Here is a 56,183-nt window from a genome sequence, read left to right on the forward strand (position 1 = left end):
GCCACCGGCCTGCTGCTTCACTTTCGGCGCAAGATGGATTTCCGCATCGGGCCAGGCCGCACGCCAATCCGGAATCCACCAATAATGCAGCCGGTTGGGCCCGACGATCCATCGCGGCGTTCCTATGGCTGCAATTGCGGATTTGAGCTCGGGTACGATCGGCGTCGGCGAGTGGACGAAAAGGTTTTCCCCGGCGAGGCGGATGATCGTCGCCCGCGTGGAAAACGGCGCCTTGAACCAGCCGACGCCAAAGCGAATGACGGGGCCGTCGATAATCCAGACGTCGCGGGCGACGGGCTTGAGGGTGTTAAGCGGCGGATAGGTCAGATGCGCATCGCGAGGCATGGCTGCTGTCAACGCGCGCCGCGCGAAGGTCGTTGCAGTCCGCTCAAACGCGAAAGGCGCGCAGATGCGCGCCTTTGCAGTGAATTCGCCGAAACGTGATTACCGGATCGTCGTCGCGGGCGGCAGCGGCGGCACCACGGTTGGTCCCGTGCCGGGCACCGGGGCCGCAGCCTGGGCCTGCGGCGGGGCAGCAGTCGCAGGACCAGCCGGCGGCGGCGCCGCGGATGCGGTCGCGACCCCCGGCGGCGGGCCGCCGGGCATCACCACGACGCGGGTGCCAACCTTGGTGCGCTCGAACAGGTCGGAGACGTCCTCATTCAGCATGCCGATGCAGCCCGACGAGACGAACTTGCCGATGGTCGAAGGCTGGTTGGTGCCGTGAATGCGGTAGACGGTCGAGCCGAGATACATCGCGCGCGCACCGAGCGGATTGCCGGGGCCGCCGGCCATGAAGCGCGGCAGATAGGGCTGGCGCTCGATCATCTCGCTCGGCGGGTACCAGTCCGGCCACTCGGTCTTCTTGGTGATCTTCTGCACGCCGGTCCAGGTAAAGCCCTCGCGACCGACACGGACGCCGTAACGCATCGCGCGGCCGTTGCCGAGCACGTAATAAAGATAGGTGTTCGGTGTATCGACGACGATGGTGCCGGCCGGCTCCTTGGTGGGGAAGGCCACTTCGGTGCGGCGCAGATGCGGCGGCAGTTGCACGGGCGCAGCATCCGGCTGCTCTTCCGGCGGCAGCGCGGACAGCACGATCGGCTTGCCGTCGGCGCCGACCTGCGGCTGCGGCGACTGCTGCTGAGGCACCGCGCCGGTGACGGTGGGCGGCGCCATGCCGACCGCGCCGGGCGGACGCGGGAAGTCTTCGTTCGAATTGACGCCGCCGAGGCCGGGCATGCGGCCATCGCCCGGGGCGGTCGCGGGCGGACGGTCGGCATAGATCACCGGCGGCGGGCCGGCGGGACGGCCATAGCGGGGATCGTCGGGCGACAGGATCGGACCGGTGGGCACGCCGGAATAAACCGGGCGGCCATCCGGACGCTGCTGGTAATCGGGACGCGCGTAGCGCGGATCGGTCGGCGACAGGATCGGGCCGGGCGGCGGCAACGCGGTCGCGCTTTGCCCGTTCGGCGCCTCGTCGTCTTCCAGATCATCGAAGTCGGGCGCCGGACGGCGGCGCTCATCGACGATATAGCCGCCCGGCGGATAAGGCGGCGCGGCCGAATAGACTGAACCTGGAGGCGGCGGATAGCCCTGCTGAGCCTGTGCAAGCGAGGTTTCCGCCACGGCGAGGGCCGCGACGGCGGAGGCCGTCAGAATGCTTTTGATCATCATCGCTCTTGTATAGTCCCCAAGCCACACCGGACCGTTAACGGCTGATGGCGGAAGATAGCGGCACATTCAAGACAAATCCGCGAAATCCGGCCCAGTTCGGGCATTTTGTAGTTCCCCCGGAAAGACCCGGATAGCTCAGATGAACGGCCGAGCGGCGCGACGTTTCGGCACGGATCAAGCGTTTTCGGACGCAACTTTTGTAAGAACCAGATCGGGCGCATTTGCTGTATTCTGGATTCAGCCTGATTCGCGGCGGCGAAGGGGGCTAATTTCAGTGGTCACCGCGTTCCCATAGAGCCCCAACACGCCTGCCCAAAGGCGGAACTCGAGCGCATGCTCCCCGGCTTTCGTTTTCTCCTCGCCGCGATCGTGCTCACCATGTCGGTCCTGATCTTCGGATTGGGCGCGGCGGCACTGTTGCGTGCCTCGCACGAACAATTCGCCAATAGCCCGGCGCGGCGGACGCTGCCTGAGCCGGTCTTCGCCCAGCAGCAGCCCGTGTTCCCACAGCCAACCGAACCGCCGGCTGCGACGCTGGCGATGCTGCGCATCGAGCCGCCGGTCGTGGAGAAGGCGCCGGAGGCGTCACCGCCAACTGCGATCGCGCCTCCTGCCGAGCCAGCGCCTGAAGCGGTGCCGATGCCGCCGGTCGAGACCGAACGTCTCGCCGCGTTGAAGGTCGATGACCCCGTGCCGGCCGAGGCAGTGAAGCCGGAGCCTGCTGCGAAGCCGGAAGTGCCTGCTGCGAAACCGGAAGTCGCTGCCGGGCCGGAGCCGGCACTGGCAGCGGAAACGTCACCGCCAGCGGAAACCGCGCCGGTAGAAGCTGCGCCAGTCCAGACCGAACCGCCGGCCGCTGCCGAGGAAACCAAGGTTGCGGCGATCCAGGAAGCTGTGCCGCCCGCCCCGGCCGAAGCCGTTCCCGCTGAACCCGCACCCGCGATCATGCCGCCGGCATCCGAGAACACGCCAGCGCCAATCACGACCGCGGCGCTCGGCACTCCTGCCAGCACTGTCGCGGAGCTGGCGTCGGCCAAGCCGAAGAGCGCGGAGGCGGACAAGGCCGCTGCCCGGAAACGGCTGCGGGCGCAGCGGGCGAAGGAGCGCCGCCGGCTGGCTGCCCTGCGGGCACGGCAGGCGCGGCAAGCGGCCGCCATTCAGCAACAAGCGACGCCGTCCGATCCGTTCGCGGTGCAGCCGACGATCACGACGGCAACGACCCGCAGGCGCTGACGCCCGTGCCGGACTTACGCCGGCCCGGTCGCGATCGGCGGGCCATTGGCCGCGCCCCATTCGGTCCATGAGCCGTCATAGAGCGCGGCGTTCTCGATGCCGAGGCGGTACAGCGCGAGCGTCAGCACGGCGGCGCTGACGCCGGAGCCGCAGCTCGTGGCGATCGGGGCATCGAGCTTGACGCCCGCGCCGAGGAACGCGGCCTTCAACTCGTCGAGCGATTTCATCGTGCCGGTCGCCGCATCGAACAGCAGGTTGTACGGCAGGCTGAGGCTGCCCGGGATGTGGCCGGAGCGAAGGCCCGCCCGGGGCTCCGGCACCTTGCCCTGATAGCGCTCATTGGCGCGCGCATCGATCACCTGCTCGGCGCGGCTGGCGACGTTGTCGATCATCTGCTGCATGCTGCGCACGCGGCGCGCGTCGTACGTCGCCTTGAAGGTCGCGGGCTTCGGCGTTACCTGCCCGCTCTCGGTCTTGTGTCCCTCCGCGACCCACTTCTTCAGGCCGCCATTGAGGATGCGGACGTCCTTGTGGCCGAAGGCGAGGAACATCCACCACACGCGCGCGGAGGCGACCCAGCCGCCGGCATCGTAGAGCACGACGGTGTCACCGTTGCCGATGCCGAGCGCGCCGACATCGCGGCCGAATTGGTCGGCCGAGGGAAACATGTGCGGCAGCGGGCTGGAATGATCGGAGACGGCGTCGACATCGAAGAACACGGCGCCCGGGATGTGCGCGGCGAGATAGTCCTCCTTCGGCAGCGGCAGCACGCCGGGCATCTTGAAGGTGGCGTCGACCACCCTGACGTTGGCATCGCCAATGTGCGCGGCAAGCCATTCGGTGGAGACGAGCGGGTCGGTGGTGGCGGTCATGTTATCTCCTTCCTCTCGTCATTCCGGGACGCGCCGCTTGGCGCGGGCCTGGAATCCATACGCCGGGGCCGTAGTTGTTTCGAACATTGGTTGACGGCTTTCTTTGAACCAACGACCGATCGTGGTTATGGATTCTCAGATGCGCAATTGCGCATCATAGCTCGCGACTTTGTCGCGCCCGGAATGACGGCCTACTTCTTCTTCGGCTCCCATTTTTCCACCGGGCCGCCGGCGTCGCGCCAGGCGGCGAAGCCGCCGCCCATATGCGCGACCGGCTTCAGGCCCATATCCTGCGCGGTCTTGGCGGCGAGCGCCGAGCGCAAGCCGCCGGCGCAGTGGAAGACGAACTTCTTGTCTTCCTGGAAGATCGGCTTGGCGTAGGGACTCGCCGGATCGATCCAGAATTCGAGCATGCCGCGGGTGCAGGGAAACGCGCCGGGGATGCGGCCGTCGCGCTCGATCTCGCGGGGGTCGCGGATGTCGACGATCACGACATTCGGATCATTAGCGAGCTTGATGGCGTCCTTGGCCTCGATGGTCTCGATCGCGGAATTGGCCGCATCGAGCAGCGACTTGATGCCGGTGTGGATGGTCTGGGGCATTCTCACTCCCTTTCCTCATCCTGAGGAGCCGCGAAGCGGCGTCTCGAAGGATGCAGGCCCGTCTGTGGCCTCATGGTTCGAGAAGCGCTTCGCGCTCCTCACCATGAGGGTCTTTCTCTATCCATCGTCGCGCTACGCGCGCCCCGGAACGACGGCGATTACCGCACCAGTTCCTTCATCGCGTTTTCCAGGCCCTCGATGGTGATCGGGTACATGCGGTTGGAAAACAGGCGCCGGATGATGGTGGTGGATTCGGAATAGTCCCAGTGTTTTTGCGCCACCGGATTGAGCCACACCGTGTGCGGATAGGTGCGGATCACGCGATCGAGCCAGACCGAGCCCGCCTCTTCGTTGACATGCTCGACCGAACCGCCGGGCACCATGATCTCGTAAGGGCTCATCGACGCGTCGCCGACGAACACGACCTTGTAGTCGTGCGGGTATTTGTGCAGCACGTCCCAGGTCGGCGTGCGGTCGGTGAAGCGACGCTTGTTCTGCTTCCAGACGCCTTCATAGAGGCAATTGTGGAAGTAGAAATACTCCATGTGCTTGAACTCGGTCTTGGCCGCCGAGAACAATTCCTCGACCTGCTCGACATGGGAATCCATCGAGCCGCCGATGTCGAAGAACACCAGCACCTTGGCCGCGTTGCGCCGCTCGGGCCGCATCACGACGTCGAGATAGCCGTGATTGGCGGTTTCCTTGATCGTGGAGTCGAGGTCGAGTTCGTCCGGCGCGCCGGTGCGCGCAAACTTGCGCAGGCGCCGCAGCGCGATCTTGATGTTGCGGATGCCGAGTTCGACATTGCCGTCGAGATCCTTGAACTCGCGCTTGTCCCACACCTTCACGGCGCGGTTGTTGCGGTTCTTCTCCTGGCCGATGCGCACGCCTTCGGGATTATAGCCGTGCGCACCAAAGGGAGACGTGCCGGCCGTGCCGATCCACTTGTTGCCGCCCTGATGACGGCCCTTCTGTTCCTCGAGGCGCTTGCGCAGCGTTTCCATGAGCTTGTCCCAGCCCATCGCCTCGATCTGCTTCTTCTCTTCCTCGGTGAGGTATTTTTCCGCCAGCTTCTTCAGCCACTCGGCCGGAATGTCCGCCTTCTCCATCGCGTCGAGCAGGCTCTCCAGCCCCTTGAACACGGTGCCGAACACGCGGTCGAACTTGTCGAGGTTGCGCTCGTCCTTCACCAAAGCCGCGCGCGACAGATAGTAGAAGTTCTCCACGGTCTGATCGGCGAGGTCGGCGTCCAGCGCCTCCATCAGCGTCAGATATTCGCGCAAGGTCACGGGGACCTGGGCATCGCGCAAGGATGTGAAGAATTGCAGGAACATGACGTACAGATTGCCCGCCGGACCCGCGCCGTCAAGGGCTTGCGGCCGATTTGCGGTGAGAGCGGGATGACTTTTCTTCGAAACGTCATCCCGCTCTATCTTTCTGTTTGAGCATGATCTTCTCGGAAAACCGGTATCCACTTTTCCGGATCATGCTCCATTCCGCAGAGCGGAAGCGAGGCGCCTCATCTCGGCGCTGGACCGGAGGGGTTTTTCAACTAGAATTGCGCCCATCTGGGGTAATTTTTCAGTTGGGGGTTCTCCATGAGCATCATTGCAGCGCTGATCATCGGCGCGGTCGCGGGCTGGCTTGCCGGGCTGATCGTGCGCGGCGCCGGTTTCGGGCTGATCGGCAACATCGTGATCGGCATCATCGGCTCGCTGCTCGCAAGCTGGCTGCTACCGCAGCTTGGCGTCAACCTGGGCGTCGGCTGGGTGCGCGACATCATCAACGCCACCATCGGCGCGGTGATCATCCTCGTCATCCTTTCGCTGATCAGACGCTGACGCATCCCCCTATTCCGGCAACGAAGGCTGTTTTGGCAGGATTTTCCTGTTAAGCCAGAGCTGCGCCTGGCGCGCCCAACCACGGATTTTGAGGCCCGATGAAATTTACCGGTACCAAGGACTACGTCGCGACCGAGGACCTCAAGGTCGCGGTGAACGCCTCCATCGTGCTGGAGCGCCCGCTGCTGATCAAGGGCGAGCCCGGCACCGGCAAGACCGTGCTGGCGGAGGAAGTCGCCAAGGCGATCGGCGCGCCGCTGCTGACCTGGCACATCAAGTCCACCACCAAGGCGCAGCAGGGCCTCTACGAATACGACGCGGTGTCGCGCCTGCGCGACAGCCAGCTCGGCGATAGCCGCGTGTCCGACATCTCGAACTACATCAAGCGCGGCAAGCTGTGGGACGCCTTCACGTCCGAGAAGCGCCCGGTGCTCTTGATCGACGAGATCGACAAGGCCGACATCGAATTCCCCAACGACCTGCTGCTCGAGCTCGATCGCATGGAATTCTTCGTCTACGAGACCGGCGAGAACATCAAGGCCAAGCTCCGCCCGATCGTGATGATCACCTCGAACAACGAGAAGGAATTGCCGGACGCATTCCTGCGCCGCTGCTTCTTCCACTACATCAAGTTCCCCGACGCCGACACCATGAGCCGGATTGTCGACGTGCATTTCCCTGGCATCAAGAAGCGGCTGGTGGAAGAAGCCCTGCGCATCTTCTTCGAGATCCGCGAAGTGCCGGGCCTGAAGAAGAAGCCGTCGACTTCGGAACTATTGGACTGGCTGAAGCTGCTGCTCAACGAGGACATGACGCCGGAAATGTTGCGCGAGCGCGATCCGCGCAAACTGATCCCGCCGCTGCACGGCGCGCTGCTCAAGAACGAGCAGGACGTGCATCTGTTCGAGCGGCTGGCGTTTTTGAGCCGAAGGGAAGTTTGAGATTCACGCCTGCCTACTCCTCATGGTGAGGAGCCTGCTACGGGCCGCGCGTCGCGCGGCTCGTTGCGGGCGTCTCGAACCATGAAGGCCCGGCTACCGCCCGTGGCCATCCTTCGAGACGCCGCGAAGACGCGGCTCCTCAGGATGAGGGCCGTGGGTGCGGCGAGTTATCTTTGAGCGTAGCGGCGATCACGTCGAACAGTTCGATAAGCGCCCTGAGGCCAAGAACATAGTCGCGGTCGCTGCTGCAATAATCGTAAGATGCAGCTCCTGGCACAAACCGCTCCAGAACATGAGGGCCTTCGACGTCTAGCGCGAACTTCGGTTCATCCACATGATGGATGTGAAACTTCAAGCGGCCCCATATACGAAACGGATTGCCACCGAGCCACACGCCAATCTCGAAAACGAGACCACCACCTGTCTTTTTCCGCCAACGATTGCGAGAGCGGCCTTCAAAGCCCCGCGCGCTGCAAAATTGTTCGAGGAAGGGGATGACATCCTTTTTCTCCTTCAATCCGCCTCGCGTGTCGATACCCAATCGCTCGGCTTCCGATGCCTGAGCGCGCTTAAAGGCCAAGTTTCGACGCTCCCGGAATTCCCGATCTGTATCGATTTTCTTGATGTGCTCGAGCAGACAACCGAGAAGCGGTGGACCTCGATAAGGCGGCTCAATTGGGCCTCTGACGGCGAAGAGTTCATCCAGAAAAGATGAACGATATCGAGGTTGAGCAGCGAAGTATCTTTCATCGGAGTCGCACTGTCCCATAGACCTCATGGCCTCCATGGCGACTTCGTCCCAGTATCGGTTGATCAATCCTGATTGCTGCTCACCGCAAAACTGGATGATCTCGTCCTGCCAAACCTTGTGCAGCGAGAAACCAAGCGCCTCGAATGCGCGCTGTGTTGGACCCCGACCCGGCCATTTTGATACCGCATCCAGAAGCGGATGTTCTGCGGTCAGCTCGGCTTCATCCTCCTGGCGCATCAGCGATCTTCACGCATACGCCGCGAGCTTCACCGCTTCCATCGGCGCCTTGCCGCGGATCATGTCGCTGGCCTTGTCGGCGATCATCAGCGTTGACGCGTTGAGGTTGGCGGAGATCATGCGCGGCATGACGGAGGCGTCGATCACACGTAGCCCCTCCATTCCATGCACGCGGAGTTGGTCGTCGACCACAGCCCATGGCTTGTCTGATGTGCCCATGCGGCACGTGCAGCCAGGGTGGAAGGTGGTGGTGCCGCGCTCGGTGGCGGCTGCCAAAAACTCATCGTCGCTTTGCACCTTCGGGCCCGGGAAATCCTCGTAGGCGTAGTACGGCGCAAGGGGTTTCGAGGCGAGCAGCCGCCGCGCCAGCTTCATGCCGGCGACGACGACGCGGCGGTCGATTTCTTCCACGAGGTAATTGGTTTGGATGATCGGCGGCTCGAATGGATCGGACGAGCGGGCGCGGACATAGCCGCGGCTCTCGGGGCGCTGCTGCCAGGACGCGACGGTCATGCCGGGCTCATCCTCGAGCTGACCCTGCACGCCTTCCTTGTAGCTCGCGGGCGTGAAAGTGAGCTGGAGGTCAGAGCTTTCATGCGTCTCGCCGGAATGCCAGAAGCAGTAGACCATGGTCGGCGACAGCGACAGCAATCCGCGCCGCGTAGTCGCCCATTTCAGCGCCTCGACCCAGAGGCTCAGGCCGCGCCGAAGCTCGTTGATGGTCTTGATGTTCTTCACGCGCGCGACCGAGCGCGGCGCGTAATGATCCTGAAGGCCTTCGCCGACGCCGGGCAACGCGTGATGCACCTTGATGCCGAGCGAGTTCAGAAGCTCGGGCGAGCCGACGCCGGAAAGCTGGAGCACTTGCGGCGAGTTATACGCGCCGCCGGACAGTATGACTTCCTTCGAGGCGCGCACTTCGACCGGCGTGCCGCCGCGGCCGCCCCTGAGATAGCGCACGCCGACCGCGCGCTTGCCCTCAAAAATGATGTTGGTGACGTGGGCATGCGTGCGGACATCGACATTGCCGCGCTTGCGCGCCGGATGCAGGAAGGCTTTTGCCGCGCTCATGCGCAGGCCGCCCTCGATGGTGCGCTGGCAGTAGGAGACGCCTTCCTGGATGCCGCCGTTGTAATCGGGATTCTTGGGAATGCCGAGGCTGACGGCGCCTTCCATGAAGGCTTCGCAGAGCGGGTCCTGCCAATCCATGGTGGTGACGGTGAGCGGGCCCTCGCGGCCACGGAAGGTATCCTCACCCTCGCCGACCCGGCGCTCCATGCGCTTGAAGTAAGGCAGCACGTCCGGATAGCTCCAGCCGCGATTGCCCATCTGCGCCCAGGTATCGAAATCCTGGCGCTGGCCGCGGTTGTAGATGTGGCCGTTGATCGAGGAAGAGCCGCCGAGCGTCTTGCCGCGCGGCGCGTAGATGCTGCGCCCGCCGGTCCATGGACCGACCTCCTGCTGGTAGGCCCAGTTGATGCTCTTCATGTGGAACGTCTTGATGAAGCCGGCCGGCAAATGGATATAGGGATGCCAGTCGCTCGGCCCCGCCTCCAGCACGCAGATTTTGGTGCCGAGGTCTTCGCCCAAGCGGTTCGCGAGCACGCTGCCTGCGGAGCCCGCGCCGATGATCACATAATCGAACGTTTCCATCTCGTCTTCTTTTGTTTGAGCATGATCTCTTCGGAGAACCGGTATCCACGTCTCCGGATCATGCTCGCGGACGCTATCGCGCCTTCTCGTTCAACTGATAGTTCAGATGCGCCTTCACCGTCGGCCATTCGCCGGCAATGATGCTGTAGACCACAGTGTCGCGCAACGTGCCGTTGGGCGCAATCTGGTGGTTGCGCAAAATGCCGTCCAGCTTGGCGCCGAGACGTTCGATGCCGCGGCGGCTCTGGTGGTTGAAGAAATGCGTGCGGAATTCTACCGCAATGCAATCAAGCTGTTCGAAGGCGTGCGCCAGTAACAGCAATTTGCACTGGGTGTTGAGCGCGCTGCGCTGCACGCGTTTGGCGTACCAGGTCGAGCCGATCTCGACGCGGCGGTTTGGCGTATCGACGTTCATGTAGGTCGTCATGCCGGAGATTTGACCGGCGGCGTCGAACACCGTGAACGGCAGCATCGAGCCGGCCTTTTGCAGGCCGAGGCGGCGGTCGATCTCCTTCGTCATATCTTCCGATTTCGGGATGAAGGTGTACCAGAGCTTCCAGAGCTCGCCGTCCTTCACGGCTTCCACGAGACCATCGCGGTGATCGTGCGACAGCGGCTCGAGGCGGGCGTGCTCGCCGCGCAGGGTTACCGGTTCAAGCCAGGGCATTTACCTACTCCGATCTCTCCTCGTCATTGCGAGGAGCCACCGGGTCGGCGCCAAGCGCCGCCCGATGACAGGCTCCGTGACGAAGCAATCCAGCCTTTTGTTGCAGCAAAGCTGGATTGCTTCGCTTCGCTCGCAATGACGGGGTTGTAGCTCACTTGTTCAGAAAATTCAGCGGCAGGCCGGGGCGCGGCCAATCCATCGCGATCAACTCGCCCTTGCCTGACAGCGTGATGTAGGCCGTCTTCAACTCGGGTCCGCCGAACGCGATGTTGGTGGTGACGCGGTCGCCGGTCGGCACCTGCTCCACCAGCGTGCCGTCGGGCGCAATCACCGAGATGCAGCCGGAGATCAGCGTCGCGACGCAGACATTGCCGTTCGCTTCCACCGCCAGCGAGTCGAACATCTGGTAGCCGCCGAGGCCCTGGATCGGCTTGCCGCGTTCGCCGCGATAGATCACGTCACGCGGCTTCAAGGTGCCGGGCTCGGAGAGTTCGTAGGCCCACAGCCGCGCGGTCGGCGTCTCCGCGATGTAGACGGTGTTTTCGTCCGGCGACAGGCCGATGCCGTTGGCCGGCAGCACGCCGTGCACGACCTCGACGATCTCCTTCAGGCCCGGCTTGAGATAATAGAGGCCGCCGACATCCATCTCGCGGTGGCGGCGCTTGCCGAGCTCGGAGAACCACAGTCCGCCATGCCTGTCGAAGACGAGGTCATTGGGTCCGCGCAGGCCGTGCTCGCCGCATTTGGCAACGACGGTCTCGACCTTGCCGCTTTGCAAATCGACGCGCTGGATCGAGCCGCCGAGATAATCGTCCGGCTGCGGCCCCGGCATGATGGTGTTGCGGGTCGGAATCCAGGAAAAGCCGCCGTTGTTGCAGATGTACATCTTGCCGTCGGGTCCGAGCGCGGCGCCGTTGGGCCCGCCCGGAATCCTGGCGACCACTTCCTTGCGTCCGTCCGGCCAGACCCGCGTCAGGCGCTGTCCGCGGATTTCCACCAGCACGACCGAGCCGTCCGGCATCACCACCGGACCTTCAGGAAATTCGAGATCGGTGGCGAGAACGCGGATATTGGCCATGAAATCCTCCCAGCTTTTTGGCTGCTGGCGGATTCCAGATTTGACCCCCGCACGCGCAACATTTGGTTGCGCGATGTTATGGCAAAGAGGATCACCCTTGCCAACCCGAACAGCTGCGCAGCAGGTATTACCGGGTCGGACGGCGGCGCGACGTCTCGCCTCAAAGCAAAGGCGAATACACTTTGTCAGCTTACTCGTACAAATACCCGACCGGCTTGCCTTCATTACGCAACGGACGAACGTCCCTCCGCGTAATGATTTGACCGGCCAGACCGTCAATTTCGTCGCGCTGCGTCGGCGTCCAGCTGCGAAGATTCTCGATGCCCTTCAGCAAGCCCAGCCGGAGGATCTGGGTATTTTCGCCCAGCCCCACCAGATCTATCGTGTTCTTGCCCGCCGTCACCGTATCGCCGGTCACAAGTTCGAAATTTTCCCCCGCGCTGTTAGCGAATTCGGCTGTGCCGCGAATAACGCGATAGATGACAACCTCGCCCTTCCCAAGGAATGCAGCGTCCGCCGCCACGGAGGCGCTCTTCGGCAACAGCGACTGGCCGCGCGGATCGGTCGCGATGATATGTCCTGTTGTAAGGCGGCCGCTCGGAATCTCGATCCCGATGTCGCGCACGAAAACGGGCCCGGTGGATTTGATCGGCGAGCCGGCCGGCAATGGCTTGAAGAGGGCTTCCAGCTCCAGCGGATCCTGTAGCCAGAAACAGGCATCGGCCGGACGGTCATGCAGCGGATGGCTCCACGCTACACGGGGCGTTTCCTCTTCGTTGATGTGATCGTGATCCACCACCGTCGGGTTGGGGAAGGTCGTGGGATCGGTGATGAAGGCTTCAAGAAATTTGCCGGAATAGCCCATCGACATCGGATCCGGCACCACGGTCTGCGGCGTCTTTAGGTTTTCTTCGGTGGGCAATCCCGACCAGGTGTAGAAGAGCTGGCGATGCACGATCGCGCTCTGGAGCATCACCGAACCGGGACCGACGTAGTAGAATCGGCCATCGTAGTCGAAGGTGAACACACCTGATGTGACCAGTACGAGTTGGTAGCCGCCGGGCGGAAGGTGAAGATGGAAATCGGTGGGGCCTGTATCGGCGCGGTAGATCGGCAGGTTTGTCGAGACTTCATGGAGAAGGAAGGTTTCGTGGTTCGCATGAAAGCCTTCGTTCGCGCGATTGTAGAGAGCCTGCGGGCGATAGGTCGGCTCGTGCGACGCATTCCGATCGCGATCGATGGCCACGAAATTCTTGCTGTTCAGGCGAAGGGGATCGCCGTTCGGGCGAGTAAGGCCAGGCCATTTTGGATCAACCGCGGCATGTATGTTCATGGCACCTTCCAATCCCTGAGTCTCAGCAAGGCCTGAGGGCTGCTCAATTTGCTGCTCAGCTTGGGCAGACGCCCGGACTCGCCTGATAGTCCTTATGCTGCAATGCGAATTCCGGGCCAGTCCTGGCACCGAACATCGCATCGCCTCCGAGGGGAGTCTTCGGGGCCAGCCCATCGAGAAAGAATTAGGGGATACAAGATGTTAGGCGGCCGTCGCCCGACGCTGCCTCATCCTTCATCGCCGGCTTCGCACTTACTGACGCGAACTGCCTTGCGCAAATTGTCAGCAAAAGCTGCCAGGAAAGACGCAGTTGAATGCCGCACGGCCGATCAGCCGCAAGGCCCTGCTTTGGTTGGCCATGCGACCGAAGGGAGCCAGCGAGGGTTCATGCCCAGCGAGCCGTCCTACTCCCGCACCGGCACCCAGATTTCCAGCCCGCCATTGCCGGTGGCAGCGTCGAACTTTTCGTCATAGCGCTCAAAGTTCGGCGCATCCGCAACCTTGAGGCCGGACTGCGGCAGCCACTGATTCCAGATCGCACCGACGGTGCGGCGAATGGTCGAGATATGTTCACTGTGCGTGAACACCACATAGCGCTGCGCCGGGATTCGCACACGGGAAAATTCGCGCGGAAGATCGGAGAAGTCGGAGACTTCGACGCCGGCGATGTAATCGAAATTGCCGGAATCATCGCCGTTGCAGCAGACGCCGTAGGCGAGCTTGCCGGCGATGTTGGGAATTTCGCCGACCTTCTGGTGAAGCAACTGCCACTGGTTGGGAATGTTGGCGCCGCCATTGTCGCAGTGGTTGTAGCGTTCGCCGACGCCGGCGACGAGTATCGTCTTCGCGGTCTCGAAGCGCGGCGGATTCAGGTGGGTGGTGGGCGTGGAGTCCATCATGATCGGCTCCTGTAGCTTGAGCTTGTCGAGGCACGTTGCAGCGCGCACCTGCTCCGGCGTGACGCCAAAGTGGTCGCGGAACGCGCGGGTGAAAGCTTCGTGGGAGCCGTAATCCGCCTCCAGCGCCAGCGTGAGGATGTCGGGCGCGCCTTTGGCGAGCGCGCGCGCCGCCTTGGTGAGGCGGCGGGCGCGCACATAGCGCATGACTGACATGCCGGTGGCTTCCGCGAACGCCCGCACCATGTGGAAGCGCGAGACGCCGCCGACGGAAGCGATCTCGTCGAGCGTCAGGCTGTCCGCGAGATGGCTCTCGACATACCACAGCGCCTTCTGGGCCGGATTCATGGACAACGATTCTCCTTCGAAGCGCCACTATCATGCCCGCTGCGACGGCGGCGCGTTTGACAGTCCTTGCTCTCGCACGGCGGAACCATGCATCCTGCAACAGAACCAATCGCCTCATCGACAGTGGCGAGGGAATACCAATTCGGGAGGCGCAAAACCATGCTGATCCGCGACATCAGGGCACACCACATCCGCATCCCCTATGACGCCGGCGTCGCCAGCTTCAAGCAGGGCGCCTCGGCCATCTCGGCCCTCGACATCGTCATGATCGAGGTCACCACCGACACCGGCCTGACCGGCTGGGGCGACGCCTTCAGCTATGTCTGCCCGCGGACAAGTTTTGCCGCGATCAACGAGATGATCGCGCCGCAGGCGAAGGGCCAGCAGGTGCCGGATGCGGAAGGCATCCCGGCCTTCATGGAGCAGATCCAGCGCAACCTGCATCTGTTCGGCCGCTACGGCATCACGATGTTTGCGATCTCGGCGCTGGATATCGCGCTGTGGGACCTTGCCGCGCGCGCCAAAGGCGTGCCGCTGCACAAGCTGCTGGGCGCGCAGAAACGGCCGAAAATTCCGGCCTATGCGAGCCTGATGCGGATCGGCAATCCCGATTTCGTTGCGAAGGATTGCGAGACGGCGCTGAGCCTTGGCTATCGCGCCATCAAGCTGCACGAGACGACTTCGCCGCCGGTCTTCGCGGCGCGAAAAGCGATCGGCGACAATATCCCGCTGATGGTCGACATGAACTGTCCGATGGATGGCGCGGCCGCAACCGCCTTTGCGCATGAATGCCGCGAAGCAACACCGCTATTCCTGGAAGAGCCGATATGGCCGCCGGAGGATTTTGCGACGCTGGCGGAAGTGCGTAAGGCTGGCGGACTCGGTGTCGCCGCCGGTGAGAACGCCTGTACGGCCTACCAGTTCAGGCAGATGATGGACGCGGGCGCCGTGAGCCACGCGCAGCCTTCCGTGACAAAGGTCGGCGGCATCACGGAATATCTGAAGGTGGCGGCCCTTGCCGATGAACGCGGCGTTCGGCTCGCGCCGCATTCACCCTATTTCGGGCCGGGATTTCTGGCGACGCTGCATCTGATGTCGCTGCGCGACGACTCAGGCTTCATCGAGGTGTTTTACATGAAGCGCGAGGCGAGCCTGTGGGGCGGACATGTCGATGTCGACAGCAGCGGCAATGTCGCGGTGCCCGACGGCCCCGGACTCGGCATTGAGCCGGACCGCGATGTCATGGAGCGATACCGGGTGGCGTGAGGCTCGCCGCTATTTCGTGCCCTCTTTCGCCGCCGGCGCCGCATCGGTCTTTGCGGCCGGTGCCGCCGGCGGCGGCGTCTTCTTCATTTCCTCGATCGCTTTCTTCTGCTCCTCGACGAGTTTTTCCAGCGAGGCGACGCTCGCCTTCAAGGCTTCGATCTGACGATTGGATGCATCGATCCTGCGCTGATAATCGCCCGCCGCCTTCGTGATGGTCTTCATCAGGAAGTCGACATTGCTTTGCAGGCAGCCGGTGCGCCGCTCCATGGTCTTTTCGACCGTGCAGATTTCGATGCCGGGAACATCCTGGGCGAAAGCCACGCCCGAGGTGAGCGCGATGCACGATACCGTGAAGACAAGAAGAACGGTCCGCCCTGTCATGAAAACCTCCCAAGTCCTTCGTCGATCACGCCAATTTGCGCGATCGTTCCGCGCCGCGCGACAGATACCACACTGATACCGCATTCATCCCGTGAGGTCGCGCTGTGGCGCGGGGATTGTTTGGTGGGTGCGGAACTCCGCACGCCCGATGGTGGAGATTAGAGATATGGCAACGCGCGAAAAACGGCTGGCGCAATTCGATGGCAACGGCGCGCCGCCGGCGGATTTACCGGTTGAGGTGCTTTGCGAGGATCACAGCGGAACGTATCAATTGCCTTTTGCCTGCCGGCTGGTCGAAGGCCGGTGGCACAATCACGAGTCGGGCGGGCCGGTCGAGGCCAATGTAATCGCCTGGCGGATGCCGCGCGTCAAACAAACCAACGTGGCCTGAAGCGCGCGGATTTGTGTCAAAATGCAACGGGCGCAAGCGCACCCGTTAACAACAGGAACGCGTTTCGAACGAATCGCGTCCGAATCACTGATGCGCCGCCGTACTCACTTGTTCACGGCTAGATATCGACACGGCCTTGAGGCGGCGCACCAGATACAGCACGGCCACCACCGGCCGAAGCCAGCGGCCGACGATGTAGGTTAATTCCTCCGGGGATGACATGGCGTCACTTCCACGGCGTAACCGGCGGCACTTTGCCGGTGGCCGGCGGCATGTCGCCGGTCTTGAAATCCGCAGGGCTGTCAATCTCGATGTATTTGCCGACGGCCGCGAGCTTGTTCATTGAAGCCTCCATGTTCTCATCTCGTGAGCGCGCAAGGAGGCGGGCGTCCAAATTTTCGGCAGCGGCGCGTCGTTGCGGTCACGGCTGAAATGTTGCTATGCGAAATTCGCGCCAGACGCGCTGCGCCGCATCATGCTGGTAATTGCAGGCGCAAAGCGCGGCTTCGAAAGCGAATCCGGGAGCGTCGCCGCAGCGGACGTGCAATCGAAGCAGATGCGCCATGTGTGAGATGGCACGCGCTTGAGCAAAAGCTGCCCGCGGCCTGCGCCCGTCAAACGGGCAAGCCCGGCAATCCACTGCCTAATATTCGACCTCGAGCTCCTCGATGTCGGCCGGCTCTTCCCTGGCGGCTTCGATCCACTCGACCATCTCCGGCATGGTCATGATGGTCTTCGCATAAGCCGCAAGCCGCGGTTCGAGCTTGACGTCATAGGTCATGAAGCGCGTCACGACCGGCGCATACATCGCATCCGCCATGGTGCGGCCCTCGCCGAACAGGAATGGGCCGCCGGACTTTTCCAGGCACTCGCGCCAGATGGCGCAGACCCGGTCGATATCGGACTGCGCGCGCGACCAGATCTTGAAGCCCGGGAAATGTCCCTTGAGGTTGACCGGCAGCGAGGCGCGCAGCGTCGCAAAGCCGGAATGGATTTCGCCGCAGATCGAGCGGCAATGGGCGCGCTGGATGCGGTCAGCAGGCAATAGCCCGGCGTTCGGCCTGATCTCGTTGAGATACTCCGCGATGGCCAGCGTATCCCAGACGGTGGCGCCCTCGTGCCGCAGGCACGGCACCAAAATCGACGATGACAGCAGGAGGATTTCCGCCCGCGCCGAGGCGTCATCCGATGCGGTGATGAGCTCCTCGAATTCGAGGCCCGCGAACTTTGCCAGCAGCCAGCCGCGCAGCGACCATGAGGAGTAATTCTTGCTGCTGATGGTCAGTGTCGTCTTCGCCATATGGCCTTCCCTCAACGCCTAACGCCTTCACGCATGTCTGAACCGGCCGGCCTGCCGCCTGCCCGCTGCCTATGCATCCTGCATTTTTAGCAGCAAGCCACGTGCCAGTTTTCCGGGCCGTCGGGCCCCGCCTTGGCTTCGATATTGCATGGCAATACCGGGCAAGGGCGGAAGTGAATGATGTCAATGATCTACCAAGCCTACCAAAACCACATGGACCTGACCGCGCCATGGCGGACAGGGGCTTCCGCCGCGCTCAGATATCTCAACCTGGTGCCGCAGGGGACTTCGGACCGGTTCGTCGGGCGGATCGCCGCAGCGCTCGAACTGATCTCCCGCTCGGCGCTGACCTACACCCGTCCCGCCTACGGCATCGACAGCGTGATGGTGGGCAACCGCGAATTGGCCGTCACCGAAGAGGTGGTTTATTCGACGCCATTCGGCTCGCTGCTGCGCTTCAAGAAAGAGGATGTGCCGGGGCAGCCGAAAATGTTGCTGGTGGCGCCGATGTCCGGCCATTTCGCGACGCTGTTGCGCGGCACCGTGAAGACCCTGCTACAGGACCACGACGTCTACATCACCGACTGGCACAATCCGCGCGACATCCCGGTCGACTATGGCGGGTTTGGGCTCGAGGACTACACCGATCATCTGATCAGCTTCCTGACCGTGCTCGGCCCCCGCTCGCACATGGTGGCGATCTGCCAGCCCTCGGTGTCGGCGCTGGCCGCCGCGGCGATCATGTGCGAGGACGATCATCCGGCGCGGCCGGCGACATTGACGCTGATGGCAGGTCCAATCGACACCCGCATCCAGCCCACCAAGGTCAACGAGTTTGCCAAGAGCAAGCCGATCACCTGGTTCGAGAGCAATCTGATCAACTACGTGCCGGTGCAGTGCAAGGGCGCGTTCCGGCAGGTCTATCCCGGCTTCGTGCAGCTCACCGCCTTCGTCTCGATGAATCTCGAGCGCCACATCAAGCAGCACATGGATCTGGCCCATCACCTCGCCAAGGGCGATAAGGAAAAGGCCGACGTCATCAAGACGTTTTACGACGAGTACTTTGCCGTCATGGATTTGCCCGCGGAGTTCTACATCGAGACCGTGCGCGACGTGTTCCAGGAGCATCTGCTGCCGCAGGGCAGGCTGATGCATCGCGGCCGGCCCGTGAATCCCGCCGCCATCCGGCGGATGGGCCTGATGACGGTGGAGGGCGAGAAGGACGACATCTGCTCGATCGGCCAGACGCTGGCGGCGCAAGACCTTTGCACCGGCGTGCGCGCTTATCGAAGGGTGCATCACATGCAGGCCGGCGTCGGCCACTACGGGGTGTTCTCGGGCCGGAAATGGAACAACGAGATCTATCCGCTATTGCGGGATTTCGTGCATGTAAATTCGTAAGGGGCGCCCTCCCCTTCGCAGACCATGCATGCGATCTGACTTATAGCCGCAGGGAGGCAGGGGAATCCGCAACCCACGCCTTGGCGTAACGCCTATAATGCCGCTGGATTCGAGTTCCAGGCAGGTGCAATGGCGAGGCGAGAGATATCGTTCGGGCCGTTTCGATTCGACGCGGCGGCCCGTACATTATGGGATGGAAGCGTCCCGGTCAGACTTGGCTCCCGAGCGTCGGCAATCCTGGGCCTCCTCCTCGAAGCACCCGGCGAACGCGTCAGCCGGGATACCCTGATCCAGCGCGCCTGGTACGGCCTGCACGTTGATCAGGCCAACTTGCGGGTCCAGATCTCGGGTCTCCGAAAAGCTCTGCGGGAATTTGGCGGCGCAATCCGGGCCGATCCATCTCAAGGCTACCGTTTCGTCGCCGATGTTGTCGTGGCGGAGCCGGCCAGCCGCCCCTTCGAAAGCCAGAAGCGGTTCCGCGTTCCCGGAATGGTCGTAAAGCCGATAGGTCGCGAAGCGGAAGCGGCCGGCATTCATGAGCTGTTCAAGAGCCGCCGCCTTGTGACGATACTTGGCCCCGGCGGCATCGGGAAGACAACCATTGCACTGCAAGTCGCGAATGATCGGGCAGCGAAATACGCCGATGGCGTCTGCTTCGCCGATCTTGGCCGGGTATCCTCGGCTGATCTGGTCTATTCCGTTGTGGCGAATGCAATCGAGCTAGGGCTAAGAGAATGGCCGCAAATCGACCATATCGTATCGGCACTGCGCGACAGGCGGATGCTTCTCGTCCTGGACTGTTGCGAGCATGTGCTCGATCCGGTAGCCAGGCTTGTCGAGAGCCTCCTCTCCAAAACGTCCTATGTGGATATTCTCGTTACGACGCGCGAGCCCCTGCAACTTGAACAAGAGGCAGCCTGGCGACTGGCGCCGCTGGCGGTCCCTCCAAAGGCTGTCGAAACTCTTGCTGACGACATCAAGGCATATTCGTCGGTTCAGCTATTCCTGAAATGCGTCGATCAGCGGGGGACAAACCTGCATTTCGATGATCGCGCGGCCGCCGCTGTATCGGAGGTATGCCGACGACTCGATGGCATCCCGCTGGCAATCGAGATCGCAGCTTCCATGACTGCCGTGCTTGGCTTCCAGCAAGTCCTGCGCAGCCTCGACGAGCAATCATCGCTGCTCAATATCAGGCTCGATCGCCGAAGCGCCGTTCCCCGTCAACGATCGCTGTTCTCGACGATAGATTGGAGCTACAGCCTGCTATCCAAGGACGAGCAAGCCGCGCTCCGGCGACTGGCGTGCTTTGCCGGCGCCTTCTCGATCGACGCCGGCATCGCCGTGACAAGCGACGATCACCGCAGCGCAAATGATGCACGGGAAGTCATCCTGGGATTGTCTCGCCGCTCGCTTCTGTATTTCGATTCCCACTCAACGCTCACAGAGTATCGTCTGCTGGATACGACGCGAGCGTATATAGCCCAACTGGACGCTCCCGCCGGAGAGCTGGACACGGCGCAACGACGCCATGCGGAATACTTCCTTCGACTGCTCGACGCTATCGACTGGGACCTCCATGACGCCCAATCCGAGAACGCGAAGATGCGGGCTTACCTGGACGAAGTTCGCGTCGCCCTCGAATGGGCGTTTCGCAGGGATCCCGAGCTTGGCGTGCGACTTGTACTTGCCGCGGAAAAGCTCTGGCTGGCGCTCACGTCGCTGGTTCAAGGCGTGCCTTACCTGACGAAAGCACTGCAATTCGTGGAGAACAAATCGAATGTCGATGCCGCGGTGCGGTGCCGCTTGCTGGTATCGCTTGCATCCGCACAGGTGTACCTTCCGGGGTTCGAGGGCGCGAACCTGTACGAGCGTGCCTGGCAGGCGGCGCAACACGCAAAAGACGATTTCGCGGAGCTGCGAGCCCTCTACGGCATCATCCAAAATCTGCTTCTGACCCGGCGCCCGGCGACACCTCATCTTCACGCCTTGGGCCAGGCGGCCGAGCGCTCGGACGATCCCAACGTGCATTACCTGCTTCAACGGATATCTGCATTCAACGATTTCGAAACCTCCGCCATACGGTCGGCCCACCAGAAGTTCGAAACGTTCCTGCACGACTGTCCGTCGATCTCCAGAAGCTCCTACTTGTATTTCGGAGGCATCGACTCGTTCATCTCCTGCAAGATCGGACTGGCTCTCGCCAAATATTACATGGGGTATTGTGAGCAGGCATTGTCGCTTGCAAACACGGCGGTCGACGAAGCCGAGGTGCAAGGACATCTAACGACCAACTATTTCGTACTTGCGCAAGGTGCCTTATGGGTGAACGTCGCCTCGGGAGAATTTGATCGCGCACACGGCTATCTTCAACGATTGAATGAAATCTCGCGGCTCTATCGGCCGTGGCACGCCGTCGCGGAGGCATTTCGAGCCCTTCTCCTCAAATATGCCTCCGGCGATGCCCAAACCTGCGCGCGCATCCTGACTGATTGCCTGGCAGACGAGTTCATCGTCAAGACCGGTTCGCTTCATCCGATTCTGTGGGTCGAACTGGCGGACTCGCGGCGCATCATTGGCGATCTGGACGGTGCAGATTCGGCACTCGAAAAAGCAATGAGCCAGTGCCTTGGGCCCTCCGACGTTCGTCTCATCGGCAAGCATAATGCAATCCTCGCCCGGGTTCTCATGGCCCGTAATCGCCCGGGCGATCTTGATGCGGCACGCGAACTGCTCAGACACGCCATCGATCTGAGCAGGCAATACGATTTCTATCTCTATGAATGCGAAGCGACGGTTGGACTTGCCGAACTCGAACGCCTCGCGGGGCAACCGTCAGCGGCTCGCCATGCGCTTATCCATCTTCTATCCAACGTTGGGGACAGACGGCAGGTACCGTTCCTTGCCCGCGCGCGAACCATCCTGATTGAGATCGACATTTCCGCGCCTTCCGGCAGCGTTTCGACGTAAGCCCTCAAGCAGTCGGCCGGCCGGATCGTCAAGATTGGTCGATCCATCGGCGCCCGGCGTCGGGTCGAACACGCAGAACTCCCCGTGCGGAACCGGCGAACGTGCCGCCGGCGGGCCAAGGGCAGCCCGGCTGGCCCTTCCCCGTAGAACTTAACATCTTTTTACAGGCGATTTGGCCGTCGCCGGGTTACTCCGTTTGTCACCTTGAACGGCTGATATCAGACGAGGGAGCTATCGAAATGATCGAGCTCACGGTCAACGGCACCAAACACCAGGTCGACGTTGTTCCCGAGATGCCCTTGCTTTGGGTGCTGCGCGACGAACTCGGTATCACCAGTCCGAAATACGGCTGCGGAGTCGCGCAATGCGGCGCCTGCACCGTTCGGATCAACGGAAAGGCCGTCCGTTCCTGTCAGGCGTATATCGGCGACGTCGCCGGCCAATCCGTCGTCACGATCGAAGGGTTGGATAACAGGGACCAGCACCCGGTTTTGCAGGCCTGGATCGAACATCAGGTCCCGCAGTGCGGCTATTGCCAGACCGGCCAGATCATGCAGGCCATCTCGCTTCTGGAACAGATCTCCAGGCCTACCGACGAGCAGATCAATCAGGTGATGTCCGGCAATCTATGCCGCTGCGGCACCTATCCGCGCATTCGCGCTGCGATCCATGCGGCGGCGGCAAAAAAGATGGCGGAGAAGTGAGATGGGCGACTTGCAGCGCATTTCCCGCCGGGCTTTTGTTTTCGGCTCCGCCGCCATCGCCGGCGGCATCGCTTTCGGCTCCTACAGCAATGCCGAACCAGCGGCCACGACGGCCGCGAACGGCAATCCATTGGCCGCCGGCCTCGGGCCCAACTCGGTGAGCTTCAATCCCTGGGTCGAGATCAGCCCGGAGAAAATAACGCTCATCGCACAACACGCCGACATCGGTCAGGGCGTCGGCTCCGTGCAGCCGATCATGATCGCCGAAGAGATGGATCTCGATCCCGGCCAGTTCGAAATCCGGTTCGCAGGGCCCAGCCCCGCCTACTTCAACACGGGTTTTGCAGACGAGCTGGCGCCGTTTCTGGCGGCAGACCAGAGTCACGCGGCCGAAGAAGCGCGCGCCGCCGCGCTCGAAAATCTCAGAAAGTCCGGCCTCCAGATGACGGGCGGCTCGAGCACGATCCCGGATACGTACGAAAAGCTGCGCATGGCCGGCGCGGTCGCGCGCGAGACATTGAAGGCCGCGGCGGCCAAACGTTCCGGCGTTGCCGTAGCCGACATTCGCACCCGGTCCGGCCAGGTGATCCTGCCCGACGGGACAAAAATCCCCTACGTCGAACTCGCAGCGGAAGCCGCCAAGATTCCACCGGTCCTCGACGCCAAGCCCCGCGATCCCTCCAAATGGCGAATGCTGGGCAAGCCGATGACGCGCCTCGATATCAGGTCGAAGGTGATGGGAGAGTTGAAGTTCGGCATCGATCTGAAGATGGACGGCATGCTGTTCGCATCCGTCAAGCTCAACCCCAACAAGGGTCAGCCCCTCAAATCGTACGATGCAAGCAAGGCCCAATCGATGCCGGGGGTCAAAAAAATCCTCGAAATCAAGAATGGCGTTGCAGTGGTCGCAACCAATAGCTGGTACGCGATGCGGGCGGTCGAAGCCATCGATTGCAAGTGGGCGCCCTCGACATATCCCGCCGAGCAAGCCGACCACTGGAAGATCCTGGAAGCATCGTTCAAGCCGAAATTCCTGGGCAAGGAATGGCGAAAGATCGGCAATGTCGATGCCGGTTTGAAGGGAGGCACACAGCTCAAGGCGGAGTATCGCGCGCCCTATGTGGCGCATCAGCCCTTGGAGCCGCTGAACGGGATTGCCATCGTCTCCGATAAGGGGATGGAAATCTGGGTCGGCCATCAAAGCCCTCAGGCCGTGCAGTACGTCGCGGCGACGGCGATCGGCCTCAAGCCGGGACAGGTGACCTTTCACAATCAGTGGACCGGCGGAAGCTTTGGGCACCGTCTCGAATTCGAGAACGTTCGTGTCCTGGCCGAGATCGCCAACCAGATGAAGGGAACGCCGATCAAGCTTGTGTTCTCGCGCGAGGAGGACTTCCTCCAGGATATTCCGCGGCAGATTTCAGTCGCGCGATACAAGGGTAGCGTCAAGAACGGGAAGATCGTCGCGGCGGACTTGCAATTGGCGGCAACGGCGCCGTTGAAAGGGCTGCTCGAGCGCATGGGCGCGCCCTCGAAGGATCCGGACGCTCAATTGGCCGCCGGCCTGTGGAATGTCTACTACGACATCCCGAATTTTCGGGCCACGAGCTATGAGGCGCAGGGACTATCCCCGTCCACGACCTGGCGGTCGGTCGGCGCCTCGACAGCCGGTTTCTTCACCGAGAGCTTCATCGACGAACTCATCCATGCGGCGGGCCTTGACCCGATGAAGGGGCGCATAGAAATGTGCACGGTCCCGCACTACCGAAAGGTGCTGGAGACGGTCGCCGAGATGTCTGACTGGAAGGGACCGCTCGGCAAGGGCAAGGGGCGCGGCGTGGCGTTCGTCGAATCGTTCGGGACGCCAACCGCCGAAGTCGTCGAAGTGACGATGACCGACAGAGGCATCAGGATCGACAAGGTCTGGGTCGCGGTTGACGTCGGAAAGGTCGTCGATCCCATCAACTTCCAGAACCAGGTGCAGGGAGGCGTCGTCTGGGGCCTCGGCCACGCCATCAACTGCGAACTCACTTACGCCAAGGGCGCGGTGCAGCAGACCAATTACCACCACCACGAAGCCATGCGGCTGTACCAATGTCCGGAAATCGAAGTCCGCGGGCTCGAGAACGATCCAAAAGTGAGAGGCGTCGGAGAGCCGCCCGTTCCTCCCGCGGCCCCCGCGCTGGCCAACGCGATCTTCGCAGCGACCGGACGACGCATCCGCGAAATGCCGTTCAACAAGTTCATCGATTTCGTGTGAGGGTGAGCCATGAAGGCATCTCTGATCGCGATAGCATTCGCCGTCACATCGATCGCGGCCCTCACCGGGATTGTCGTGGCCAAGGACCAGAAAGATGCGCTGCCGCCGGGAAGCGTCAGCCGCGCCAAGGGGCTGGAGGCCTGGAAGAGAATTGAAGCCGTGGTGACCCATCCGCGTTGTGCCAACTGCCATGTCGACGCCAAGGCGATTCCGATCTGGACGCCGGCGGGCGAAAGCAAGCCGCGGGTGCATGGCATGGACATCCATGGCGGAGAGAGCCGCATCGGGACCGAGACAATCCATTGCTCGACTTGTCATATGACCTCCTCCCTGCCCAACCTCCCCGCCCCGGCGCCGCTGCGTGCCGGCATCGACTGGCAGCTCGCCCCGGTCGATTTCATCTGGTACGGCAAGAGCGGCGCCGAGATTTGCGCGCAACTGAAGGATCCCAAGCGCAATGGCGGCCGCGACGCCGTGGCTCTTCTCGAACATCTGCGGCACGATGCATCGTTAAACGGGTTCATCCCCCGCGCCTGGGAGCCCGGAGCAGGCCGCACGAAGCCGCCGGGCACCTTCGAAGATCATGTCAAGGACATGGCGCTGTGGGGAGCCGCGGGGCAGCCCTGCCCGAATTGACGCCTTCGTAGTCGCCGCAAAGGGTGACGGCAGCCTCATTCAAGGCGTAACCTCGACGGCGAAGACGGCCCCCAGAGCCCGTCTCCGGAGGAACCGTCATGCAGTTTTCAACAAGCGTGCGCGCGCTCGCAGGTGCCCTGTTCGCCCTGCTCCTTCTCACCGACAGCGCCGGCGCCGCCGAAATCCGGGTGATGATTTCTTCCGGGTTCTTCAGCGTCTACAAAGAACTCGGTCCCGCGTTTGAAAAGTCGACGGGGCACAAGCTCGTTACCACGCGCGGTCCTTCGGTTGGCGATTCACCGGAAGCGATTCCGACGCGTTTGGCCCGTGGCGAGGAAGCAGATGTCGTGATCATGGACGGGATCGGCGTCGATCTGCTGGAACAACGCGATCTGGCTCGTCCCGGCAGCCGGCTGCCCCTTGCGGAATCATTCATCGGCATGGTCGTTCGAGCAGGTCAAGCCAAGCCCGACATCAGCACGATGGATGGGCTGCGCAACGCACTGCTCGCAGCCAAGTCCATCGCGGTTTCGGACAGTTCGAGCGGCACATATTTATCGACAATCGGATTCAAGAAGCTCGGCGTCGCCGACGATATTTCCGGCAAGACCCGCAAGATTCGCGGACCTCCTTCGGGCGAATTGGTGGCCGCGGTCGTTGCCCGCGGGGAAGCGGAAGTCGGTTTTCAGCAGGTCCCCGAACTGATCCATGTCCCGGGTGTCGATTTCGTCGGCACGGTACCGTCAGAAGTTCAGCCGCCGACCCTTTTTGTCGGCGCGTTGCCCAAGAATTCCCAACATCCCGACACCGCGATCGCGCTGATGCGCTTCCTCTCCTCTGCCGAGGCCGCTGAAGTCATCACCAAAGCGGGATTGAAGCCATTGCAGCCACGTTGACACTTAATCCCACTAACGATGCCCGCCGTGCAGCAGCGCCAGCAGCACAATGACCGTCAGTGCAAGCACGACCGTCGTGCTCTTCCAGAACAACAGCGGATTGCGCTCCATCAGCGGGGCGGCTGACGTGTTGACATAGTTCGCATTCGGCGTGCGCAGGTCGAACAGGAATTCCGACAGGCTGTCATATCGCTTCAGGGGATTGGGATGCACGGCGCGCTCCAGCGTGCCGTCGACCCATACCGGAATGTCGCGGCCGCCGTGCGAGGCGGGCCGATAACGCAGCTTGCCGAACTGGGCGCGTGTCCTCGCCTGTGCGGCCTGCGCGCCATAGGGCAGCTTCCCGGTCAGCATCTGATAGGTGATGACGCCGAGCGAGAACAGGTCCGAGCGCGATGACGACGGCTCGCCGAGCAGATATTCCGGCGCCATGTATTGCAGGGTGCCGAGAATATCGTCGCGCAGGCCGGAGGACGCGGCTTCCGCGACGCCCTTGATGCTGGTCGAGCCGAAATCGATGATTTTCACCGTGCCGGTGTTGTCGATCATGATGTTGTCCGGGCGCAGATCCTGATGCAGCATCTCCTTGCGGTGGAACGCGCGCAGGCCCTTTGCGATCTGCTCGACGACGTCGCGTACCGTTTCCAGCGCGGGCGCGGGATTGTCGATCATCCATTGCGTCAGCGTCTGGCCGTCGATGTACTCCATGACGACATAGAGAAAGTTGCGTTTGCGCGACGGCAGGCAGGGTTTCAGCACGTGCGGGCTGTCGATCCGCCGCGCCACCCATTCCTCCATCAGGAAGCGCTTCAGATAGGCCGGATCGTCGCGCAGATCGATCGACGGGATCTTGAGCGTGACCACGGTATCGGTCTCGATATCGACGGCGAGATAGATGTGGCTGCGGCTCGAGCCGTGCAGCTCGCGGACGATGCGGTAGCCGTCGAACACCATTCGCGCTTCCAATAACGGCGGCGGCGGCAGCTCGCTCGGCTGGCCGAACACTTCGCTAGCCGCGCTCTCGGGCACCTCATCGACGCGGATGATCTGGACGGTGAGATTGTCCTCGCTGCCCGCCTCGAATGCCTGATCGACGATCGCCCTGGCGGCCGCGTCGAGATCGGCGCCGCCGTCGTTCACCGCCCTCGCGATCCGGCGGGCATTGAGATGCTCGTAGATGCCATCGGTCGCAAGCACGAAGATGTCGCCCTGCTCGACGCGCAGCATCTGATAGTCGATCTCGACCTGCGGATTAACCCCGAGCGCCCGACCGAGATAGCTTTGCTGCGAGGAAATGACGACGCGGTGATCGTTGGTGAGTTGCTCCAGCGTATGGCCGGACAGCCGGTAGATACGGGAATCGCCGACGTGGAAGATATGTGCTGACGTTGACTTGAGGACGATAGCGCTTAGCGTGCAGACATAGCCGCGATCCCTGTCGAAACCATACTGGCTGCGCGTCTGCGAATGCAGCCAGGAATTGGTCGCTTCCAGCACGCGCTGCGCCGAGGTGCGCACCGACCAGGATTCCGAGGTGCAGTAGTAGTCGGTCAAAAATCCCTTGACCGCCGACTCCGCGGCAACACGGCTGACCTTGCTGGTGGAGATGCCGTCGGCCAGCACAATGGCGATGCCCTTGAGGCCGAGCAGCGGCTCATCCGGGATCAGGACGCCATGAAAATCCTGATTGGTTTCCTTGGCTCCCTTATCGGAAAATTGTCCGACCGATATTTTCAGCGCGCGCGGCATTCCGGCTTTCACGGCAATGGGCCTCTCCCCTGCGAGGAGAGACCCATCCGCACCGCAAGATCAAGCAGCCAGGCGCGAGGAAGCCGGCTGCTGCGAGGCAGCCCGCTTCGGCGCCGTCTTGACGTGGGTCGAGTACAGCGTGAGCCCGGTGAAGGCGAGGCCTCCGACCAGGTTGCCGAGCACGGTCGGGATTTCGTTCCAGAACAGGTAATCGGCCACGGTGAAATGGCCGCCGAGAAGCAGTCCCGCAGGAAACAGAAACATGTTCACGATCGAGTGCTCGAAGGTCATCGCAAAAAACAGCATGATCGGCATCCACATCGCCAGCACCTTGCCGGTAACCGTAGTGGAGATCATGGCGCCGACAACGCCCGCCGACACCATCCAGTTACAGAGCATGCCGCGGACGAACAGCGTCAGCATGCCGGCTGCGCCGTGCGCGGCATAACCCACGGTGCGACTTTCACCGATATGGCCAAGCGCGATGCCAACCTTGTCGGGCGGCGACGAGAACCCGAACGTAGTGACGATCGCCGCCATCACCGCGACAGTGAACGCGCCGCCGAAATTGCCGATGAAGACGAGACCCCAGTTGCGCAGTACGCCGCCGAGCGTCACGCCCGGCCGCCGGTCGATCAGCGCCAGCGGGCAGAGCACAAAAACGCCCGTCAGCAGGTCGAAACCAAACAGATAGAGCATGCAGAAGCCGACCGGGAATAGCAGCGCGCCGATGAGCGGCTGTCCCGTGTTGACGCTCATCGTGACGGCGAACCAGGCCGCCAGCGTCAACATCGCGCCCGCCATATAGGCGCGGATCACCGTGTCGCGCGTGGACATGAAGATTTTGGATTCTCCGGCGTCGACCATCTTGGTCACGAATTCCGAAGGTGCGAGATAGGCCATTCCAGTTCCCCTTTGCGAGACAGCGTTGAGCGCCGGATGCCGTGCAGCCGTGCATCGATTAAGCGAAAATGTTCGCCGTCCTCGCGCGCGACTGTTCTGCGCCGCTTGCAGCGGCACAGACGACGCGGTCACGCCCGATCGGGACAAGGGATGTGCAAGCTATCGTGGAAACTGTCCTGATGACTGCTCCAAGCGCCTCACGAAGGTCGCTTGATCCCAGCGCCGCTGGCCAGCATTGGCCTTGGCAATCCGAAAGGACGGCAGTCGTCATTGACTATGGAAGGTAAAGCAATCGATGTGCCACGAGCGCCGTTGCCGCAAGATACGGAAATCTCTCAGGATTCCCCGGCCCACCCCGTAGACGACCGGATAACGCCGATGCTCTGAATTTGTGCAGTTGCACAGATGGCGCGCAGGCTCCCCGCGCATCATTCCGGGGCGCCGCGTAGCGGCGCGCCCGGAATCCATACACCGTGACGGTCGTGGTCTCGCGAGCTAATCAACGAGCCTTCCTTGAACCGGCAACGGCCTGTGGTTATGGCTTCCGGGCTCTCGCTTCCGCCTTCGCTCTTCGAGCTACGGCGGACAAGTCGCTCGCCCCGGAATGACGGCGGAGGCTACTTCGTCTGCGTCCGGATCGGCCTGTCCTTCAGGCCATTGTTGTCATAGGCCTTGCGCAGCATTCCGTTGGCGGTGGCGTCGTTCATGAATTTCACCACGAAGGCCAGCGCCAGCGGATGGTTCGGCGGCACCGCTACCGCGGTAACGGTCTGCTTGAAGGTCTCGTCCAGCACGCGCGTGCCCGGAATTTGTTTCGCCATCGCGTTGAGCTGGTCGCGCGACAGCGCGAATGCATCGATCTCGCCGTTCTTCAGGAGATTGAAGATCTCGTCATAAGTCTGGTAGCCCGTGACCTTGGCGTTCTTCAGATGCGCGATCGCGCCGCGCATGGTCGTGGTGTTGTTGACGGCGGCGACCTTGACGCCAGGCTGGTCCAGCGTGGCGAAGTCCTTGATCGGCGAGCCCGCCTTCACGATATAGGTGGCGTCGGCAACTTCGTAGATCGGCCCGAACGACATCCGCCCCTCGCGCTCGGGATCCTTCGGCAGGAAGGTGACATCCCAGACGCCCTTGCCGACGGCATCGACGATCTGTCCGGAGTTCGGATAAGGGACGTACTCCACGGGCACGCCAAGCTGCGTGGCCATCTCCTTGCCGAGATCGACCGGCACGCCGGCATAGCCCTTCTCCGTCTTGGTGGACCAATACGCGCCGCCGGCCGGGCTGATCCCGATCGCCACGCGCAATTTGCCGGTGGGCGCGATTTGATCCTTCAGCGCGTCGGCGCCGGCGAAACTGGTGGTCATGACAAGAATTCCCAGAATGAGGCCGGCAAGGTGCGGCATGGATCGTTTGGACATGGGATACCTCCCGGTGGCTCTTGTTGGGGCGAGCCCTTCACGGGATTATTGTGGTCGATCGGACGGCGGCAGAAAACCCAAAAATCCGCATGGGCGAATGAATTTGCCGGGGAATAGCGCCCCGGTTTGACTGGCCGATATCAATGAATAATCCTCTCTGCACCTCAGGTAGCTCGCCGAAAACTCATGAGTTCGACCACTGCCTTCATCGCGTCTTTCATTGCCATCCTGGTCGGGGCCGCCGGCGCCATGTGGTTGCGGCGGCATCCTTCGGTGGCGGCGCTCGACACCGGCTCAAGGGACCTCATCCGCCTCGGCGCCGGCTTTCTCGCGACGCTCGCCGCCCTCGTGATCGGCCTGATGATCGCGTCGGCCAAGAATTTCTACGACAGCCAGAGCATCAACATCCGCCAGTTAGGGGCCAATGCCGTGCTGGCCGATCAGATGCTCGGCAAATACGGGCCGGAAGCGAAAGCGGCGCGCAGCCTGCTGCGCGACGGCACAACGCAGGCCGTCGCGCGCATCTGGCAGGAGAACCGCGGGCACGTCGGAGGATCGACCTTCGTCGTCAGCGAAACCGGAGAGCGGTTCTACAACGCGATCGAGGCGCTAAGACCTGTCAACGACGAGCAGCGTTCGCTGAAATCGCCCCTCGGCCAGGTCACCGGCGATCTCGCGCGCACGCGGCTGCTGGTCTTCACCCAGAGCGACAACGCGATCCCGATACCGTTCTTCATCGTGCTGGTGTTCTGGCTAATAGTGATCTTCGGCAGCTTCTGCCTGTTCGCACAGACAACCAGGATCGTGAATGCCACGGTCGTTGTCTTCGCGCTGTCAGTTTCGAGCGCGCTGTTCCTGATCGTCGATCTCAGCCATCCCTTCGAAGGGCTGATGCAGGTCTCCGACCATCATCTGCGCGTGGTGCTGCCCGAGCTCGACAAGTAGCTCTCGCCACGCGGCCTATTTGACCGTGATGGTGATTTTCTTGGAGACGACCGGCGGGTTGAACGGATAGTGCTTGTGATCGCCCAGCACCAACTGCAGGGTATGTTTGCCGGGCGGCAGTTCGATCCGCGCCTCGGTCTGGCCCGCGCCGAAGTGCAGGTGGGACTTATCCGATGGTATCTCCTCATTGGGATTTAGCGGCGCATCGACGTCGATAAGCAGATGGTGGTGGCCGCTGTTCGCATAGTCGTCGCCGGCATGGGTGATGCCCATGTTGCGCAAGCCAAAGCGGGCCCAGAACGCGCCCTTGATCACCGCCCCGTTCTGCGGCCAGACAAAATACAGCACCGCATCCTTATGCGCCGGCCTGCCCTGCGCGTTGGCCGCGCCCGGGATCAATGCCAGGATCATCGAAACGAGAACAGCGTGAACAATCCTCATCGCCCCTCACCTTTTTGTTTGAGCATGAGCTTCGGGTCGAGCCCAAACGCATGCTTTTCGAAAAACCGGTGCCCACTTTTGCGCTAACGCGGCCCTCCGGGTGGGATCATGCTCTAGGGTGACAGCGCGATCCGGAAGCCGTGGGTCGGATAGCGGACATTCGTGTCGTAGCTGTCCCGGTTGGCCGGCCGCACATAACGCGCATCGTTCTTCCACGAGCCGGAGCGGAGGACGTGCGACGAGCACTCCCCGCCGGCCCAGACCGAACCGTCGGCCGGCGCGCCCTGGTAATTCCGGTGCCAGCAATCCTCAACCCACTGATCGACCCCGCCTCCCATGTCGTAGAGGCCGAACGGATTGGGCTTCAGGCTGCCGACCTTGGCCGGCTGCTCGGCATCGCCGCAGTCCTTGCAAATGGCCATGCCCGGCTGCATCTGATCGCCCCACCAATACTTGGTCTGTGTACCGCCGCGCGCCGCAAATTCCCATTCGGCTTCACTCGGAAGCCGGTAGGGTTTCTTCGTGGCCTCGGCGAGCCAGGTCACATACTTCTTGGCATCACTCCAGCTGATATTGGTGACCGGTGCATCTTCGTTGCCCGTCGCCGTGAAGCCGCATGCCTTGGCCTCGGCGCAGGCGTTCCACTCGCGCACGGTGACCGGGTATTTGCCGATCGAGAATGGCTTGACCGTCACCCTGCGCACCGGCCGCTCCGAAGGATCGTCATTGCTGCCCATCGAGAAGCTGCCGCCCTGCAGCGCGACCATGTCCGGTTCGCGTACCGACGGCGCCGGTTGCGCCGCAGTCGGCGCTGCGGCCGGACCGGGAGACGGCGCCGACTGAGGTTGCGGTGACGTTTGCTGTGACGGCTGCTGAACGGTCGGCGGGGGAGATGGCGCGGGCGCCGCCTGCTTCTCAGCGGGCGGGGCCGAAGGCGCCGCCTGCTTTGCGGCGGGCGGGCTCGGAGGCGTCACCGACGACGGCGATACGACCGGCGGCGATACCGGGGGAGCCTGCGCCTGCTCGCCTAGCTTGGTGCGCGATTGCTGGAGCATGTACCAGAGGACGCCGCCGGCGATGATCGCGATGGTGAGGCCGAGCAGCGTCAGCAGGACAGTCTCGCGCCGCCGGCGTGTCCGGTTGTAGGCCGACGCGTCCGGCAGCACGCGATAGACCCGGATCGGATCGGTGATGTTCTTGACCTTGCGATCGCCGAGCGACTCGTAGCCGCAGACCAGCTTGTGCTTGATCTGCTCGTAGATGCCGCCGGAGATGAAGACCTCGCCAGGCTCTGCGATCCCTTCGAGGCGGGAGGCAACGTTGACGCCGTCGCCGTAGATGTCGTCGGTCTCGATGATAACGTCGCCGAGATTGACGCCGATCCGATACTCAATCCAGAAGTGTTTTGGAACCGCCGCGTTGCGGCCGACCATGTTTTGCTGGATCACGATGCTGCATCTGACGGCCTCGACGGGACTGTCGAAGATCGCGATGAAGCCGTCGCCGGTGGTTTTCACCAGCTTGCCGTGATGTTCCAGGATGGTGGGCTCGACGAGGTCGCGCTCGATCCGCTTGACGCGGACATGCGTGCCCTCTTCATCGAGCTGCATGAGACGGCTGTAGCCCGAAATATCGCCCGCCACGATCGCGGCAAGGCGCCGCGGCGCTATTTCGCCCGGCGGCGGCTTTCCAGACTTGCCCGATTTGAAATCGCGAAGTTCGCCCATGGCTCGGAGGTCTCCACTGACGCAAACAGCAGTGTCGAGACGCAACCGGCGCCTCACCCCCCAACGAGTCGGAACTCAGCCCGGCCGAAAGCTATCACAGCTCATATACGGAACAAAGTGGCCGAGATCACAGTCTGCGCACGCGGCCGTGAGCTTGCGCCGGAAATGACGCAGCGACGGCTGCCCGCGTCAATTCGCCTGCGCCGCCGGCGCCTTGATTTCGGTCGGCAGGATGATCGCACCGAGGATCACCAGGACGCACAGCGCGCCGAAGGTTTGCAGCATGGTGACGAAACCGCCCTGCTCGTACAGCCACGCCACAAGGCCGACAGAAGCGCCTGCCGCCGTAAAGCCGATGAAGTAGCGGATCGAATAGGCGCGGGAGCGCCACTCCTCGGCGGTGTATTTGCCGACCATCGCATCGTTGACGGTGACCTGGCCGAACGCGCCCATCACGATGCCGATCGAAGCCAGGATCAGCGGCAGGTTCGACAGCGTCGCGGCCATGTACAGGAACGGCGCCAGCACCAGCGACAGCGGCAAGGAGACGGCTTTCAGCGAATAGCGGTCGATCAGTTTTCCGATGGTGTATTGCGTCATCGCGCCGAACACGTAGACGCCGGCGGCGATCACGCCCAATGCCGCGGGGCTTTTGGTCAGGTCCGCGAGACGCTCGGCGAACAGCTTTGGCAGCGCCACCGTCACCGCGTTGAAGGTGGTGGAGATCGCGATCACCACGATGAACAGCGCGAGGATCACCCGCCACATGTCCTTCTTCGCGACCCGCGCTTGAGCCGCAGCCTGCTTGCTGCCGCTGCGGTCCTCATGGACCACCATCATGGCAAAGGCGATGCCGATGCCGATGGTGACGATGCCGGGAATGATGAAGGCCGCGCGCCAGCCGAGATATTGGCCGATCACGCCGGTGACCAGCGCCGAGGAGGCAACACCGAGATTGCCCCACACGCCGTTGATCCCCATCTCGCGGCCGAGCTTTTCGGCGTAGGACACGATCATGGCCGTGCCGACGGGATGGTAGATCGAGGCAAAGATGCCGATGGCGAGCAGCGCCGCCCCTAACTGAAGCGGCGTCTGCACGAAGCCGACCGCGATCATCGACAGCCCGATGCCGACAAAGAAGATCACCATCATGTGCCGCCGGCTCCAGCGGTCGCCGAGCCAGCCCGTGATCAGCGAGCCGGCGCCGAAGGCGACAAAACCCGGGGTCGCGTAGGGCAACAGCTCCGAATAGGCCATGCCGAGCGTCGGACCCATGATGATGACCGCCGCGGCGAAGATCAGCATCGCATAATGGTCGATGAAGTGGCCCGCGTTGACGAAGGCAATGACCCGGCTGGGGCTGTTCATGCGGCGATTCCCGTAAATTCCTGAAATAGGTTATATGGTCTTGTCCTGACGGGATGTGGCCAATGACTATCGTGGAAACGCCATTAACTGACATCAAGGGCGGGCATCACCGGGCGACCGGGGACGGCGTCCATCTGGTCGCGCGCAACTACCGCAAGGGCACGAGGCTCGACACCCACATGCACCGGGAGGCGCAGCTCGTCTATGCCGCCCGCGGCACCATGCAGGTGACGACCCCAAAGGGCCGCTGGCTGGTGCCGCCCGACCGCGCGGTCTGGGTCCCTGCCCGGCTCGAACATTCGATCGATGTGCTCGCCGACATCCAGATGCGGACGCTGTACTTCGATCTGGCCTGGCTCGGGCGCGAGCAGCGCAGCGCCAGCCTGGATGCGGAATTCGTGGTGCGGGTATCGCCGCTGCTGCATCAGGCGATCCTTGCCCTGTTCGACAACAGCGACGAGCCTGAACGCACCGACCTCCTGATCAAGCTCGCGATGCTGGAATTGCCTCAGGCCGAGGATTCCGCGACCTTCATTCCGCTGCCGCACGAGCCGCGCTGCCGCCGCGCCGCCGACATCGTGCTGGGCGATCCGACCGGTGAGCATGAGATCGAGACGCTGGCGCGCGAAGTCGGCACCTCCGCGCGGACGCTGTCGCGGCTGTTCTCCGCCGAAACGCAACTGAGCTTCAAGAGCTGGTGCCAGCGCGCCCGCATCGCGGCGGCAATCGAAAAGCTGTCGGTCGATGCCAATGTGTCGGTCAAGCAACTGGCGGCCGACCTTGGCTATGCCAGCGTGCCGGCCTTTTCCCACGCCTTCCGGCAGGTGACCGGCAAGACGCCGACGGAGTTTGCGGAGAAGGAATAGGCCTAACACAAAACCGTCATTACCCGCGAATGCGGGTAATCCAGTATTCCAGAGACGTCTGTTGCTAAGCCGAGAGGCCGCGGCGTACTGGATGCCCGCCTTCGCGGGCATGACGTCCGATGGTCGCGCTTGATTGTGGCGGCGGCCGCCATAAATCTATGGCACCGTCCGCCGAACCCCAAAGGATTCGACGACCGACATGGCCAACGCGTTCTTCTCCGACCTCCTCGCCACCATTTCCGAGCGCGGGCGCACGCTGCTGCGCAGGGGTGAAGAACCCGACGGCAAGCAGGACGCCTCCGACCTGATCGAATTGTGCGAAGCGCTGCTGTCCGGCCGTGGCGAAGCGTCCGGCACCGCGATGGCGCGCGAGGTGCTCGACGGCTATCACGAGCTCGACTCCACTGCGCAACTGACCTTCTTCGAATATCTGGCGCGCCATTACGGACCGGACCGCGCAAAACTGGCGAAAGCAATTGAAAGCTGGCGCGCGGACCCCTCCGACGACGACGCCAGCGACCTGCACTTTGCCTCCGAGCCGCGCCGGCAAGAACTGTTCCGGCGGCTCAATCGCGCGCCGGGCGGCACCAGCGAACTGGTGCGGATGCGCGCGGACCTGCTGGGCCTCGCAAAAGGCCGCAACGATCTCGACGGGCTCGACCGCGACATCGTTCATCTGCTCTCTTCTTGGTTCAACAGGGGATTCCTCGTGCTGCGCAGGATCGACTGGTCGACGCCAGCCAACATTCTGGAACAGATCATCCGCTACGAGGCGGTGCACGAGATCCGCGACTGGAACGATTTGCGCCGCCGCATCGATCCGATCGACCGCCGCTGCTACGCGTTCTTCCATCCGGCGATGCCGGATGCGCCGCTGATCTTCGTCGAGGTGGCGCTAACGGAGACAATCCCGAACGCGATTGCGCCGCTGCTCGCCGAACAGCGCGAGCTCACGCCGATCGAGCGCGCGCGCACTGCGGTGTTCTACTCCATCTCCAATACGCAGCGGGGGCTGGGCGGCATTTCCTTCGGCAGCTTCCTGATCAAGCAGGTGGCCGAGGAATTGCGTCGCGAACTGCCGAAGCTCGACACCTTTGTGACGCTGTCGCCCGTGCCGGGATTCATGCAATGGCTGAAGACGGCCAACGACGTGCCGGTCAGCGAGGAAGAGCGTGAGCTGCTGCAAAATCTCGACAAGCCGGACTGGTTCGAGAACGCCGAACTGACTTCACAGCTTCGCGCGGTGCTGGAGCCCCTGGCCGCGCATTATTTCCTGAGAGCGCGCACGCCGAAGGGACGGCTGATCGACTCGGTGGCGCGCTTCCATCTCGGCAACGGCGCGCGGCTGGAGCGGATCGACTGGCTCGGCGACCTCTCGCTGAAGGGCTTGCGCGAGTCCGCGGGGATCATGGTCAATTATCTCTACCGGCTGGACGACATCGAGAAGAACCACGAGGCCTATGCCAATGACGGCGAGGTGGTTGCGTCGAGCGCGGTGAAGAAGCTGATCAAGGGCGAAGGCCGCCGGCTGCTGGATATGCGGCTGGGGTCGTAGCAGACCAGCACATTCCGTTCCGTCATGCCCGGGCCTGACCCGGCCATCCAGCTTCACGAATGACTCTTTTGAAGATTGATGGATGCCCGGGTCAAGCCCGGGCATGACGAGTTGACGTCAGATCTTGTATTCGTAGAGCAAGCGGGCGCGAATGGTGCCCTCCAAAGCCCGGATATCTGCCAGCACACGCTGTCCGTCGGCCGCGGAGGCATCGGCATCGAGCACCACATAGCCGACGTCGTGGGCGGTCTCGTAATATTGCGCGGCGATGTTGACGGAGTGGCGCGCGATCACGTCATTCAGGCGTCCCAGCATGCCCGGCAGGTTGCGCTGGACCTGAATGAACCGCGTGCCCGATGGCCGCGCCGGTAGCTGGACCTGGGGGAAATTGACGGCGCCCATCGTCGAGCCGGAATCGCTGTAGTCGACCAGCTTGCGCGCCACCTCGGCACCGATGCGTTCCTGCGCCTCTTCGGTCGAACCGCCGATGTGCGGCGTCAGGATGACGTTTTCCAGGCCTTGCAGCGGCGACACGAAGCGCTCCGCATTCGAGCGCGGCTCGACCGGAAAGACGTCGACCGCAGCGCCGCGAAGCCTGCCTTCGCGCAGCGCATCAGCGAGTGCCTCGAGGTCGACGACGGTGCCGCGACTGTTGTTGATGAAATAGGCGCCAGGCTTGATCGCGGCAATCTGTTCGCGTCCGATCATCCCGTGTGTCGCCGGTGTTTCCGGCACGTGCATCGTCACGACATCGCTCTGCGCCAGCAGCTCATGCAGGGTCGTGGTCGGCTCGGTGTTGCCGTGGCGAAGTCTGTCCGTATGGTCATAGAAAATGACCCGCATGCCCATCGCTTCGGCGAGATTCGAAAGCTGCGAGCCGATATTGCCGTAGCCGATGATGCCGAGCGTCTTGCCTCTCACTTCATAGCTATCGCTGGCGGACTTATCCCATTGGCCCTGATGGGCCGCGTTGGAACGCGCAACGATCCGGCGCAGCAGGATGACGATCTCGCCAATCACCAGTTCGGCCACGCTTCGCGTATTGGAAAACGGGGCGTTAAACACGGGAATCCCGCTCCGCCGCGCGGCGTCGACGTCCACCTGATTGGTGCCGACGCTGAAGCATCCGATCGCAATCAGCCGGTCCGCGGCCTCGAGAACATCGGGGGTGATCTGCGTGCGGGAACGGATACCAAGGAGATGCACGCCCTTGATGGCCTCCTTGAGCGCATCGCCCTCCAGCGCCTTGGCAAGGCGCGTCGTGCTGGAATAGCCGGCCGACTCGATCAGTTCGACGGCGCTGTCGTTAACGCCTTCGAGGAGCAAGACCCGGATCTTGTCCTTGGCGAGCGAGAGTTGGGGAAGGGAAAGTTTGCTGGTCACGATCGCGGCGTCCTTTGGAGATCAATGATCGGTAAAACGATAGGCCGGAGACCGCACTCAGGCCGCCAGCGCCTTCATTTCCTTGTAGAGATCACTCTTTCCCTCGAACCCGATGCCGGGCAACTCCGGCATCACGATGTGCCCGTTCTCGACGCGCACGCCGTCGGGGAAGCCGCCATAGGGCTGGAACAGGTCGGGGTAGCTCTCGTTGCCGCCGAGGTCGAGACCCGCGGCGATGTTGAGCGACATCTGGTGGCCGCCATGCGGGATGCAGCGGCTCGGCGACCAGCCGTGGGTGTGCAGCACGGCCAGCGTGCGCTGATATTCGCAGAGACCATAGGACAGCGCGCAATCGAATTGCAGCCAGTCGCGGTCGGGACGCATGCCGCCGTAGCGGATCAGATTTTGCGCATCCTGGTGGCTAAACAGATTTTCACCGGTCGCCATCGGCGCCGGATAGAACTCTGCGAGCGCGGCCTGGAGCGCATAGTCGAGGGGATCGCCGGCTTCCTCGTACCAGAACAACGGATAGTCCCGCAACATTTTTGAGTAGGCGATCGCGGTCTCCAGATCGAAACGGCCGTTGGCGTCGACCGCAAGCTGCGCATCGTTGCCGATCTCCTTCAGCACGGACTCGATGCGCTCGCGATCTTCCGCAATCGGCGCGCCGCCGATCTTCATCTTCACGACATTGTAGCCGCGGTCGAGATAGCCGCGCATCTCGGCGCGCAATGCCGAGAGGTCCTTGCCGGGATAGTAATAGCCGCCGGCGGCATAGACGAAGACTTTTGGATTCGCGCTCCGGCCGTGACGCTCGGCCAGCAAACGAAACAGCGGCTTGCCCGCGATCTTCGCCACCGCATCCCACACCGCCATGTCGATGGTGCCGACCGCGACCGAACGCTCGCCATGGCCGCCCGGCTTCTCGTTCGCCATCATGGCGGCCCAGACCTTGTCGGGGTCGAGATTGTCGCCGCTGCCATCGAGCAGCGATTTCGGATCGGCTTCCAGCAGGCGCGGCGCAAAGCGCTCGCGGATCAGGCCGCCCTGCCCGTAGCGGCCGTTGGAATTGAAGCCGTAGCCGACCACGCGCTTGCCGTCGCGCACGACGTCGGTGACGACGGCGACGAGGCTGGTCGTCATCTTGGTGAAGTCGATATAGGCGTTGCGGATCGGCGAGGAGATCGGCTTGGTGATTTCGGCAACGTCGGTGATGCGGACGGACATGGTGGAAAACCTTCGTAAGAACGCTCGGGGTCTCTATTCGTCATTGCGAGCGAAGCGAAGCAATCCAGCTTCCTTCGCTGCAAGAAAGCTGGATTGCTTCGTCGCTGCGCTCCTCGCAATGACGGTGGGGGCCAGAGCGTCTACGCCTTGTCGCGGAAATACGGCTCGACGGTGCCGTGCACCTTGATGGTCAGCGGATTGCCCCGACGATCCTTGGCGTTGCCCGCGGTGACGCGGACCCAGCCCTCGCTGATGCAGTACTCCTCGACATTGGTCTTCTCGACGCCCTTGAAGCGGATGCCGACGTCGCGCGCCAGAATCTCTTCATTGTAATATGGGCTGTTCGGATCGACCGAGAGACGGTCGGGGAATACGTCGCTTGCGGGCTTGTCGTTCACAGCAGGGCCTCGATGTTTTTCTTCAGGGCTTCGGGACGGTCGGTCGGCGCGTAGCGCCCGACCACCTTTCCCGAGCGGTCTATCAGGAATTTGGTGAAATTCCATTTGATTGAGGCGCCGAGCAGGCCCGTTTTCTGGCTCTTCAGATATGCATACAGCGGGTGCTCGTTACGGCCGTTGACGTCGATTTTTGCGAACATCGGAAAGGTGACGGCGTAATTGGTCTCGCAGAACGCCGCGATCTGGCTGGCATCGCCCGGCTCCTGCGCGCCGAACTGGTTGCAGGGAAAGCCGAGCACGGCAAACCCGCGCGGCGAATATTCCTTCTGCAGCGCCTCCAGTCCATGATATTGCGGCGTGAATCCGCACGCGCTCGCGGTGTTGACGATCAGCAGCACCTGACCTTCAAACCGTTTCAGCGGCACCGCCTCGCCAGCGAGCGAGTTGGCGGTGAAATCATAGATACTCGGCATCGACTTCTTCAGCCCGCGGGATCGATAGCGGCCGATGGCGTGCCGCCGGCTTCAATCGCCTCGCCTGCGGCAAGGCAAAGGTCCTCGCGGTAGCGGCCGGACACGACCTGCACGCCGACCGGGACGCGACCGACCAGGCCCGTGGAGACCGTCAAGCCCGGCAGCCCCATGAAGGGAATGGCGATCTGCGGCAACTGCGCCTTCCACACCCGCGTAAAGGATGCATCGTCCTTGCGGTCGAGATGGTCGGGGAACGGCAATTCGCCCGATACCGGCATCACCACAACGGCGTATTTTTCCAGGAACAGCAGCCATTCGCGCGCCAGCGTCGCTCGCCGCGTCAGCGCCTTGGAGAACGCGGCGGCATCGAACGGAAACACCTTTGACCTGTTGCCGTTGAGGCAAGCGAGCGCGCCGGGATCGCCCTCGCGTTCGGCAGCGGCAAGCTGCGCCTCGTAGCTGTCGCCGAGCCAGAGTTTTGTCTGCCAATCGGCGGCCTCGCGCAGCGGCGGGGTATCAGCCACTTCCTCGACCGTCCAGCCGGCGCGCGCGAGCCGCTTGCCGGCATCGGCGACCGCGGCCTTCACCTCCGGCACGGGATCGAGCCCGTCCGGATTGAGGCAGAGCGCGGCGCGCTTTTCGCGCGGCGGCCCTTGCAGCGGCGCCGGCACCCACCAGGGATCGCGCACGTCAAAACCCGACATCGCTTCAAGCGCGATGCGCAGATCGGCAATGGTCCGCGCCAGCGGGCCGGAGACCGCCGAGATTTGCGGTCCAATGGTGCGCTCCGGCAGCGCCGCGTTGAACGCTGCGATGCGGCCGACCGTTGGCCTCAGCCCATGCACGCCGTTGGCATAGGCGGGATAGCGGATCGAGCCGGCGATATCGGTGCCATGCGCGATATGGCCGATGCCGGCCGCGACCGCCGCGCCCGCGCCGCCCGAGGAGCCGCCGGGCGTGATGGATGGATCGCGTGGATTTTTGGTGTCGCCATGCACGAGGTTGGTGGTGAACCAGCGATAGGAAAAAGCCGGACAATTGGTGCGGCCGAGAATGACGGCGCCTGACTTACGCATGTTGTCGATGACGGGGCTGTTGTCTTTCGCGATCGCGTCCTTCTGGATCTTGAGCCCGTTGGTGGTGGCAAAACCCTGCTGGTCGATATTGACCTTGACCGTAACAGGCACGCCGGCCAGCACGCCCGGATCCTCGCCGCGCGCGATCTTCGCATCGATTGCGGCTGCTTCGGCCAGCACCTCGGCGGGCCTGTGATCGACCACCGCATTGATTTTCGAATTGACCGCATCGAGCCGCGCCAGCGCCGCGGTGGCCGCCTCCTTGGCCGAAACCTTTCTCGATTTGATCAGCCCGGCCAGATCGGTCGCCGACAGACGCCAGAGGTCCTGCATTACCAACTCCGTTTCCTTGGGGTCTTGTAGCGCCGGACGGGTGGCATGGCCAGCGGGGGGACGTCAGCGAACCCGGGCGAGATAATAGGCGAGATCGCCGATCTGCTCGGGCGTCACAGCCGCCATCACGTCGGCCATCGAGGCGTCGTAACCGGGGCGGACGTTGCCCTTGTATTCGGTGAGCGTCCTGGCGAGGTAATCCTCACGCTGGTTGGCGATGCGCGGCACGTTCTCTTTGCCGGAATAATCCGGGTTGTGGCAGGTATTGCAGCGGTGCTGCTGCGCCGCCGCCTGCCCGCGCTGCATGCGCGCGGCATCGCCGGCCTCCGCGGGCGGCGCGGGCTTCGGCAATTTGGCGATGAAGTCCGAGAAGGTTCTGAGGTCGTCGTCGCTCAGCGGCTTTGCCATCTCGTTCATGATTTCGTTGGCGCGCAGCTTTTCGCGAAACATGTAGAGCTGGATCAGCGTGTACGGCGCCTGCTGGGCGCCGAGCGAGGGCGTATTCTCGGTTTCGGATTGTCCCTTTTCGCCGTGACAGGCAAGGCACGGCGCGACGCGCTCCTCGAAGGATTGCGCATGGGTGGCGGATGCGATGAGAGCAAACGCGAGGGCGGTGATGATCTTACGCATGAACTATACCCTCATCATTGCGAGGAGCGCAGCAACGAAGCAATCCAGTGTGCCTGCACGGCTCTGGATTGCTTCGCTACGCTCGCAATGACGGCGGTGGGTGTGGTGGCTACTTCTTGTCCGCCACCTTCTGCTTGCCGTAGGTGACGCGATAGACGGCGCCGTTATAGTCGTCGGAGACCAGCAGCGAGCCGTCCTTCATCTGCATCACGTCCACGGGACGGCCGATATATTTGTTGTCCTCGAGGAAGCCGGTGATGAACGGCTCGGTCGACTTCACAGTACCGTCCTTGTTCAGCTTGACGAGGAGAACGTCGCCGCCGACCTTCTTACTCCTGTTCCAGGAGCCGTGGCGCGCCACGATGATGGCGTTCCTGTAGGCGGCCGGGAACATCTTTCCGGTGTAGAAGCGCATGCCGAGTGCGGCCGAATGCGGGCCCAAAAGCGTGACCGGCGCGGTGTAGTCGGAGCAGGATTTGCCCCAGCCGAATTCGGGATCGACGATGTTGCCCTGCAAGCAATAGGGCGCGCCAAAGTGCTCGCCGACCTTGGTGATGCGGTTGAGCTCATCCTCCGGCACGTCTTCCGACATCCAGTCGCGGCCGTTGTCGGTGAAGTAGAGCTGCTTGTTTTCCGGATTCCAGTCGAAGCCGACGGTGTTGCGGACGCCGCGCGCGATCACTTCGCCGCCGCTGCCGTCGAGATTGATGCGGCGGATCTGGCCGTGCGCGTCGCTGTGCAGCACGTTGTTGCCGGGCTGACCGACCGGAATATAGAGCTTGTTGTCCGGACCGATGGCGATGAACTTCCAGCCATGGGCCTCGTCCTTCGGCAGATTGTCGTAGATCGTCGCGAGCTTGGCCGGGCCTTCGAGATTGTCCTCGGCCTTCTCGACCTTGGAGATCTTCGACAGTTCGGCAATGTACAGCGTGCCGTTCTTGAAGGCGACGCCGTTCGGCCGGTGCAGACCCGAGGCGATCGTCTTGACCGTGCGTTTGCCGTCCTTGTTGCTGATGGCATAGACATTGCCGACCAGGCGCGAGCCAACGAAGATCGTGCCCTTGTCGCCCTCGGCGAGCGAACGCGCGTTGGCGAGACCGGAGGCGTAGACCTCAATGTTGAAGCCGGGCGGCACCTTAAGCTTGGCCGTGGGCAGCTTGTCGGCCGCGGCCGGAATCGGCGGCGGCGCGATCGGCGCCAGCTTGGCGGCGGCTTCACTGTTGTCGGGACGGCCGATCAGCGGCGAGCCCGGAGGCAGCGGCGCGGCGGCGGCCGGCGGGCTTGCCGCGGGCGGCGATGCCGCCGGCTGTTGTGCAGCCGCACCAATGGTAAGGGCACCGAAAAAAGCGCCGGTCAGCAACAGGCTGCGCGACGCAGATGAACAGTTCAGCATTGGACGTTCTCCCTGGCGGAAGCCCGATTTCCACGCGCAGGCACGCGATGCCGGCCCCGGGGGCTTTCCGAAGTTGCAGTCTGTGATATTTGCCCGCCGATACGCAATCGGAAATCAGATCGCGCGTGTGAAGCACGTCATTCCGATTTCGCCGATTTCGGTTCGCGCGCCCGAAATGATTGCAATCAATGCCGCGTGGCGGATCGATCGTCGGGCATGTCGAGCAGCGCTTCCGCAAACGGAAACTCCAGCACGATCTCGCCTTCGTCGTCGGTGACTTCGACCGTCGCATTGAGAAGGCGCTCGTCGGTCCCTTCCGTCTTCAGCAGTTCGCGGATCATGGCGCGCGCCATTTCCCAGGCGCGATCGGGATTTCGTAACTCTTCCCCTTCCGGGTCGGCGATCAGCTCGTCGCCGATCCGGGTGTTGAAAAAGTATCGTGGCATGGGCGGAACTGACTTTCTTTGGGGGCTGCGGCCTGTGGGCCCACAGCTTCTTCTCCGGAACCGGGCACGCCCGAAGCATGGACACATCGGCCTTCGCGGGGTTGCAAGCAACTGCGAAACCGTTGATCTCACGCTGTTTTGAGCTAAGCCCCGGTTCATTCAATGCATTTTCCTTTCGCGCCGCAGCATGCGCAACGCAAATTTTATGGCGAAAGATTTCACTGGCGAACTTTTCTTTCCGCGCTACCTTAATGAGCAGGGCGGAAGTTCGTCCGGTTCAAGGGAGAGCCATAATGGCCTGGAAAGCACCGAAGATCGTAGAAGTGCCGGTCGGCATGGAAATCAACATGTATGCGTGTGCGGCCCGCAAGTAAGCCGACCGCGATTTCTCCACGTCTATCGAAGGTGGACATCCGGGTGTGATGCAATCCCGATTTCGGGAATGTGTCCGGCGCCGGTGTCCACCTCGAAACGTTTTGGGCCCAGTTCAGCGTTCGAATTGCAGAATTCGAGCTTTTCCGGAGTGACGGATCATGCTTCGCGTCGTCGTCCTGGGCGCCGCGGCAGGTGGTGGTGTTCCGCAATGGAATTGCGGGTGCCCGGTATGCCTGAAGGCGCGAAGCGAAAATCCGGAACTGAGAAGCACGCAATGCTCGATCGCGGTCAGCCGCGACAATGAGCACTGGTTCCTCGTCAACGCATCGCCCGACCTGCGCCAGCAACTGATTGCCGCGCCGCAGCTTCATCCAAAGCGGGGCCAGCTTCGGCACAGCCCGATCGCGGGTGTGATCCTGACCAATGGCGAGATTGACGCGGTCGCAGGCCTGCTGTCGATGCGGGAGGGCTCGCCCTTCACGATCTATGCGCACGGCCGCGTGCTTGCGATCCTGCAATCCAACAGCATCTTCAATGTGCTCGGCGAAAAGAACGTCAGGCGGCAGCCGATCGAGGTAGACCGGCCTTTTTTGCCCGCCCTGCCCGACGGCTCACCCTCCGGCATCGAGGTGCTGCCGTTCGAAGTTCCCGGCAAGGGCGCCTGGTATCTCGAGGGCAAGGCGCATCCGGCTGGCGGCGACGGCGTGGGCGATACGCTGGGCCTGCGCATTGAAGACAAAGCGAGCGGCAAGTATTTCTACTTCATCGCCGCTTGCGCACGGGTGACCGACGCTCTGAAGGCGCGGCTGGACGGCGCGCCCCTGGTGTTCTTCGACGGCACGGTGTGGCGCGACAATGAACTGATTGCGGCCGGGCTTGGGCAAAAGACGGGACAGAGCATGGGACATATTTCGATGTCGGGCGATCAGGGCGCGATCGAAAGCCTCGCCGCTCTCGACATCGGCAAGAAGATGTTCTTGCATATCAACAACTCCAATCCGGCACTGCTGAACGGCTCGGCCGAGCGGCAGAAGCTGGAACAGGCCGGCTGGCATATCCCGGCCGATGGAACGGAGATCGTGCTGTGAACATGGTGCCCACGAGCGGAATGACGGCCCTGTCGATCGGCAAGGGCATTTCGCTGAGCAATGCCGGTGAGCTGGAAGCGACGCTGCGCCAGATCGGCGCGACGCGCTACCACAGCCTGCATCCGTTCCACCGCCTGCTGCATGGCGGCAAGCTTAGCAAGGGTCAGGTGCAGGCCTGGGCGCTGAACCGTTACTATTACCAGAGCACGATTCCGCTAAAGGACGCAGTGGTGATTTCGCGGTTCCGCGAGCGCCATATCCGGATGGAATGGCGGCACCGCATCGAGGATCATGACGGCGACGTCGGCAGCGAGGGGGGCATCGAGCGCTGGCTCAAGCTCACCGAAGGGCTCGGGCTCGACAGCGCCTATGTGGAATCGACCGAAGGCATTTTGCCGGCGACGCGCTTTGCGGTGGAAGCCTATGTGCATTTCGTCCGTGACCGGACGCCGCTGGAGGCGATCGCCTCTTCGCTCACCGAATTGTTCGCGCCGAACCTGCATGAGGAACGCATCTCGGGGATGCTGAAGCACTATGATTTCGTCAACCCCGACATCATGAGCTATTTCAGCCGCCGCCTGACGCAGGCGCCGCGCGATGCCGGATTTGCGCTGGAATATGTCAAGGAGCACGCCACGACGCCGCAGCAGCGCGAGGCGGTCTGCAATGCGCTGATCTTCAAGACCAACGTACTGTGGGTGCAGCTCGACGCGTTGTACCATGCCTATGTCAACGGCTTCATTCCGCCGGGCGCGTTCGTGCCGAAAGAGAATTGAGATGGCGAGCCGCAACATCCAGGTCAATGAAACGAGCCGGCCGATTCTGCCGCGGCACGCCAAGCTGCGTTTCGACGAGACGCGGCAGGTCTGGGTGATCCTCGCGCCCGAGCGCGTGCTGGCGCCGGACGAGATCGCGGTCGAGGTGCTAAAGTTGTGCGACGGCGCGCGCAGCGTCGCCGATGTGGTCGAACTGCTCGCAGCCAAATACGCCGCGCCGCGCGAGGCGATCGTGACGGACGTCGTCGCCATGCTACAGGATCTTGCCGACAAGGGGTTTCTGACCGAAGCCCGCGAGAAGACGCCATGAGCCCGACCCTGACAGATGCCGCGTCAGTTGCCAGCAGCCCCACCGACGGGCTCGCGGCGCTGGAGCGGCGCGGCTCGACGGCGGAAACTTTTGGCATTCCGCTGGCGGTGCTCGCCGAGCTGACCCATCGCTGCCCGCTGCAATGTCCCTATTGCTCCAATCCGGTCGAGCTGGATCGCGCCGGCAGCGAGCTCACCACCGACGAGTGGAAAAAAGTTCTTTCCGAGCTTGCCGAGATCGGCGTGCTGCAAATCCATTTTTCCGGCGGCGAGCCAACCGCGCGCAAGGATCTGGTCGAACTGGTGCAGCATGCCAGCGATGTCGGGCTCTACACCAACCTCATCACCTCGGCGGTGCTGCTGACAAAGGAAAAGCTTTCCGCACTGGCCGATGCCGGGCTCTGCCATGTGCAGATCAGCTTTCAGGGCAATGAACCCGTCGTGGCCGACCGTGTCGCGGGCCTGAAGAAGTCGCACGAAAAGAAGATCGAGGCCGCGCGTTGGACGCGCGAGCTGGACCTGCCGCTGACGGTCAACGCGGTCATGCACCGGCAAAACCTGCATCAGCTTTCCGACATCATCCAGATGGCGGTCGATCTCGATGCCGACCGGCTGGAAGTGGCCAATGTGCAGTATTACGGCTGGGCGCTGAAGAACCGCGCCGCGCTGATGCCGACGTTCGAGCAGATCGAGGAAACCAGCCGTCTCGTCGAGGAAGCCCAAGTGCGGCTGAAGGGCGTGCTCGCGATCGACTATGTCGTGCCCGACTACTACGCGCTGCGGCCGAAAAAATGCATGGGCGGCTGGGGCCGGCAGTTCTTCAACATCTCACCCTCGGGCAAGATTTTGCCGTGTCATGCCGCCGAGTCCATTACCGGACTTGAGTTCGAGTCGGTGCGCTCCAATCATTCGATTGCGTGGATCTGGCAAAACTCCGAGGCGTTCAACCGCTATCGCGGAACGGGGTGGATGCCCGAACCGTGCAAATCCTGCGAATATCGCGAGCAGGATTTCGGCGGGTGCCGCTGCCAGGCGTTTGCACTGACCGGCGATGCCGGCAATACCGATCCGGCCTGCACACTGTCGCCGATGCACGAAGCGATCTTCAGGCAGGCCGAGCAGGATGCCGCCTCGGAGCAGACGCGCTTCCTCTATCGCAACTTTGCCGGCGGCACGCTGGAGACGGTAGACGATCATGGCGCCTGACGCCGACGCGCAAAAATCCACCAGACGCGCCGATCCCTTTGCACCGCTGACCTCGGAAATGTTTTCGGTCGGCGACGGCCACGAAATTTATGTCGAAAGCGTCGGCCGCGCCGACGGCATCCCCGCGGTCTATCTGCATGGCGGCCCCGGCAGCGGCTGCCAGCCCGATCACCGCCGCCTGTTCGACCCCGAGCGCTTTCACGCCATCCTGTTCGACCAGCGCGGCGCTGGCCGCGGCAGGCCAAAGGGCCTGCGCGAGAACAACACGACACAGCTCCTGATCGCGGATATGGAGATGATCCGCGAAAAATTCGGCTTCAAGCGCTGGATGGTGGTCGGCGGCTCCTGGGGCGCGACCTTGGCGCTGGCGTATGCAGAGGCGCATCCCGAGCGCGTGAGCGGCATCGTCCTGCGCGCCACCTTCCTCGGCACGCGCGAGGAAATCGAAAACGGCTTTCTCTCCTCGCTGCCGCGTTTCTACCCGGGCCTCTATGAGGATTTTCTGAGCGTGCTGCCGCCGGAAGAACGCGCACAGCCGATCGACGCCTATTTCCGCCGCATCCTCGACCCAGATCCCGCCATCCACGGTCCCGCCGCGCGCGCCTGGGGCGAGACCGAGCGTATTCTTTCCGAGCATGCGCCAAACCGCACGCGCCTCAACCGTCAATCGCTGCATTCGGGCGCCCTGCCCGCAACGCCTTTTATGGAAGCGCATTACTTTCAGAACAACAGTTTTATGCGGCCTGACCAGTTGATCGCGGAAGCCGGGAAACTCGCCGGCATTCCCGGCATCATCGTGCAAGGACGTTACGACCTATTATGCCCGCCAGCGACCTCGCATGCACTTGCCGCGGTGTGGTTGGATGCAGAAATCCGCATCGCCGAAGGCGCGGGCCATACGTTGTATGATCCCGGCGTGCGCAACGCGGTGATGAAGGCGGTTGCGGATGTGGCTTCGCGGATCACCCGATAAGGAAATCTAGAAAATGCCGATCGCCGGAAAGGGCATGCTGCTGACGTCGATGGACATCGATGCCGCGCACGAGGCCGAGTTCAACCGCTGGTACGATCGCGAGCATCTCGAGGAGCGCGTTGCGATCGACGGCTTCCTCGAGGCACGGCGCTACGTCGCGCATGACGGCAAGCCGAAATATCTCAGCCTTTATTCCACCGTGACGTTCGACGTGCTGGACAGCCCGGCCTATCGCAAGGCGCTGGCGAGCCAGACCGACTGGTCGAAGGCCAATATTGCCCGCTTCAAAAACATGATCCGTTCGGTGGCGCGCATCACCATCAGCCATGGCGTGGGCCGCGGCGCGGCGCTCGGCATTGTGCGGGTTCGTCCGCCCGAAGGCGGCGCGGAAAAATTGCGGGCCGCGCTGGGCGAACTGCTCGATCCGGCAAAGCTCGACGGGATCATCTCGATGCACCTGATCGAGGGCGATCCCGTACTTTCACGGCCGCTGACGGACGAGGCGGCGGCATCGAATCCGGGCGCCGGCGATTGGTTCATTTTGATCGATGGCACGGATGTGAGCGCGATTGCTGCGAATGCGGCGCGTTTTACCGACAATGCCGCGTTGAAACCGCTGGTGATTTCGAGCGGCATCTATCGATTGCTGTTCGATCTCGCAAAAAGCGATCTTCCCGACGCCTGACATACCACCGCTGCACTGCACATGCTGCATTGCCGCATTCGATTTATGCCGTCATTAACGCTGCAACCCAGCTCCGCTCACGAAAACTGGAGATGAGACAAAAAGGCCTTTGTGCGGGCTCTGGAATGGCTCTAATAAGGTAAGCCTATGATGCAATTCAAAAACCACAAGAACGCTCGGTAAGCGTTCGTCGGCAAAATGAGGCCGCGCGCCTTTGCTACGTTGCCCGCGCGGACAAGGTAGGAATGAAACCGACTGACATCTCGGCGCCCGACTACTTCCACAAAGTGGTCGACTGCCAATGGGCTTGTCCCGCGCACACCCCCGTCCCCGAATATATCCGGTTGATTGCTGATGGGCGTTACAGCGACGCCTACATGATCAATTGGAAATCGAATGTGTTTCCCGGAATTTTGGGACGCACCTGCGATCGTCCGTGCGAGCCGGCCTGCCGGCGCGGCCGGGTCGAGGAAAATCCGGTCGCGATCTGCCGCCTCAAGCGCGTCGCCGCCGACTTTAAGGACAACGTCCAGCATCGCATGCCGAAGCCTGGGCCGAAGAACGGCAAGCGCATTGCGCTGGTCGGCGGCGGCCCCGCTTCGCTGGCGGTGGCACGCGACCTCGCGCCGCTCGGCTATCACTGCACGGTGTTCGATTCCGACCCGAAGGCCGGCGGCATGATGCGCAGCCAGATTCCGAAATTCCGGCTGCCCGACTCCGTGATCGACGAGGAGACCGGCTACATCCTGGGTCTCGGCGTCGAATTCAAAGGCGGACACCGCGTCGACAGCCTGAAGAAGCTGCTTGCCGAAAACTACGACGCGATCTTCGTCGGCTCCGGTGCGCCGCGCGGCCGCGAGCTCGATATTCCCGGCCGCAAGGAAGCAGCCAGCAACATCCATATCGGCATCGAATGGCTCGCCAACGTCTCGTTCGGTCACGTCGACAAGATCGGCCGCCGCGTCATCGTGCTCGGCGGCGGCAACACCGCGATGGACTGCTGCCGCACCGCCCGCCGCCTCGGCGGCAGCGACGTCAAGGTCGTGGTGCGCTCCGGTTTTGAGGAGATGAAGGCCTCTCCCTGGGAGAAGGAAGACGCCATGCATGAGGATATTCCGATCCTCAACTTCATGGTGCCGGTCGCCTTCATCCACAACAACGGCAAGCTCACCGGCGTCACTTTCCAGAAGGTGAAGGCGGAATACGACGCCAAGGGACGCCGCAATCTGGTGCCCGCGGGCGAGCCGGACCAGACCATTCCCTGCGACGACGTGCTGGTCGCGGTCGGCCAGGAGAACGCGTTCCCCTGGATCGAGCGCGATTGCGGCATCGAGTTCGACAAGTGGAACATGCCGAAGGTCGATCCCAAGACCTTTGTCTCCACCAACCCGAAGGTGTTCTTCGGCGGCGACGCGGCGTTCGGCCCGAAAAACATCATCTGGGCGGTGGCGCATGGCCATGACGCCGCGCTGTCGATCCACAAGCTGCTCTCGGGCGAGGACATCAACGAGCGCCCGCTGCCGGAGGTACATGTCTCTTCGCAGAAGATGGGCATCCACGAGTGGAGCTATGACAACGACATCTCCGCCGACAAGCGCTTCAAGGTGCCGCATCGCGACAAGGTGATCGCGCTGAAGGATATCCGCGCCGAGGTCGAGCTCGGCTACGACGTCAAGCTCGCGCTCGGCGAGGCGCAGCGCTGCCTGAACTGCGACGTGCAGACGGTGTTTTCAGCACCGCTCTGCATCGAGTGCGACGCCTGCGTCGACATATGCCCGATGGACTGCATCACCTTCACAGAGAATGGCGAGGAAGATGATCTGCGCCAGCGGCTGAGCGCGCCGTCGCCGCATCACGACCAGGCCCTCTATGTGCAGGACGGGCTGAAGACCGGCCGCGTCATGGTGAAGGACGAAGACGTCTGCCTGCATTGCGGCCTGTGTGCCGAGCGCTGCCCGACCGGCGCCTGGGACATGCAAAAGTACCTCATCGACATGACTTACGCGGGATCCACATGCCAGACCAAAGCCCGATCAGCAGCGTAAACGACTTCGTCGTCCGCTTCGCCAACGTCAACGGCTCGGGTTCGGCCAGCGCCAACGAGCTGTTCGCGCGCTCGATCCTGCGCCACGGTGTGCCGGTCAGCCCTCGCAACATCTTCCCCTCCAACATCCAGGGCCTGCCGACCTGGTATGAGGTGCGCGTCACCGAGGACGGCCATCTCGGCGCCCGCGGCGGCGTCGACATGATGGTGGCGATGAACCCGCAGACCTGGGACAAGGACGTCGCCTCGATCGAACCCGGCGGCTATCTGTTCTACGATTCCACCAAGCCGATGCCGACGTCGAAATTCCGCGCGGATATCACTGTCATCGGCGTGCCGCTGACCGCCATCACCAACTCGACCTATACCGATCCGCGCCAGCGCCAGCTTTTCAAGAACATCATCTATCTCGGCGCGCTGTCCGCCCTGTTCGACATGGACTACAAGCTGATCGAGCAACTGATCGGCGAGCAGTACAAGGGCAAGGAGAAGCTGCTGTCCTCCAACGTCCATGCGCTGCATCTCGGCCGCGACTGGGCATTGCAGAATTTGAAATGCCCGATCGGGCTGCGGGTGAAGAAGGCCGACAAGGTCGGCGAGCGCATTTTCATCGAGGGCAACAGCGCCGCTGCGCTCGGCGCCGTCTATGGCGGCGCCACGGTCTGCGCCTGGTACCCGATCACGCCGTCGTCGTCCGTGGCGGAGGCTTTTACCAGCCATTGCAAGAGGCTGCGTCACGATCCGGAAACCGGCAAGGCAAAGTACGCCATCGTGCAGGGCGAGGATGAACTCGCCTCGATCGGCATCGTGATCGGCGCCTCCTGGAACGGCGCGCGCGCCTTCACCGCGACTTCCGGTCCCGGCATCTCCCTGATGACGGAGTTCATCGGCCTCTCATACTTTGCCGAAATTCCGGCCGTGATCATGAACATCCAGCGCGCCGGCCCCTCCACCGGCATGCCGACGCGCACCCAGCAATGCGACATCATTGCGTGCGCCTATGCCTCGCATGGCGACACCAAGCATGTGCTGCTGTTCCCCGAGGATCCGGCCGAGGCGTTCGAATTCGCGGCGCACTCGTTCGACCTTGCCGAGCGGCTACAGACCACGATCTTCCTGATGCTCGATCTCGACATCGGCATGAACCACCGCCTCTGCCGTCCGCTGAAGTGGGACGACGCAAGGCAATATGACCGCGGCAAGGTGATGACGGCGGAGATGCTGGAGGAAGGCCGCGATTTCGGCCGTTATCTCGACGTCGACGGCGACGGCATCCCCTACCGCACCTATCCCGGCACGCATCCGACCAAGGGCTCCTATTTTACCCGCGGCACCTCGCGCGACCGATATGCGCGTTATTCGGAAGAAGGCGCCGTCTATGCCGACAACATGCAGCGCCTGGTGCGCAAGTTCGAGACCGCGCAGGATCTGGTGCCGCGGCCGCTGCAGGCCAACGCCGGCAAGCCGACCAAGTACGGCGTGATCTATTTCGGCTCGACCTCGCCTGCGATGGACGAGGCGATCGGGCTGCTGGAAGCGCGTGGCCATCATCTCGACCGCTTGCGCATCCGCGCCTTCCCGTTCCATTCCAGCGTCGCGAGCTTTATTGCCGACCATGATTTTGTTTACGTCGTCGAACAGAACCGTGACGCTCAGCTTCGCTCGCTGATCGTCAACGAGAACGGCATCGATCCGGTGCGGCTGGTGCCGATCCTGCATTATGACGGCACCCCGATCACGGCGCGCTTCATCGCGAATGCGATCGGCGACCATCAGGACCATCTCAAGGTGACCCCACTCCGCAAGGCCGTGTCATGACCTATATTGCGAAACCGAAATTCCATCATCCGGGCCTGCCGAAGAACGAGCTGGGCTATACCCACCGTGATTACGAGGGAAAAATCTCGACGCTGTGCGCCGGCTGCGGTCACGACTCGATCACCGCCTCGATCATCGAGGCCTGCTACGAGCTGTCGATCGAGCCGCACCGGGTGGCGAAGATCTCCGGCATCGGCTGCTCGTCCAAGACGCCGGACTATTTCCTCGGCAATTCGCATGGCTTCAATTCGGTGCACGGCCGCATGCCGTCGGTGCTGACCGGCGCCAACCTTGCCAACCGCGACCTGATCTATCTCGGCGTCTCCGGCGACGGCGACTCCGCCTCGATCGGCTTTGGCCAGTTCGCGCATTCGATCCGGCGCGGCGTCAACATGACCTATATCGTCGAGAACAACGGCGTATACGGCCTGACCAAGGGCCAGTTCTCGGCCACCGCCGATTTCGGCTCGAAGTCGAAGAAGGGCGTGACGAACACCGACAATGCGATCGACCTCGTGGCGATCGCGCTGCAACTCGGCGCGACCTTCGTCGCCCGCAGTTTCTCCGGCGACAAGACCCAGCTCGTGCCGCTGATCGCCGCCGCGATCCGCCACAAGGGTGCATCCTTCATCGACGTGATCAGCCCCTGCATCGCCTTCAACAACCATGCCGGCTCGACCAAGAGCTTTGATTACGTTCGCGAGCACAACGACGCCGTGAACCGGCTCGACGTGCTGGTCGGCCGCGAACCGATCGCGGTGGACTATGCGCCGGGCACCGTGCAGGTGGTGGAGCAGCACGACGGCACCAAGCTCGCGCTGCGCAAGCTCGATGCCGACTACGATCCGCATGACCGGCTGGGTGCGCAGAATTTCCTGCAAAAGCATGCGGCCAAGGGCCAGATCGTCACCGGGCTGCTCTATGTCGATCCGGAAGCCGAAGACCTGCACGCCCATCTCGACACCGTCGAGACACCGCTGAATACGCTGGACGAGAAGGCGCTCTGCCCCGGCTCCGCGGCGCTGGACAAGATCAACGCCAGCTTGCGCTGAACAGCGCAAGCCTCACTCGATCACCTCGTCGGCGAGCAGCAGGAACGATTCCGGGATCTTGAGTCCAATTGCGCGCGCCGCCTTCAAATTGATGATCAGGTCGAATTTTACGGGCTGCTGCACCGGAATGTCGGCGGGCTTGGCCCCCGCAGGATTTTATCGGCAAAGTCGGCGGCACGCCGAAACAGGTCGGAAAAATTCGGCCCGTAAGACATCAGGCCGCCGGCATCCACGAATTCGCGGAAGCCGAAGACTGTCGGAATTTTCTCAGCCGTGACCGTTTCGATGATCTTGGCCTTGTAGGCATTCACAAGCGGTTCGCTCAGCACATAAAGCGCATCCGTACCCTTGAGGTTTGCGAGCGCGGTCGCGATATCGTCAGAGGTGCGGATCTCGAAGATCTTGGCCTCGATACCGAATGCGGCAGCCGCCGTTCGGATTCCCTCGGCCTCCGAAAAATTGGTGGAAGCGACATTGGTCAGCGCCGAGAGGCGGCGGAAGTTCGGAATGATCTCGCGCAACAGACCGATGCGCTTGCCGGCAAGATCGCTCGGCTGAACCGTCAGGCCTGTGGCATTGCCGCCCGGTCTTGCCAAGCTCACGGCCAGCCCCGCGGCGACGGGATCGCCGAACGCGGCGAACACGATCGGGATACTGGATGTCGCTTGTCTTGCGATTCGGACGCCGTTTGCCGAGCTGACGATGACGTCAACCTTGCGCTGAACGAATTCGGCGGCGAACTCCGTCATGCGCTGGTTATCGCCTACGGCCCACCGGTGTTCGATCGTGATATTACGGCCTTCGCTCCAGCCAAGTTCTGACATCCGCTGTCCGAATGCCGCAACCCACGCGCCGTGCGAAGCTTGCGAACCGGGTACCAGAAAGCCAACGACCAGAATCCTGGTCGATTGCTGGCCCCGAGCGACGACGGGCCAGGCGGCAGCCGCGCCGCCGATTAATTGAATAAATTCACGCCGCCTCATCCGATAGCCCCCGGACCGACGCTCTAGTTCAGCGCATCGTACCGGCCTGCGCCGTCAATGGGAAGCGACGCAAGGGGTCGTCCCGATGGCTGCCGCCCGATGCGCCGAGCCGCCTCGTGCGTGCGTACTTTGGCCGTCAGGCCGCCGGCTGCAACAGCCCCTTCCATTTCCGGTCGAGGCGCGCCAGCGCGTCGGCAAGCGGC

At 62.7% G+C, this 56,183-nt stretch carries 53 protein-coding genes and 1 pseudogene (2 of these 54 only partly in view); 24 read left to right on the top strand and 30 right to left on the bottom strand.

Annotation, left to right across the window (positions count from 1 at the left end; all coding sequences use genetic code 11):
• Window positions 1–345 carry the 5' portion of a DUF4336 domain-containing protein gene (locus JQ628_RS15940; RefSeq protein WP_212223582.1) on the bottom strand. Its footprint begins 414 nt before the window's first position, so 345 of the gene's 759 nt are visible here — the first part of the coding sequence; the start codon lies at window positions 343–345; its stop codon lies off the left edge, out of view.
• Window positions 346–444: 99 nt separating this feature from the next.
• On the bottom strand, window positions 445–1,680 hold the full coding sequence (locus JQ628_RS15945) for a L,D-transpeptidase (protein ID WP_212223583.1): 1,236 nt from the start codon (window positions 1,678–1,680) through the stop codon (window positions 445–447).
• A 333-nt stretch (window positions 1,681–2,013) separates the two neighbouring features.
• Between JQ628_RS15945 and JQ628_RS15950 the strand changes: the two genes are divergently transcribed.
• Complete coding sequence (locus JQ628_RS15950) at window positions 2,014–2,913, top strand: hypothetical protein (RefSeq protein ID WP_212223584.1); 900 nt, start codon at window positions 2,014–2,016, stop codon at window positions 2,911–2,913.
• A gap of 14 nt (window positions 2,914–2,927) precedes the next feature.
• On the opposite strand, the gene sseA is transcribed toward JQ628_RS15950, so the two are convergent.
• The 3 genes from sseA to JQ628_RS15965 all read right to left on the bottom strand — a co-directional run bounded on the left by sseA (window position 2,928) and on the right by JQ628_RS15965 (window position 5,721).
• Complete coding sequence (gene sseA / locus JQ628_RS15955) at window positions 2,928–3,785, bottom strand: 3-mercaptopyruvate sulfurtransferase (RefSeq protein WP_212223586.1); 858 nt, start codon at window positions 3,783–3,785, stop codon at window positions 2,928–2,930.
• A 191-nt stretch (window positions 3,786–3,976) separates the two neighbouring features.
• Window positions 3,977–4,387, bottom strand: a complete 411-nt coding sequence (locus JQ628_RS15960) for a rhodanese-like domain-containing protein (protein ID WP_212223588.1) — start codon at window positions 4,385–4,387, stop codon at window positions 3,977–3,979.
• A 158-nt stretch (window positions 4,388–4,545) separates the two neighbouring features.
• Complete coding sequence (locus JQ628_RS15965; protein WP_212223590.1) at window positions 4,546–5,721, bottom strand: vWA domain-containing protein; 1,176 nt, start codon at window positions 5,719–5,721, stop codon at window positions 4,546–4,548.
• A 264-nt stretch (window positions 5,722–5,985) separates the two neighbouring features.
• Between JQ628_RS15965 and JQ628_RS15970 the strand changes: the two genes are divergently transcribed.
• Together JQ628_RS15970 and JQ628_RS15975 are read left to right on the top strand one after the other, a co-directional pair.
• Window positions 5,986–6,228 (top strand): GlsB/YeaQ/YmgE family stress response membrane protein, encoded by a 243-nt coding sequence (locus tag JQ628_RS15970; RefSeq protein WP_212223591.1) that lies wholly within the window; start codon window positions 5,986–5,988, stop codon window positions 6,226–6,228.
• 98 nt (window positions 6,229–6,326) lie between these two features.
• Window positions 6,327–7,169, top strand: a complete 843-nt coding sequence (locus JQ628_RS15975) for an AAA family ATPase (protein WP_212223592.1) — start codon at window positions 6,327–6,329, stop codon at window positions 7,167–7,169.
• 139 nt (window positions 7,170–7,308) lie between these two features.
• Here JQ628_RS15975 and JQ628_RS15980 read toward each other — a convergent pair whose 3' ends face one another.
• The 6 genes from JQ628_RS15980 to JQ628_RS16005 form a co-directional block, all read right to left on the bottom strand.
• Window positions 7,309–8,157, bottom strand: a complete 849-nt coding sequence (locus JQ628_RS15980; protein WP_212223593.1) for a hypothetical protein — start codon at window positions 8,155–8,157, stop codon at window positions 7,309–7,311.
• Between the two features lie 9 nt (window positions 8,158–8,166).
• Complete coding sequence (locus JQ628_RS15985) at window positions 8,167–9,810, bottom strand: GMC family oxidoreductase (RefSeq protein ID WP_212223594.1); 1,644 nt, start codon at window positions 9,808–9,810, stop codon at window positions 8,167–8,169.
• Window positions 9,811–9,883: 73 nt separating this feature from the next.
• A complete protein-coding gene (locus tag JQ628_RS15990; RefSeq protein ID WP_212223595.1) occupies window positions 9,884–10,477 on the bottom strand; it encodes a GNAT family N-acetyltransferase in 594 nt (197 codons plus the stop codon).
• A gap of 151 nt (window positions 10,478–10,628) precedes the next feature.
• Window positions 10,629–11,555: an SMP-30/gluconolactonase/LRE family protein gene (locus JQ628_RS15995; protein WP_212223596.1), complete on the bottom strand. Its 927-nt coding sequence runs from the start codon at window positions 11,553–11,555 to the stop codon at window positions 10,629–10,631.
• 190 nt (window positions 11,556–11,745) lie between these two features.
• Complete coding sequence (locus JQ628_RS16000; RefSeq protein WP_212223597.1) at window positions 11,746–12,888, bottom strand: hypothetical protein; 1,143 nt, start codon at window positions 12,886–12,888, stop codon at window positions 11,746–11,748.
• Window positions 12,889–13,292: 404 nt separating this feature from the next.
• A complete protein-coding gene (locus JQ628_RS16005) occupies window positions 13,293–14,132 on the bottom strand; it encodes an AraC family transcriptional regulator (RefSeq protein ID WP_212223599.1) in 840 nt (279 codons plus the stop codon).
• A gap of 159 nt (window positions 14,133–14,291) precedes the next feature.
• Here JQ628_RS16005 and JQ628_RS16010 point away from each other — a divergent pair, with 159 nt between their 5' ends.
• Entirely contained in the window at window positions 14,292–15,398 is a 1,107-nt protein-coding gene (locus JQ628_RS16010) for a mandelate racemase/muconate lactonizing enzyme family protein (protein ID WP_212223600.1), read from the top strand.
• A gap of 9 nt (window positions 15,399–15,407) precedes the next feature.
• Here JQ628_RS16010 and JQ628_RS16015 read toward each other — a convergent pair whose 3' ends face one another.
• Window positions 15,408–15,779, bottom strand: coding sequence for a hypothetical protein (locus JQ628_RS16015; RefSeq protein ID WP_212223602.1), 372 nt, complete (start codon window positions 15,777–15,779; stop codon window positions 15,408–15,410).
• 166 nt (window positions 15,780–15,945) lie between these two features.
• Between JQ628_RS16015 and JQ628_RS16020 the strand changes: the two genes are divergently transcribed.
• The gene (locus JQ628_RS16020) at window positions 15,946–16,170 is read left to right on the top strand and encodes a hypothetical protein (RefSeq protein ID WP_212223604.1); all 225 of its coding nucleotides are present in this window, start codon (window positions 15,946–15,948) and stop codon (window positions 16,168–16,170) included.
• 84 nt (window positions 16,171–16,254) lie between these two features.
• Here the strand turns inward: JQ628_RS16020 and JQ628_RS16025 are convergent, their stop codons facing one another.
• Both JQ628_RS16025 and JQ628_RS16035 read right to left on the bottom strand, forming a co-directional pair.
• Window positions 16,255–16,392 carry a hypothetical protein gene (locus tag JQ628_RS16025; RefSeq protein WP_212223605.1) on the bottom strand — a complete coding sequence of 46 codons (138 nt, stop codon included), beginning with the start codon at window positions 16,390–16,392 and terminating at the stop codon, window positions 16,255–16,257.
• Window positions 16,393–16,813: 421 nt separating this feature from the next.
• Entirely contained in the window at window positions 16,814–17,470 is a 657-nt protein-coding gene (locus JQ628_RS16035) for a glutathione S-transferase family protein (RefSeq protein ID WP_212223606.1), read from the bottom strand.
• A 177-nt stretch (window positions 17,471–17,647) separates the two neighbouring features.
• Between JQ628_RS16035 and JQ628_RS16040 the strand changes: the two genes are divergently transcribed.
• The 6 genes from JQ628_RS16040 (at window position 17,648) to JQ628_RS16065 (ending at window position 26,337) form a co-directional block, all read left to right on the top strand.
• Window positions 17,648–18,871 (top strand): polyhydroxyalkanoate depolymerase, encoded by a 1,224-nt coding sequence (locus tag JQ628_RS16040; RefSeq protein WP_212223607.1) that lies wholly within the window; start codon window positions 17,648–17,650, stop codon window positions 18,869–18,871.
• Window positions 18,872–19,000: 129 nt separating this feature from the next.
• On the top strand, window positions 19,001–21,841 hold the full coding sequence (locus tag JQ628_RS16045; RefSeq protein ID WP_212223608.1) for an ATP-binding protein: 2,841 nt from the start codon (window positions 19,001–19,003) through the stop codon (window positions 21,839–21,841).
• 239 nt (window positions 21,842–22,080) lie between these two features.
• The gene (locus JQ628_RS16050; protein ID WP_212223894.1) at window positions 22,081–22,545 is read left to right on the top strand and encodes a (2Fe-2S)-binding protein; all 465 of its coding nucleotides are present in this window, start codon (window positions 22,081–22,083) and stop codon (window positions 22,543–22,545) included.
• A gap of 1 nt (window position 22,546) precedes the next feature.
• On the top strand, window positions 22,547–24,805 hold the full coding sequence (locus tag JQ628_RS16055) for a xanthine dehydrogenase family protein molybdopterin-binding subunit (RefSeq protein WP_212223609.1): 2,259 nt from the start codon (window positions 22,547–22,549) through the stop codon (window positions 24,803–24,805).
• A 9-nt stretch (window positions 24,806–24,814) separates the two neighbouring features.
• Complete coding sequence (locus JQ628_RS16060) at window positions 24,815–25,441, top strand: hypothetical protein (RefSeq protein ID WP_212223610.1); 627 nt, start codon at window positions 24,815–24,817, stop codon at window positions 25,439–25,441.
• Window positions 25,442–25,539: 98 nt separating this feature from the next.
• Window positions 25,540–26,337, top strand: coding sequence for a substrate-binding domain-containing protein (locus tag JQ628_RS16065; RefSeq protein WP_212223612.1), 798 nt, complete (start codon window positions 25,540–25,542; stop codon window positions 26,335–26,337).
• A gap of 12 nt (window positions 26,338–26,349) precedes the next feature.
• Here the strand turns inward: JQ628_RS16065 and JQ628_RS16070 are convergent, their stop codons facing one another.
• The 3 genes from JQ628_RS16070 to JQ628_RS16080 all read right to left on the bottom strand — a co-directional run bounded on the left by JQ628_RS16070 (window position 26,350) and on the right by JQ628_RS16080 (window position 30,356).
• Window positions 26,350–28,086 carry a bifunctional protein-serine/threonine kinase/phosphatase gene (locus JQ628_RS16070; RefSeq protein ID WP_212223895.1) on the bottom strand — a complete coding sequence of 579 codons (1,737 nt, stop codon included), beginning with the start codon at window positions 28,084–28,086 and terminating at the stop codon, window positions 26,350–26,352.
• Window positions 28,087–28,146: 60 nt separating this feature from the next.
• Complete coding sequence (locus JQ628_RS16075; protein ID WP_212223614.1) at window positions 28,147–28,989, bottom strand: formate/nitrite transporter family protein; 843 nt, start codon at window positions 28,987–28,989, stop codon at window positions 28,147–28,149.
• 617 nt (window positions 28,990–29,606) lie between these two features.
• Window positions 29,607–30,356: an ABC transporter substrate-binding protein gene (locus tag JQ628_RS16080; protein ID WP_212223897.1), complete on the bottom strand. Its 750-nt coding sequence runs from the start codon at window positions 30,354–30,356 to the stop codon at window positions 29,607–29,609.
• A gap of 240 nt (window positions 30,357–30,596) precedes the next feature.
• Between JQ628_RS16080 and JQ628_RS16085 the strand changes: the two genes are divergently transcribed.
• Window positions 30,597–31,355: a DUF4239 domain-containing protein gene (locus tag JQ628_RS16085; protein WP_212223616.1), complete on the top strand. Its 759-nt coding sequence runs from the start codon at window positions 30,597–30,599 to the stop codon at window positions 31,353–31,355.
• A 15-nt stretch (window positions 31,356–31,370) separates the two neighbouring features.
• Here the strand turns inward: JQ628_RS16085 and JQ628_RS16090 are convergent, their stop codons facing one another.
• The 3 genes from JQ628_RS16090 to JQ628_RS16100 all read right to left on the bottom strand — a co-directional run bounded on the left by JQ628_RS16090 (window position 31,371) and on the right by JQ628_RS16100 (window position 34,891).
• Window positions 31,371–31,796, bottom strand: a complete 426-nt coding sequence (locus JQ628_RS16090; RefSeq protein WP_212223618.1) for a DUF4399 domain-containing protein — start codon at window positions 31,794–31,796, stop codon at window positions 31,371–31,373.
• A 113-nt stretch (window positions 31,797–31,909) separates the two neighbouring features.
• Entirely contained in the window at window positions 31,910–33,523 is a 1,614-nt protein-coding gene (locus JQ628_RS16095; RefSeq protein WP_212223620.1) for an SUMF1/EgtB/PvdO family nonheme iron enzyme, read from the bottom strand.
• Between the two features lie 189 nt (window positions 33,524–33,712).
• Window positions 33,713–34,891, bottom strand: coding sequence for an MFS transporter (locus tag JQ628_RS16100; RefSeq protein ID WP_212223622.1), 1,179 nt, complete (start codon window positions 34,889–34,891; stop codon window positions 33,713–33,715).
• Between the two features lie 62 nt (window positions 34,892–34,953).
• Between JQ628_RS16100 and JQ628_RS16105 the strand changes: the two genes are divergently transcribed.
• Together JQ628_RS16105 and JQ628_RS16110 are read left to right on the top strand one after the other, a co-directional pair.
• On the top strand, window positions 34,954–35,757 hold the full coding sequence (locus JQ628_RS16105) for an AraC family transcriptional regulator (protein WP_212223624.1): 804 nt from the start codon (window positions 34,954–34,956) through the stop codon (window positions 35,755–35,757).
• A gap of 199 nt (window positions 35,758–35,956) precedes the next feature.
• Entirely contained in the window at window positions 35,957–37,312 is a 1,356-nt protein-coding gene (locus JQ628_RS16110; protein WP_212223626.1) for a malonyl-CoA decarboxylase, read from the top strand.
• A 117-nt stretch (window positions 37,313–37,429) separates the two neighbouring features.
• Here the strand turns inward: JQ628_RS16110 and serA are convergent, their stop codons facing one another.
• The 8 genes from serA to JQ628_RS16150 all read right to left on the bottom strand — a co-directional run bounded on the left by serA (window position 37,430) and on the right by JQ628_RS16150 (window position 44,671).
• A complete protein-coding gene (gene serA, locus JQ628_RS16115) occupies window positions 37,430–38,695 on the bottom strand; it encodes a phosphoglycerate dehydrogenase (RefSeq protein ID WP_212223628.1) in 1,266 nt (421 codons plus the stop codon).
• Window positions 38,696–38,752: 57 nt separating this feature from the next.
• Window positions 38,753–39,922: a mandelate racemase/muconate lactonizing enzyme family protein gene (locus JQ628_RS16120; RefSeq protein WP_212223629.1), complete on the bottom strand. Its 1,170-nt coding sequence runs from the start codon at window positions 39,920–39,922 to the stop codon at window positions 38,753–38,755.
• Between the two features lie 140 nt (window positions 39,923–40,062).
• Entirely contained in the window at window positions 40,063–40,320 is a 258-nt protein-coding gene (locus JQ628_RS16125) for a DUF3297 family protein (RefSeq protein WP_212223631.1), read from the bottom strand.
• Window positions 40,317–40,793 (bottom strand): glutathione peroxidase, encoded by a 477-nt coding sequence (locus tag JQ628_RS16130; protein WP_212223633.1) that lies wholly within the window; start codon window positions 40,791–40,793, stop codon window positions 40,317–40,319. The genes JQ628_RS16125 and JQ628_RS16130 overlap by 4 nt, the downstream gene beginning before the upstream one ends.
• 8 nt (window positions 40,794–40,801) lie before the next feature.
• Window positions 40,802–42,202, bottom strand: coding sequence for an amidase family protein (locus JQ628_RS16135; protein ID WP_212223635.1), 1,401 nt, complete (start codon window positions 42,200–42,202; stop codon window positions 40,802–40,804).
• Window positions 42,203–42,265: 63 nt separating this feature from the next.
• Complete coding sequence (locus tag JQ628_RS16140) at window positions 42,266–42,832, bottom strand: c-type cytochrome (protein ID WP_212223636.1); 567 nt, start codon at window positions 42,830–42,832, stop codon at window positions 42,266–42,268.
• A 109-nt stretch (window positions 42,833–42,941) separates the two neighbouring features.
• Entirely contained in the window at window positions 42,942–44,225 is a 1,284-nt protein-coding gene (locus JQ628_RS16145; RefSeq protein WP_212223637.1) for a PQQ-dependent sugar dehydrogenase, read from the bottom strand.
• Window positions 44,226–44,410: 185 nt separating this feature from the next.
• A complete protein-coding gene (locus tag JQ628_RS16150; protein WP_212223642.1) occupies window positions 44,411–44,671 on the bottom strand; it encodes a DUF6894 family protein in 261 nt (86 codons plus the stop codon).
• A gap of 293 nt (window positions 44,672–44,964) precedes the next feature.
• Here JQ628_RS16150 and pqqA point away from each other — a divergent pair, with 293 nt between their 5' ends.
• The 10 genes from pqqA (at window position 44,965) to JQ628_RS16200 (ending at window position 54,997) form a co-directional block, all read left to right on the top strand.
• The gene (gene pqqA / locus JQ628_RS16155) at window positions 44,965–45,045 is read left to right on the top strand and encodes a pyrroloquinoline quinone precursor peptide PqqA (protein WP_012029362.1); all 81 of its coding nucleotides are present in this window, start codon (window positions 44,965–44,967) and stop codon (window positions 45,043–45,045) included.
• A 159-nt stretch (window positions 45,046–45,204) separates the two neighbouring features.
• Window positions 45,205–46,134, top strand: coding sequence for a pyrroloquinoline quinone biosynthesis protein PqqB (gene pqqB / locus JQ628_RS16160; RefSeq protein WP_212223644.1), 930 nt, complete (start codon window positions 45,205–45,207; stop codon window positions 46,132–46,134).
• 2 nt (window positions 46,135–46,136) lie between these two features.
• Window positions 46,137–46,910, top strand: coding sequence for a pyrroloquinoline-quinone synthase PqqC (gene pqqC / locus JQ628_RS16165; RefSeq protein WP_433996140.1), 774 nt, complete (start codon window positions 46,137–46,139; stop codon window positions 46,908–46,910).
• Window position 46,911: 1 nt separating this feature from the next.
• Window positions 46,912–47,220: a pyrroloquinoline quinone biosynthesis peptide chaperone PqqD gene (pqqD, locus tag JQ628_RS16170; RefSeq protein WP_212223646.1), complete on the top strand. Its 309-nt coding sequence runs from the start codon at window positions 46,912–46,914 to the stop codon at window positions 47,218–47,220.
• Complete coding sequence (pqqE, locus tag JQ628_RS16175) at window positions 47,217–48,425, top strand: pyrroloquinoline quinone biosynthesis protein PqqE (protein ID WP_212223648.1); 1,209 nt, start codon at window positions 47,217–47,219, stop codon at window positions 48,423–48,425. The genes pqqD and pqqE overlap by 4 nt, the downstream gene beginning before the upstream one ends.
• Window positions 48,415–49,398: a prolyl aminopeptidase gene (gene pip / locus JQ628_RS16180; RefSeq protein ID WP_212223650.1), complete on the top strand. Its 984-nt coding sequence runs from the start codon at window positions 48,415–48,417 to the stop codon at window positions 49,396–49,398. The genes pqqE and pip overlap by 11 nt, the downstream gene beginning before the upstream one ends.
• 13 nt (window positions 49,399–49,411) lie before the next feature.
• Window positions 49,412–50,083, top strand: coding sequence for a DUF4286 family protein (locus JQ628_RS16185; protein ID WP_212223652.1), 672 nt, complete (start codon window positions 49,412–49,414; stop codon window positions 50,081–50,083).
• A 245-nt stretch (window positions 50,084–50,328) separates the two neighbouring features.
• The gene (locus JQ628_RS16190) at window positions 50,329–52,128 is read left to right on the top strand and encodes an FAD-dependent oxidoreductase (RefSeq protein WP_212223654.1); all 1,800 of its coding nucleotides are present in this window, start codon (window positions 50,329–50,331) and stop codon (window positions 52,126–52,128) included.
• Window positions 52,098–53,945 (top strand): 2-oxoacid:acceptor oxidoreductase subunit alpha, encoded by a 1,848-nt coding sequence (locus tag JQ628_RS16195; RefSeq protein ID WP_212223657.1) that lies wholly within the window; start codon window positions 52,098–52,100, stop codon window positions 53,943–53,945. Before JQ628_RS16190 ends, JQ628_RS16195 begins: the two co-directional genes overlap by 31 nt.
• A complete protein-coding gene (locus tag JQ628_RS16200; RefSeq protein WP_212223659.1) occupies window positions 53,942–54,997 on the top strand; it encodes a 2-oxoacid:ferredoxin oxidoreductase subunit beta in 1,056 nt (351 codons plus the stop codon). The genes JQ628_RS16195 and JQ628_RS16200 overlap by 4 nt, the downstream gene beginning before the upstream one ends.
• Before the next feature lie 12 nt (window positions 54,998–55,009).
• Here JQ628_RS16200 and JQ628_RS16210 read toward each other — a convergent pair.
• Together JQ628_RS16210 and JQ628_RS16215 are read right to left on the bottom strand one after the other, a co-directional pair.
• Window positions 55,010–55,980 (bottom strand): annotated as a pseudogene (locus JQ628_RS16210) (ABC transporter substrate-binding protein).
• A gap of 136 nt (window positions 55,981–56,116) precedes the next feature.
• On the bottom strand, window positions 56,117–56,183 hold the 3' portion of the coding sequence (locus JQ628_RS16215) for a DUF3754 domain-containing protein (RefSeq protein WP_212223665.1). The gene runs 1,223 nt beyond the window's last position; only the last 67 of its 1,290 coding nucleotides appear in the window; the start codon falls outside the window, past its right edge — the gene reads right to left on this strand; its stop codon occupies window positions 56,117–56,119.

It is taken from the genome of Bradyrhizobium lablabi (genome assembly GCF_018129385.1).
Classification (GTDB): Bacteria; Pseudomonadota; Alphaproteobacteria; order Rhizobiales; family Xanthobacteraceae; genus Bradyrhizobium; species Bradyrhizobium lablabi_C.

What these genes read in the sequence shown, in the direction of transcription:
- JQ628_RS15945 (WP_212223583.1), bottom strand. Translation starts at nt 1,680, where the DNA reads ATGATGATCAAAAGCATTCTGACGGCCTCCGCCGTCGCGGCCCTCGCC.
- JQ628_RS15950 (WP_212223584.1), top strand. Translation starts at nt 2,014, where the DNA reads ATGCTCCCCGGCTTTCGTTTTCTCCTCGCCGCGATCGTGCTCACCATG.
- sseA (WP_212223586.1), bottom strand. Translation starts at nt 3,785, where the DNA reads ATGACCGCCACCACCGACCCGCTCGTCTCCACCGAATGGCTTGCCGCG.
- JQ628_RS15960 (WP_212223588.1), bottom strand. Translation starts at nt 4,387, where the DNA reads ATGCCCCAGACCATCCACACCGGCATCAAGTCGCTGCTCGATGCGGCC.
- JQ628_RS15965 (WP_212223590.1), bottom strand. Translation starts at nt 5,721, where the DNA reads ATGTTCCTGCAATTCTTCACATCCTTGCGCGATGCCCAGGTCCCCGTG.
- JQ628_RS15970 (WP_212223591.1), top strand. Translation starts at nt 5,986, where the DNA reads ATGAGCATCATTGCAGCGCTGATCATCGGCGCGGTCGCGGGCTGGCTT.
- JQ628_RS15975 (WP_212223592.1), top strand. Translation starts at nt 6,327, where the DNA reads ATGAAATTTACCGGTACCAAGGACTACGTCGCGACCGAGGACCTCAAG.
- JQ628_RS15980 (WP_212223593.1), bottom strand. Translation starts at nt 8,157, where the DNA reads ATGCGCCAGGAGGATGAAGCCGAGCTGACCGCAGAACATCCGCTTCTG.
- JQ628_RS15985 (WP_212223594.1), bottom strand. Translation starts at nt 9,810, where the DNA reads ATGGAAACGTTCGATTATGTGATCATCGGCGCGGGCTCCGCAGGCAGC.
- JQ628_RS15990 (WP_212223595.1), bottom strand. Translation starts at nt 10,477, where the DNA reads ATGCCCTGGCTTGAACCGGTAACCCTGCGCGGCGAGCACGCCCGCCTC.
- JQ628_RS15995 (WP_212223596.1), bottom strand. Translation starts at nt 11,555, where the DNA reads ATGGCCAATATCCGCGTTCTCGCCACCGATCTCGAATTTCCTGAAGGT.
- JQ628_RS16000 (WP_212223597.1), bottom strand. Translation starts at nt 12,888, where the DNA reads ATGAACATACATGCCGCGGTTGATCCAAAATGGCCTGGCCTTACTCGC.
- JQ628_RS16005 (WP_212223599.1), bottom strand. Translation starts at nt 14,132, where the DNA reads ATGAATCCGGCCCAGAAGGCGCTGTGGTATGTCGAGAGCCATCTCGCG.
- JQ628_RS16010 (WP_212223600.1), top strand. Translation starts at nt 14,292, where the DNA reads ATGCTGATCCGCGACATCAGGGCACACCACATCCGCATCCCCTATGAC.
- JQ628_RS16015 (WP_212223602.1), bottom strand. Translation starts at nt 15,779, where the DNA reads ATGACAGGGCGGACCGTTCTTCTTGTCTTCACGGTATCGTGCATCGCG.
- JQ628_RS16020 (WP_212223604.1), top strand. Translation starts at nt 15,946, where the DNA reads ATGGCAACGCGCGAAAAACGGCTGGCGCAATTCGATGGCAACGGCGCG.
- JQ628_RS16025 (WP_212223605.1), bottom strand. Translation starts at nt 16,392, where the DNA reads ATGTCATCCCCGGAGGAATTAACCTACATCGTCGGCCGCTGGCTTCGG.
- JQ628_RS16035 (WP_212223606.1), bottom strand. Translation starts at nt 17,470, where the DNA reads ATGGCGAAGACGACACTGACCATCAGCAGCAAGAATTACTCCTCATGG.
- JQ628_RS16040 (WP_212223607.1), top strand. Translation starts at nt 17,648, where the DNA reads ATGATGTCAATGATCTACCAAGCCTACCAAAACCACATGGACCTGACC.
- JQ628_RS16045 (WP_212223608.1), top strand. Translation starts at nt 19,001, where the DNA reads ATGGCGAGGCGAGAGATATCGTTCGGGCCGTTTCGATTCGACGCGGCG.
- JQ628_RS16050 (WP_212223894.1), top strand. Translation starts at nt 22,081, where the DNA reads ATGATCGAGCTCACGGTCAACGGCACCAAACACCAGGTCGACGTTGTT.
- JQ628_RS16055 (WP_212223609.1), top strand. Translation starts at nt 22,547, where the DNA reads ATGGGCGACTTGCAGCGCATTTCCCGCCGGGCTTTTGTTTTCGGCTCC.
- JQ628_RS16060 (WP_212223610.1), top strand. Translation starts at nt 24,815, where the DNA reads ATGAAGGCATCTCTGATCGCGATAGCATTCGCCGTCACATCGATCGCG.
- JQ628_RS16065 (WP_212223612.1), top strand. Translation starts at nt 25,540, where the DNA reads ATGCAGTTTTCAACAAGCGTGCGCGCGCTCGCAGGTGCCCTGTTCGCC.
- JQ628_RS16070 (WP_212223895.1), bottom strand. Translation starts at nt 28,086, where the DNA reads ATGCCGCGCGCGCTGAAAATATCGGTCGGACAATTTTCCGATAAGGGA.
- JQ628_RS16075 (WP_212223614.1), bottom strand. Translation starts at nt 28,989, where the DNA reads ATGGCCTATCTCGCACCTTCGGAATTCGTGACCAAGATGGTCGACGCC.
- JQ628_RS16080 (WP_212223897.1), bottom strand. Translation starts at nt 30,356, where the DNA reads ATGACCACCAGTTTCGCCGGCGCCGACGCGCTGAAGGATCAAATCGCG.
- JQ628_RS16085 (WP_212223616.1), top strand. Translation starts at nt 30,597, where the DNA reads ATGAGTTCGACCACTGCCTTCATCGCGTCTTTCATTGCCATCCTGGTC.
- JQ628_RS16090 (WP_212223618.1), bottom strand. Translation starts at nt 31,796, where the DNA reads ATGAGGATTGTTCACGCTGTTCTCGTTTCGATGATCCTGGCATTGATC.
- JQ628_RS16095 (WP_212223620.1), bottom strand. Translation starts at nt 33,523, where the DNA reads ATGGGCGAACTTCGCGATTTCAAATCGGGCAAGTCTGGAAAGCCGCCG.
- JQ628_RS16100 (WP_212223622.1), bottom strand. Translation starts at nt 34,891, where the DNA reads ATGAACAGCCCCAGCCGGGTCATTGCCTTCGTCAACGCGGGCCACTTC.
- JQ628_RS16105 (WP_212223624.1), top strand. Translation starts at nt 34,954, where the DNA reads ATGACTATCGTGGAAACGCCATTAACTGACATCAAGGGCGGGCATCAC.
- JQ628_RS16110 (WP_212223626.1), top strand. Translation starts at nt 35,957, where the DNA reads ATGGCCAACGCGTTCTTCTCCGACCTCCTCGCCACCATTTCCGAGCGC.
- JQ628_RS16120 (WP_212223629.1), bottom strand. Translation starts at nt 39,922, where the DNA reads ATGTCCGTCCGCATCACCGACGTTGCCGAAATCACCAAGCCGATCTCC.
- JQ628_RS16130 (WP_212223633.1), bottom strand. Translation starts at nt 40,793, where the DNA reads ATGCCGAGTATCTATGATTTCACCGCCAACTCGCTCGCTGGCGAGGCG.
- JQ628_RS16135 (WP_212223635.1), bottom strand. Translation starts at nt 42,202, where the DNA reads ATGCAGGACCTCTGGCGTCTGTCGGCGACCGATCTGGCCGGGCTGATC.
- JQ628_RS16140 (WP_212223636.1), bottom strand. Translation starts at nt 42,832, where the DNA reads ATGCGTAAGATCATCACCGCCCTCGCGTTTGCTCTCATCGCATCCGCC.
- JQ628_RS16145 (WP_212223637.1), bottom strand. Translation starts at nt 44,225, where the DNA reads ATGCTGAACTGTTCATCTGCGTCGCGCAGCCTGTTGCTGACCGGCGCT.
- JQ628_RS16150 (WP_212223642.1), bottom strand. Translation starts at nt 44,671, where the DNA reads ATGCCACGATACTTTTTCAACACCCGGATCGGCGACGAGCTGATCGCC.
- pqqA (WP_012029362.1), top strand. Translation starts at nt 44,965, where the DNA reads ATGGCCTGGAAAGCACCGAAGATCGTAGAAGTGCCGGTCGGCATGGAA.
- pqqB (WP_212223644.1), top strand. Translation starts at nt 45,205, where the DNA reads ATGCTTCGCGTCGTCGTCCTGGGCGCCGCGGCAGGTGGTGGTGTTCCG.
- pqqC (WP_433996140.1), top strand. Translation starts at nt 46,137, where the DNA reads ATGGTGCCCACGAGCGGAATGACGGCCCTGTCGATCGGCAAGGGCATT.
- pqqD (WP_212223646.1), top strand. Translation starts at nt 46,912, where the DNA reads ATGGCGAGCCGCAACATCCAGGTCAATGAAACGAGCCGGCCGATTCTG.
- pqqE (WP_212223648.1), top strand. Translation starts at nt 47,217, where the DNA reads ATGAGCCCGACCCTGACAGATGCCGCGTCAGTTGCCAGCAGCCCCACC.
- pip (WP_212223650.1), top strand. Translation starts at nt 48,415, where the DNA reads ATGGCGCCTGACGCCGACGCGCAAAAATCCACCAGACGCGCCGATCCC.
- JQ628_RS16185 (WP_212223652.1), top strand. Translation starts at nt 49,412, where the DNA reads ATGCCGATCGCCGGAAAGGGCATGCTGCTGACGTCGATGGACATCGAT.
- JQ628_RS16190 (WP_212223654.1), top strand. Translation starts at nt 50,329, where the DNA reads ATGAAACCGACTGACATCTCGGCGCCCGACTACTTCCACAAAGTGGTC.
- JQ628_RS16195 (WP_212223657.1), top strand. Translation starts at nt 52,098, where the DNA reads ATGCCAGACCAAAGCCCGATCAGCAGCGTAAACGACTTCGTCGTCCGC.
- JQ628_RS16200 (WP_212223659.1), top strand. Translation starts at nt 53,942, where the DNA reads ATGACCTATATTGCGAAACCGAAATTCCATCATCCGGGCCTGCCGAAG.